Source organism: Pedobacter sp. 05T44, from assembly GCF_056395985.1.
Genome location: NZ_JBFTKO010000020.1, coordinates 1 through 57,671, shown reverse-complemented (window position 1 = coordinate 57,671; position 57,671 = coordinate 1). Strand labels below are relative to the sequence as shown.

The 57,671-nt window shown below is 38.2% G+C and carries 48 protein-coding genes (1 of these 48 running past the window's edge); 27 read left to right on the top strand and 21 right to left on the bottom strand.

Annotated elements, in window-relative coordinates; translation table 11 throughout:
- A protein-coding gene (locus tag AC1DDK_RS22855) for an LLM class flavin-dependent oxidoreductase (RefSeq protein WP_172659140.1) crosses the window boundary here: on the bottom strand, window positions 1–516 show its 5' portion. Its footprint begins 507 nt before the window's first position; 516 of the gene's 1,023 nt are visible here — the first part of the coding sequence; it begins with the start codon at window positions 514–516; its stop codon lies beyond the left edge, outside the window.
- 137 nt (window positions 517–653) lie between these two features.
- On the opposite strand from AC1DDK_RS22855, the gene AC1DDK_RS22850 reads away from it, so the two are divergent.
- From AC1DDK_RS22850 to pdeM, 9 genes are all read left to right on the top strand, one after another.
- Entirely contained in the window at window positions 654–1,367 is a 714-nt protein-coding gene (locus AC1DDK_RS22850) for a hypothetical protein (RefSeq protein WP_337718157.1), read from the top strand.
- 174 nt (window positions 1,368–1,541) lie between these two features.
- Complete coding sequence (locus tag AC1DDK_RS22845; protein WP_337718155.1) at window positions 1,542–2,936, top strand: TolC family protein; 1,395 nt, start codon at window positions 1,542–1,544, stop codon at window positions 2,934–2,936.
- A 12-nt stretch (window positions 2,937–2,948) separates the two neighbouring features.
- On the top strand, window positions 2,949–6,227 hold the full coding sequence (locus tag AC1DDK_RS22840; RefSeq protein WP_172659143.1) for an efflux RND transporter permease subunit: 3,279 nt from the start codon (window positions 2,949–2,951) through the stop codon (window positions 6,225–6,227).
- A gap of 27 nt (window positions 6,228–6,254) precedes the next feature.
- Window positions 6,255–7,358 (top strand): efflux RND transporter periplasmic adaptor subunit, encoded by a 1,104-nt coding sequence (locus AC1DDK_RS22835; protein WP_288883948.1) that lies wholly within the window; start codon window positions 6,255–6,257, stop codon window positions 7,356–7,358.
- A gap of 22 nt (window positions 7,359–7,380) precedes the next feature.
- Window positions 7,381–8,334, top strand: a complete 954-nt coding sequence (locus tag AC1DDK_RS22830) for a helix-turn-helix domain-containing protein (protein WP_216854298.1) — start codon at window positions 7,381–7,383, stop codon at window positions 8,332–8,334.
- Between the two features lie 302 nt (window positions 8,335–8,636).
- Window positions 8,637–9,680, top strand: coding sequence for a ligase-associated DNA damage response exonuclease (locus AC1DDK_RS22825; RefSeq protein WP_477634084.1), 1,044 nt, complete (start codon window positions 8,637–8,639; stop codon window positions 9,678–9,680).
- A complete protein-coding gene (locus AC1DDK_RS22820) occupies window positions 9,677–11,269 on the top strand; it encodes an ATP-dependent DNA ligase (RefSeq protein WP_172659145.1) in 1,593 nt (530 codons plus the stop codon). The genes AC1DDK_RS22825 and AC1DDK_RS22820 overlap by 4 nt, the downstream gene beginning before the upstream one ends.
- On the top strand, window positions 11,266–13,803 hold the full coding sequence (locus tag AC1DDK_RS22815) for a ligase-associated DNA damage response DEXH box helicase (RefSeq protein WP_337718151.1): 2,538 nt from the start codon (window positions 11,266–11,268) through the stop codon (window positions 13,801–13,803). The genes AC1DDK_RS22820 and AC1DDK_RS22815 overlap by 4 nt, the downstream gene beginning before the upstream one ends.
- Window positions 13,793–14,428, top strand: a complete 636-nt coding sequence (pdeM, locus tag AC1DDK_RS22810) for a ligase-associated DNA damage response endonuclease PdeM (RefSeq protein ID WP_172659147.1) — start codon at window positions 13,793–13,795, stop codon at window positions 14,426–14,428. The genes AC1DDK_RS22815 and pdeM overlap by 11 nt, the downstream gene beginning before the upstream one ends.
- Here the strand turns inward: pdeM and AC1DDK_RS22805 are convergent.
- From AC1DDK_RS22805 to AC1DDK_RS22790, 4 genes are all read right to left on the bottom strand, one after another.
- Window positions 14,425–15,033 (bottom strand): hypothetical protein, encoded by a 609-nt coding sequence (locus AC1DDK_RS22805; protein WP_172659148.1) that lies wholly within the window; start codon window positions 15,031–15,033, stop codon window positions 14,425–14,427. The genes pdeM and AC1DDK_RS22805 overlap by 4 nt on opposite strands.
- A gap of 157 nt (window positions 15,034–15,190) precedes the next feature.
- Complete coding sequence (gene bioA, locus AC1DDK_RS22800) at window positions 15,191–16,459, bottom strand: adenosylmethionine--8-amino-7-oxononanoate transaminase (protein WP_477634083.1); 1,269 nt, start codon at window positions 16,457–16,459, stop codon at window positions 15,191–15,193.
- Window positions 16,456–16,896 carry an NUDIX domain-containing protein gene (locus AC1DDK_RS22795; protein ID WP_172659150.1) on the bottom strand — a complete coding sequence of 147 codons (441 nt, stop codon included), beginning with the start codon at window positions 16,894–16,896 and terminating at the stop codon, window positions 16,456–16,458. Before AC1DDK_RS22795 ends, bioA begins: the two co-directional genes overlap by 4 nt.
- Complete coding sequence (locus AC1DDK_RS22790) at window positions 16,893–17,870, bottom strand: cation diffusion facilitator family transporter (RefSeq protein ID WP_172659151.1); 978 nt, start codon at window positions 17,868–17,870, stop codon at window positions 16,893–16,895. The genes AC1DDK_RS22795 and AC1DDK_RS22790 overlap by 4 nt, the downstream gene beginning before the upstream one ends.
- Window positions 17,871–18,005: 135 nt before the next feature.
- On the opposite strand from AC1DDK_RS22790, the gene AC1DDK_RS22785 reads away from it, so the two are divergent.
- Window positions 18,006–19,199, top strand: coding sequence for a pyridoxal phosphate-dependent aminotransferase (locus tag AC1DDK_RS22785; protein ID WP_477634082.1), 1,194 nt, complete (start codon window positions 18,006–18,008; stop codon window positions 19,197–19,199).
- Window positions 19,200–19,470: 271 nt separating this feature from the next.
- Here AC1DDK_RS22785 and AC1DDK_RS22780 read toward each other — a convergent pair whose 3' ends face one another.
- Entirely contained in the window at window positions 19,471–20,712 is a 1,242-nt protein-coding gene (locus tag AC1DDK_RS22780) for an ABC transporter permease (RefSeq protein WP_172659153.1), read from the bottom strand.
- A gap of 174 nt (window positions 20,713–20,886) precedes the next feature.
- Between AC1DDK_RS22780 and queA the strand changes: the two genes are divergently transcribed.
- Both queA and AC1DDK_RS22770 read left to right on the top strand, forming a co-directional pair.
- A complete protein-coding gene (gene queA, locus AC1DDK_RS22775; protein ID WP_172659154.1) occupies window positions 20,887–21,936 on the top strand; it encodes a tRNA preQ1(34) S-adenosylmethionine ribosyltransferase-isomerase QueA in 1,050 nt (349 codons plus the stop codon).
- A gap of 93 nt (window positions 21,937–22,029) precedes the next feature.
- On the top strand, window positions 22,030–22,707 hold the full coding sequence (locus tag AC1DDK_RS22770) for a 2-C-methyl-D-erythritol 4-phosphate cytidylyltransferase (protein ID WP_172659155.1): 678 nt from the start codon (window positions 22,030–22,032) through the stop codon (window positions 22,705–22,707).
- A 50-nt stretch (window positions 22,708–22,757) separates the two neighbouring features.
- Here the strand turns inward: AC1DDK_RS22770 and AC1DDK_RS22765 are convergent, their stop codons facing one another.
- From AC1DDK_RS22765 to AC1DDK_RS22740, 6 genes are all read right to left on the bottom strand, one after another.
- Entirely contained in the window at window positions 22,758–22,919 is a 162-nt protein-coding gene (locus AC1DDK_RS22765) for a lmo0937 family membrane protein (RefSeq protein ID WP_152542334.1), read from the bottom strand.
- 135 nt (window positions 22,920–23,054) lie between these two features.
- The gene (locus AC1DDK_RS22760) at window positions 23,055–23,276 is read right to left on the bottom strand and encodes a DUF2795 domain-containing protein (protein WP_008240955.1); all 222 of its coding nucleotides are present in this window, start codon (window positions 23,274–23,276) and stop codon (window positions 23,055–23,057) included.
- A gap of 86 nt (window positions 23,277–23,362) precedes the next feature.
- Window positions 23,363–23,911, bottom strand: coding sequence for a cob(I)yrinic acid a,c-diamide adenosyltransferase (locus AC1DDK_RS22755; RefSeq protein ID WP_172659156.1), 549 nt, complete (start codon window positions 23,909–23,911; stop codon window positions 23,363–23,365).
- A 9-nt stretch (window positions 23,912–23,920) separates the two neighbouring features.
- Window positions 23,921–24,679, bottom strand: a complete 759-nt coding sequence (locus AC1DDK_RS22750; RefSeq protein WP_477634081.1) for an ABC transporter ATP-binding protein — start codon at window positions 24,677–24,679, stop codon at window positions 23,921–23,923.
- A 50-nt stretch (window positions 24,680–24,729) separates the two neighbouring features.
- Window positions 24,730–25,020, bottom strand: a complete 291-nt coding sequence (gatC, locus tag AC1DDK_RS22745; RefSeq protein ID WP_048906171.1) for an Asp-tRNA(Asn)/Glu-tRNA(Gln) amidotransferase subunit GatC — start codon at window positions 25,018–25,020, stop codon at window positions 24,730–24,732.
- On the bottom strand, window positions 25,017–25,748 hold the full coding sequence (locus tag AC1DDK_RS22740; protein ID WP_172659158.1) for a lysophospholipid acyltransferase family protein: 732 nt from the start codon (window positions 25,746–25,748) through the stop codon (window positions 25,017–25,019). The genes gatC and AC1DDK_RS22740 overlap by 4 nt, the downstream gene beginning before the upstream one ends.
- Window positions 25,749–25,888: 140 nt before the next feature.
- Here AC1DDK_RS22740 and trpS point away from each other — a divergent pair, with 140 nt between their 5' ends.
- From trpS to AC1DDK_RS22690, 10 genes are all read left to right on the top strand, one after another.
- Complete coding sequence (trpS, locus tag AC1DDK_RS22735) at window positions 25,889–26,887, top strand: tryptophan--tRNA ligase (protein WP_172659159.1); 999 nt, start codon at window positions 25,889–25,891, stop codon at window positions 26,885–26,887.
- A 45-nt stretch (window positions 26,888–26,932) separates the two neighbouring features.
- Window positions 26,933–27,547, top strand: a complete 615-nt coding sequence (locus tag AC1DDK_RS22730) for a deoxynucleoside kinase (RefSeq protein WP_048906174.1) — start codon at window positions 26,933–26,935, stop codon at window positions 27,545–27,547.
- On the top strand, window positions 27,548–28,282 hold the full coding sequence (gene kdsB, locus AC1DDK_RS22725) for a 3-deoxy-manno-octulosonate cytidylyltransferase (protein WP_172659160.1): 735 nt from the start codon (window positions 27,548–27,550) through the stop codon (window positions 28,280–28,282). It begins immediately after the preceding gene.
- A complete protein-coding gene (locus AC1DDK_RS22720) occupies window positions 28,279–28,818 on the top strand; it encodes a hypothetical protein (protein ID WP_172659161.1) in 540 nt (179 codons plus the stop codon). The genes kdsB and AC1DDK_RS22720 overlap by 4 nt, the downstream gene beginning before the upstream one ends.
- Before the next feature lie 317 nt (window positions 28,819–29,135).
- Window positions 29,136–31,904 carry an outer membrane beta-barrel family protein gene (locus AC1DDK_RS22715; protein WP_477634080.1) on the top strand — a complete coding sequence of 923 codons (2,769 nt, stop codon included), beginning with the start codon at window positions 29,136–29,138 and terminating at the stop codon, window positions 31,902–31,904.
- A 7-nt stretch (window positions 31,905–31,911) separates the two neighbouring features.
- Window positions 31,912–32,670: a GLPGLI family protein gene (locus tag AC1DDK_RS22710; protein WP_477612305.1), complete on the top strand. Its 759-nt coding sequence runs from the start codon at window positions 31,912–31,914 to the stop codon at window positions 32,668–32,670.
- Window positions 32,671–32,864: 194 nt separating this feature from the next.
- Complete coding sequence (locus AC1DDK_RS22705) at window positions 32,865–34,481, top strand: CTP synthase (RefSeq protein ID WP_172659164.1); 1,617 nt, start codon at window positions 32,865–32,867, stop codon at window positions 34,479–34,481.
- Between the two features lie 20 nt (window positions 34,482–34,501).
- The gene (gene yidC, locus AC1DDK_RS22700; protein ID WP_477634079.1) at window positions 34,502–36,310 is read left to right on the top strand and encodes a membrane protein insertase YidC; all 1,809 of its coding nucleotides are present in this window, start codon (window positions 34,502–34,504) and stop codon (window positions 36,308–36,310) included.
- Window positions 36,311–36,635: 325 nt separating this feature from the next.
- Window positions 36,636–39,428 (top strand): alpha/beta hydrolase family protein, encoded by a 2,793-nt coding sequence (locus AC1DDK_RS22695; protein WP_172659166.1) that lies wholly within the window; start codon window positions 36,636–36,638, stop codon window positions 39,426–39,428.
- Window positions 39,429–39,480: 52 nt separating this feature from the next.
- Window positions 39,481–40,752 (top strand): nucleoside recognition domain-containing protein, encoded by a 1,272-nt coding sequence (locus AC1DDK_RS22690; protein WP_172659167.1) that lies wholly within the window; start codon window positions 39,481–39,483, stop codon window positions 40,750–40,752.
- An 18-nt stretch (window positions 40,753–40,770) separates the two neighbouring features.
- On the opposite strand, the gene AC1DDK_RS22685 is transcribed toward AC1DDK_RS22690, so the two are convergent.
- Window positions 40,771–41,007 (bottom strand): hypothetical protein, encoded by a 237-nt coding sequence (locus AC1DDK_RS22685; RefSeq protein WP_048906181.1) that lies wholly within the window; start codon window positions 41,005–41,007, stop codon window positions 40,771–40,773.
- 154 nt (window positions 41,008–41,161) lie between these two features.
- On the opposite strand from AC1DDK_RS22685, the gene AC1DDK_RS22680 reads away from it, so the two are divergent.
- Window positions 41,162–41,563, top strand: coding sequence for an OsmC family protein (locus AC1DDK_RS22680; RefSeq protein WP_172659168.1), 402 nt, complete (start codon window positions 41,162–41,164; stop codon window positions 41,561–41,563).
- A 65-nt stretch (window positions 41,564–41,628) separates the two neighbouring features.
- Here the strand turns inward: AC1DDK_RS22680 and AC1DDK_RS22675 are convergent, their stop codons facing one another.
- A complete protein-coding gene (locus AC1DDK_RS22675) occupies window positions 41,629–41,994 on the bottom strand; it encodes a response regulator (protein WP_172659169.1) in 366 nt (121 codons plus the stop codon).
- Window positions 41,995–42,193: 199 nt separating this feature from the next.
- On the opposite strand from AC1DDK_RS22675, the gene AC1DDK_RS22670 reads away from it, so the two are divergent.
- Window positions 42,194–43,564, top strand: a complete 1,371-nt coding sequence (locus AC1DDK_RS22670; protein ID WP_337718149.1) for an exonuclease domain-containing protein — start codon at window positions 42,194–42,196, stop codon at window positions 43,562–43,564.
- Between the two features lies 1 nt (window position 43,565).
- Here the strand turns inward: AC1DDK_RS22670 and AC1DDK_RS22665 are convergent, their stop codons facing one another.
- Window positions 43,566–44,036, bottom strand: coding sequence for a YciI family protein (locus AC1DDK_RS22665; RefSeq protein ID WP_172659171.1), 471 nt, complete (start codon window positions 44,034–44,036; stop codon window positions 43,566–43,568).
- 183 nt (window positions 44,037–44,219) lie between these two features.
- Here AC1DDK_RS22665 and AC1DDK_RS22660 point away from each other — a divergent pair, with 183 nt between their 5' ends.
- The gene (locus AC1DDK_RS22660; RefSeq protein ID WP_172659172.1) at window positions 44,220–45,050 is read left to right on the top strand and encodes a phytanoyl-CoA dioxygenase family protein; all 831 of its coding nucleotides are present in this window, start codon (window positions 44,220–44,222) and stop codon (window positions 45,048–45,050) included.
- 39 nt (window positions 45,051–45,089) lie between these two features.
- On the opposite strand, the gene AC1DDK_RS22655 is transcribed toward AC1DDK_RS22660, so the two are convergent.
- The 4 genes from AC1DDK_RS22655 to AC1DDK_RS22640 all read right to left on the bottom strand — a co-directional run bounded on the left by AC1DDK_RS22655 (window position 45,090) and on the right by AC1DDK_RS22640 (window position 53,604).
- Window positions 45,090–47,411, bottom strand: coding sequence for an alpha-L-rhamnosidase-related protein (locus tag AC1DDK_RS22655; protein WP_477634078.1), 2,322 nt, complete (start codon window positions 47,409–47,411; stop codon window positions 45,090–45,092).
- A gap of 79 nt (window positions 47,412–47,490) precedes the next feature.
- On the bottom strand, window positions 47,491–49,044 hold the full coding sequence (locus AC1DDK_RS22650; RefSeq protein ID WP_477634077.1) for a RagB/SusD family nutrient uptake outer membrane protein: 1,554 nt from the start codon (window positions 49,042–49,044) through the stop codon (window positions 47,491–47,493).
- Between the two features lie 15 nt (window positions 49,045–49,059).
- Window positions 49,060–52,185, bottom strand: a complete 3,126-nt coding sequence (locus tag AC1DDK_RS22645; protein ID WP_477634076.1) for a SusC/RagA family TonB-linked outer membrane protein — start codon at window positions 52,183–52,185, stop codon at window positions 49,060–49,062.
- Between the two features lie 240 nt (window positions 52,186–52,425).
- Window positions 52,426–53,604 (bottom strand): oxygenase MpaB family protein, encoded by a 1,179-nt coding sequence (locus tag AC1DDK_RS22640; protein WP_477634075.1) that lies wholly within the window; start codon window positions 53,602–53,604, stop codon window positions 52,426–52,428.
- Window positions 53,605–53,796: 192 nt separating this feature from the next.
- Here AC1DDK_RS22640 and AC1DDK_RS22635 point away from each other — a divergent pair, with 192 nt between their 5' ends.
- Complete coding sequence (locus tag AC1DDK_RS22635) at window positions 53,797–54,297, top strand: BON domain-containing protein (protein ID WP_216854300.1); 501 nt, start codon at window positions 53,797–53,799, stop codon at window positions 54,295–54,297.
- A gap of 18 nt (window positions 54,298–54,315) precedes the next feature.
- Window positions 54,316–54,735, top strand: coding sequence for an SH3 domain-containing protein (locus AC1DDK_RS22630; protein WP_172659176.1), 420 nt, complete (start codon window positions 54,316–54,318; stop codon window positions 54,733–54,735).
- A gap of 73 nt (window positions 54,736–54,808) precedes the next feature.
- Here AC1DDK_RS22630 and AC1DDK_RS22625 read toward each other — a convergent pair whose 3' ends face one another.
- Both AC1DDK_RS22625 and AC1DDK_RS22620 read right to left on the bottom strand, forming a co-directional pair.
- The gene (locus AC1DDK_RS22625; protein WP_288884370.1) at window positions 54,809–55,924 is read right to left on the bottom strand and encodes a hypothetical protein; all 1,116 of its coding nucleotides are present in this window, start codon (window positions 55,922–55,924) and stop codon (window positions 54,809–54,811) included.
- Between the two features lie 97 nt (window positions 55,925–56,021).
- Window positions 56,022–57,425: an alkaline phosphatase gene (locus AC1DDK_RS22620; protein ID WP_477634074.1), complete on the bottom strand. Its 1,404-nt coding sequence runs from the start codon at window positions 57,423–57,425 to the stop codon at window positions 56,022–56,024.
- Window positions 57,426–57,671 lie beyond the last annotated feature (246 nt).

Sequence of the window (57,671 nt, the reverse complement as noted above, 5' to 3'; positions counted from 1 at the left end):
CAGGCGTAGCAGACCCGGCGGGTTCGGGAACATAGGATTGGGATTTGGCTGGGCAAATCCGTCACCCTTTAAGCGATCCAAAAACTCCAGTGCTTTTTTACGACCCATATCTGCATCGGTTTCTCCCTGTTCAGGTTGATAACCGAAGTAACGCCAGCCTTCGATGACCTGCTCGGGCGAACCCCTACTAATACCAAGTTGCAAGCGACCACCCGAAATCAGGTCCGCAGCACCGGCATCTTCTACCATATACAGCGGGTTTTCATAGCGCATATCGATCACGCCCGTCCCAATTTCTATCTTCTTGGTTTTCGCTCCAATAGCTGAAAGCAGCGGAAATGGTGATGCCAGCTGCCGTGCGAAATGGTGTACCCTAAAATAGGCTCCGTCCAAACCTATTTCTTCCGCAGCAACAGCAAGGTCTATGGATTGAAGCAATGTGTCGCCAGCGTTGCGAGTTTGATACGAGGGATGGTCAGACCAATGTCCGAATGATAAAAATCCTATTTTCTTCATTGATTAGATGAGTTAAAACCAAATATCAAATATAAGGATAGGTCAGTCGCGCACAGGTCACCACATAGTCATAACGATGAATAAATCTTCCTTTTATAACTTGTTTAAAACTATATTTATCTTAAAACTGACCTTGTATGAAATCAGATCTTGAAGAATTAATTGAAGCTTATGAAATCGAGAAAGTAGAACTTGAAAAACAGATTTCGGAGTATGTTGAAGAAGGTGACTATATCTATGCACATTATCATAACAAAGCCTTAAGAAAAATCAATAAAACACTCGATATCCTTAAGGACATACAGCATCCGTTTTACAGGCTTATTTCGGAAGAAAAAACTAAAGCGAGAAACATGACTAAGATGTTAACCCGCGAAGAATATAAAAAATACTTTGATCACTTGGGAACAGATTTTTTTGCAGAACGCCTGCAGGAAGGAGAAAATAAAATCCTTGAATGGCAGCGTGCGCCTGTTAGTCAGACATACGATAGTCAGGAGATCGATGACGCGCTTTTTCGTTTGGTTAAAGGGGTAGTGAGCAATTTCAAATTGTATTTTAAATCCAGGCCGGATATATACGCCAGATTTACATTAAAAGATCACACCATTGAAATTACATTGCTTTACGATGAAGACCCTTACTATGATCATCATGGGTGGATATTTGGAGATGGCAAAGAAATTAAACCTCTCGGATTTATTCTCAAAGACGAACAATGGATATATCAATATCATTTTGATAAGTTTAAAGACGCTTTGGAAATCAAAATCCTACTTGCCCGTTTAATCTATGATGTATTCAATTACGACCGCAGATTTGATTCAGCAAGAATAGTATATGATGATTAAATCTTCTATGGATTGTTTGCCTCAAACTTTGCCTTATCCAACCAGATACTCAATGTAATGGTAAAGTCATTAATTTAAAAAAGGGGCAATTATTTGAATTTCATAATAAATCGTTTGACGCGCATACTTTGAGCTCGGGGTAGAAAAATAAATTTGTCGTGTAATAAATACACTATGACTAAAGTCCTACCTTACTTTCTATTTTTCAGCTTTATAATTATTGATACCAAAACATCATCAGCGCAAACACTAAAACTTAAGGATGCTGTAAATACTGCTTTAACCAATTATGGAACCATTAAAGCTAAACAGAATTATGTTAACGCCTCACAAGCTTCCGTAAGGCAAGCTAAAACTGATTTCCTTCCAAACTTAAGCTTATCGGCCCAGCAAGACTATGGTACCATTAACGGACAAAATGGCCCTTCTTATGGCCTGGGCGGATTAGGTATAGCGTCAAGCGGACCAGCATTTGAAAAGCAAAACTGGAATTCCGCTTTCGGGGGCTTGTACCTTGCCAATATCAATTGGGATTTTTTCACCTTTGGCAGGATCAAAGAAAGGGTTAAAGTAGCCAATACGATCTTGCAAAGAGATCAGAACGACCTGGCGCAGGAAAAGTTTCAACAGCAAATCAAAGTCTCCGCAGCCTACCTGAATCTGCTGGCCGCCCAACGATTAGCTAAATCCCAGGAGAACAATCTCGAAAGAGCAATCACCTTCAAAAATACAGCAGTGATCAGGGCACACAACGGGCTAATTGCCGGCGTAGATTCATCACTTGCCAAAGCAGAAGTTTCAAGCGCAAAAATCTCGCTGACTAAGGCAAGAGACCTGGAACAGGAACAAGCCAATCGTTTAGGTATACTGATGGGTGTAACCTCAACAGAAATGGAACTGGATACGGCCTCTATTTCAAGAATTCCTCAACAGATGTATGCAGATAGCTTATTGAATGAAAAAAATCATCCGCTGATGCGATTCTACAAAAACAGGGTCGATGTGAGCAATGAGCAGGTAAACCTTTTCCGAAAATCCTACTATCCTACCTTTTCTCTTTTTGGCGTAATGCAGGGAAGAGGATCCGGATTTAGCTCCGCATACGCTCAAAACCAGACAGCCTTTACCCGAAGTTATTTTGATGGGATAAACCCAACCAGAGGAAACTATCTTTTGGGTGTCGGGGTAGTTTGGAATTTAACAAGCATACTGCGTACCAGCCCTCAGGTACGGGCGCAACAGTTCCAAAGTAAAGGGCTACAAGACGAATATGAACTTGTGGGCCAGCAATTACAAGCTCAATTATCATTAGCTAACGCCAAACTCAAAAATGCCATTGACAATTACAATGAAGCACCGATACAGGTTAAAGCGGCATCTGACGCCTATCTTCAGAAAAGTACTTTATATAAAAATGGATTAACTACAATAGTAGACCTTACCCAGGCATTGTATACCCTTAACCGCGCAGAAACTGACAGAGATATTGCCTACAACAATGTGTGGCAGGCATTATTGCTAAAATCGGCTGCACTTGGAGATTTTGACCTTTTCATCAACGAATTTTAATTAGCAATATTCATGAATTTAATCCGCTTTGCGCTTAGAAAACCTATCTCAATATTAGTATTGGTTGCCGGGCTATTCTTTTTTGGCATTAGTGCAGTAAACACCATTAAGGTAGATATTTTACCTAAAATGAACCTGCCGGTGATCTATATCGCCCACCCTTTCGGCGGTTACACCCCTACCCAGATGGAAGCTTACTTTGGCAAGCAATACGTTAACATCTTATTGTTTGCCAATGGCATTAAAACCATTGAAACCAAAAATATTCAGGGTCTGATGCTAATGAAGCTCACTTACTACGAAGGAACCAATATGGCTCAGGCAGCTTCCGAGCTCAGTGCCCTATCCAATCGTGCCCAGGCCATTTTTCCTCCGGGGTCACAGCCTCCCTTCATTATCCGTTTTGATGCTTCATCTCTTCCAATAGGTCAGCTTGTACTAAGCAGTCCTATAAGAACAAACAACGAATTGCAGGATATTGCCAACACCTATGTTCGTGCTTCATTTACTTCTATCCCAGGCTTGTTAGCACCTGCGCCTTTTGGTGGAAGTCCACGAACAATTGAAATAAATGTGGATCCGGTATTAATGCGTTCACATAATTTAACCGTAGACCAGGTAGTTGAAGCCATCAAAGTAAATAACCAAACAGCGCCTCCGGGTAATGTTCGTATAGGAGATAAGAATTACCTGACTCCAACCAATTATACAATCAAAAATGTTAAAGATTTTGAAAATATTCCATTATTTAAGGGGGGCGTACAAAACCTTTACCTGCGAGATGTTGCTGTAGTTAAGGATGGAGCAGATGCGACAGCTGGCTACGCCTTAATTAATGGTAAGCGTTCGGTATACCTGAGCATTGCCAAATCAGGTGACGCCTCTACATGGGATGTGGTTAGTAACTTAAAAAAGAATTTACCTCAGATTCAGAACACGCTGCCTGAGGATGTAAAACTGTCCTACGAATTTGACCAATCGGTATATGTGATCAATGCAGTAAAAAGTCTGATCAGCGAGGGCGCAATCGGCGCTATTCTTACCGGACTAATGGTATTACTATTTTTAGGTGACAAAAGGGCGGCATTGATTGTAATTCTAACCATACCAACTTCTATCATTGCGGGGGTTTTGTTTCTGAAGTTATTCGATCAAACCATCAATATCATGTCTTTAAGTGGCTTAGCATTAGCCATTGGTATCCTGGTCGACGAATCAACAGTAACGATAGAAAATATACACCAGCATTTTGATATGGGTAAACCCAAGGCCCTGGCCATTTGGGATGCCTGTAAGGAAATCGCCTTCCCAAAATTGCTGATCCTATTGTGTATCCTTGCTGTATTTGCACCCGCCTTTACCATGACAGGCATTCCCGGAGCACTATTCTTGCCATTGGCACTTGCAATTGGCTTCTCTATGATTGTTTCCTTCTTTTTATCACAAACCTTCGTACCTATCATGGCCAATTGGTTAATGGTAGCACACCCTAAAAAAACACCAAAGCATAGTAAAAGGATTACAGATGATGAGGCAGTTTTTAACGAAACAGGACTAGGACTGGAATCAGAAAAAGATACGCTAAATCAAAAGAAAATCCTTGTAGAACGTGAAGACTTCAGTAACGATGGCAAGATTTCCCTCTTTGACAGATTCAGGAATCGATTTATGCGCTTTCTGGATCGACTTATGGCTTATCGTAAACCTGTAGTATTGGTTTATTTGCTGGTCGTTATTGTAGCCGCAGCCTTGTTACTCACAAATATTGGAAGAGACGTACTGCCTAAAGTAAATTCCAGTCAGTTTCAGTTAAGGATGAAAGCTCCCGAAGGAACCAGATTGGAACGTACAGAAGCAAAAGTACAGGTGATCCTTAAGGAAATCAAAAGAATGGTTGGAGAGGACCATTTATCCATTAGTTCAGTATATGTAGGACAGCATCCATCTTTATTCTCTGTAAACCCGATTTATTTATTCATGGCAGGGCCACATGAAGCCGTCTTTCAGATTGGACTGAAAGATTATCATGCGGATATGGAAGAATTTAAAGATGAATTAAGGAAAAATGTAAAAAGACTTGAACCGGATATCAGTTTATCTTTTGAGCCAATAGAATTAACCGACAAGGTGTTAAGCCAGGGCTCTCCCACTCCTGTTGAAGTGCGCATAGCGGGTAAGAATAAAAAGATAAATGAAACTTACGCCAGAAAGGTACTCGCTGAACTGAAACAGATTCCTTATTTGCGTGACGTGCAAATTGCACAGTCTATCAAATACCCTGCGTTAAACGTAAATATTGACAGGATTAAAGCTGCTCAACTGGGTGTAGACATGAGCGATGTGTCCCGATCGTTAATAGCCTCTACCTCTTCCTCTCGTTATACAGATAAAAATGTCTGGGTAGATGAGAAAATTGGTTTAACCTATAATGTTCAGGTACAGGTTCCCTTTAATCAGATGAACACCAAAGAGAATATCGGCGAAATCCCCTTGCTTAGAAATAGCATCAGACCTATACTAAGTGATGTAGCCACTATTACTACAGATACCACTTATGGTGAAAATGACAATGTTGGCGCTATGCCCTACCTATCAGTTACGGCAAACCTGAACAAAATGGATCTGGGCTCCGCAAGTAAAGATGTAGACAAAGCGATTAAAGATTTGGGTGAACTGCCGAGAGGTTTGATTGTAAAACCAGTAGGTATGATCAATGTGCTGGGAGAGACCTTAAGCAGTTTACAATCCGGACTTCTTGTTGCCATTGTGGTTATATTCCTGATGCTCTCGGCAAATTTCCAGTCTTTTAAAGTACCATTGGTGATTTTAACTGCGGTACCTGCTGTTATACTCGGAGCGTTGCTGTTGTTAAGTATAACCGGTTCTACTTTAAATCTTCAATCTTATATGGGCATCATTATGTCTGTTGGGGTATCTATCGCTAATGCTGTACTTCTGATAACAAACGCTGAGCATTTACGTAAACATAGCGGGAATGCAGCAAGCGCGGCAAGAGAAGCTGCAGCGCTAAGGATCAGGCCCATCATTATGACCAGTGTGGCGATGGTTGCCGGAATGCTTCCGATGGCCATTGGCCATGGCGAAGGAGGAGACCAGGTTTCACCGCTTGGCAGAGCAGTAATTGGAGGTTTGATCGCTTCAACTATTGCGGTTTTGATAATTTTACCATTAGTATTTGCATGGGTACAAGGCAAGGAAACCACACAATCTATATCACTTGATCCGGAGGATAAAGAAAGTAAACATTACATCAAAGGATTAGCAGAATAACATAAAGGCATTTAAAATAACTTACAAATGAAAACAAACCTATTTCTAAACACAGTAGCCCTGGCAGGAGGAATTGCCATATTGGCTATAATGAACGGATGTACGGCCAAAGCAGAAAAAGAAGCAGACAAAAAAGAGAAGGCAGTTACTATTGTTACTTTTAAACTTAAAAAAGATAAGCTGGCCACCACACTGCAGCTGCCGGGAGAGCTAAGTGCTTACCAGCAGGTTGACTTGTATGCGAAGATAAGCAGCTTTATTAAAACATTAAAAGTAGATATCGGCTCACAGGTAAGTAAAGGTCAATTACTAATGACCCTGGAAGCACCAGAAACCAATTCTCAGTTGGCTGCCGCACAATCGCGACTCAAATCTCAGGAAGCTTTATACACCGCAAGCAAAGCGAATTACGAGCGTTTGTATGAGACTAGTAAAACCCCCGGTACCATTTCCAAAAATGACCTGGATCAGGCCATAGCCCGTAGAAATTCCGACCAGGCACAATTTGAAGCAACTAAAGCTGCATATAAAGAGGTGGCCGCGATTAGAGATTATCTGGAAATCCGCGCACCATTCAGCGGTATTATTACTGCCAGAAATGTGAATTTAGGTGCTTATGTGGGTCCGTCTGGCAAAGGGTCAGAGTTTCCATTACTTACCCTTCAGGAACAGAAAAATCTCCGTTTAGCCATTTCTATTCCTGAAGTATATACTGGGTATTTAAAGCAAGGTGATCAAATTAGCTTTACAGTAAAGTCAATGCCAGATCAGGTTTTTACCGCCAAAGTGAAACGCTTATCCGGTGCTTTAGATCTACGTCTTCGTTCCGAAAAAATAGAAATGGATGTTCCAAACACTTCAAAAAGACTATTGCCAGGCATGGTGGCTGAAGTTCACATTCCACTTCCCGCCAATGCAAGCACATTTGTGGTTCCTAAAAAAACAATACTGGAAACAGCTGAAGGTATCTTTGTGCTAAAAAACAACAACAATAAGATAGAAAAAATCGAAGTAAAAAAAGGCAGGGAAGCAGATGATAGAATAGAGATTTTCGGAGATCTTAAAGCAGACGATGAATTGGTAACAAATCCTTCAGAAGAAATGCAGACTGGTCAAGTCATACAACCATAATTTTACACGGAGGTTATAGCCAATGCTGAATAAAAATGAAGAACTTTATGTTGTGAATAAAATTGAAAGCCTTCAGGATTTTTATGAACGTCTAAAGATACGACATCCTGATGTTACCATCCCCAGTGTTGAAACGGTTACAAATGTCGGCCACTTTGGAGTATTCAAAAGATCTACGCACTGTTCGGCGCAACCATCTCCATATAATCGTAGGGATTATTATAAAATTTCCCTGATCCTTGGATCTGGAATACTCCATTATCCAAATCAGCGAATTATTGTAAAAGAACGAGGCCTGCTTTTTACCAACCCCAATATTCCCTATGCCTGGGAAGCAACCTCAGAAACGCAGGCTGGATTTTTTTGCCTGTTTACCGAGAATTTTATACATAACAGAAATGAAAGTCTCAGAGAGTCATTGTTATGGAAACTTCAAGGTTGTCCTATCATTTCTATTAATCAACATCAGGAAAAGATTTTCATGGAGCTATTTGCCAAGATGATGGCTGAGATGGAAAGTATGTATGTTCATAAATATGACATGCTCCGCAATTACATTCAATTAATTGTTCATGAGGCATTAAAGGTTCAACCACCGGACACTTATGTTAGGGAAAATAACGCAGCTGTAAGATTAACATCTATGTTTATAGAACTGCTTGAAAGGCAATTTCCGATAGGCTCCACTGATCATATACTTGAATTACGAACACCCCACGATTTCGCCGAACGACTCGCTGTGCATGTAAATCACCTCAATCATGCTGTAAAAGAGGTAACCGGCCGAACCACATCGGAACACATCTTGAAAAGAATAGCCACCGAAGCTGTGGCACTGCTAAGTCATACCGAATGGAATGTTGGCCAAATTGCATACTGCCTTGGTTTTGAGTACCCTGCCAATTTTAATATATTCTTTAAAAGACAGATGCAATGCACACCACGCTTTTTTAGACGGGAGCGAGTTCCTTCCTAATACCATGCCCATCGCCTGTAAAAGCAAAATCGTCGACGCAATCCCTGAGTTCGTCTATTATTCACTTGCAATGTCCGTTGTATTTGTACTTTAGAATACATTTTATTGCATGAAACCAGCTATTACATTTATAAAAGATATAAAACAGCATTAAAGGTCCCCCGTATACGCAGGTATATGGGTCTATTTTGATGTGATGCCTGGCCTGGATGGGCCGGGCAATCACAAACTTTCTGCTGATAGCAGACTGAGGTAAGTCTGCTTCCAGCGTGCCCGCAGTGCATAATCAGCACGCACTTAAAATGCGCCAAAACTTTACCTATCTTGATTTTGTTTATTACCACATGGCGTTAATCAAATTTACGAGCAAGGGCATTTATTGTGCACAAGGTGATTTTTATATTGACCCTTGGAAACCAGTTAACTACGCGGTGACCACTCATGGACATTCAGATCACGTAAAATCGGGCAATAAAGCCTATTTATGTCATGAGCTTACAAAATCAATTCTTAATCACCGGTTAGGCCCAGATCTAAACATACAGACCTTACCCTATCACAAAAAGATTACCATAAATGGTGTTAAGCTAAGTCTTGTCCCTGCAGGCCACGTTATRGGCTCTGCACAGATAAGACTCGAATATAAAGGCGAGATCTGTGTAATATCTGGCGACTATAAAGTAGAATACGATGGAATAACCACCCAATTTGAGCCTGTAAAGTGCCACACTTTCGTTTCTGAAAGTACTTTCGGACTGCCTATCTATAAATGGCAACCACAGCAAGAAGTGTTTGCACAGATAAAAGATTGGATATCTGGCAATCGGGATAAGAACAAAACCTCAGTACTTACCGCTTACAGCCTGGGCAAAGCACAAAGACTTATGAAAGGCCTGGAGGGTTATGGTGATATATATGTTCATAGCTCCATTGCAAATTTAAATGAAGGGTTTCTACACTCCGGGGTAAATTTACCAGAAACCATCAGGATCACCCCGGAAACTAGGAAAGAAGAACTGCAAAAAGGGATTGTCATTGTGCCGCCGGCACTTTCTGATGGCCGGTGGATTAAAACTTTAACCAGTCCGGCTACCGCGGTATGCTCTGGCTGGATGCAGGTAAGGGCTGGCAGAAGATGGCAAAGTGCCGATGCTGGCTTCGCATTAAGTGATCATGCCGATTGGCCCGGTCTATTGTCGGCAATAAAAGCTACGGAGGCAGAGAGAGTGTATATAACGCATGGCTTTACAGCAACCTTTTCCAAATACTTAAATGAAATAGGCATTGAATCTGAAGAAGTGAAAACGCAATATGGGAATGAGGAAGAAGAGGAGGAAAAATCGTGAAACGCTTTGCAGAACTTATACAACAGCTTGAAACAAGTAACAAAACAAATGATAAAATTGCGGCCCTTGTTGATTATTTCAATGAAGCTGATGATTTGGATAAACCTTATGTAATAGCCATGTTTACAGGCAAGCGCCCCAAACGCCCTGTAAGTACTGCTCTAATTAAATTGTGGGCTGTAGAGCTCAGCGAAATCCCCGAATGGTTATTTACAGAAAGCTATCATAATGTGGGCGACTTAAGTGAAACCATAGCCCTTATACTCCCCCCTCCTGTTCAGATTTCAGATCGTAAATTACACGAATGGATAAAGGATCTGGCTTTATTAAACGGGCAAGACGACACACATAAAAAGGCCTTTATTGTTAACGCCTGGAATAGTTTGGAAACAAGGGAACGCTTTATATTTAACAAGCTCATTTCGGGAAATTTCAGAATCGGTGTTTCCAACAAAATGCTTGTAAATGCGCTTGCAAAACAAAGTACAATCGAGAGCAGCAAAATCATGCACAGTATTATGGGCAAATGGGAACCTTCAGACATTACCTATAATGATCTTATTGCAGGTGTCCATGTAAATACCGACAACTCCTGGCCATATCCTTTTTGCCTGGCTTATGCTCTTGAATCTGAGCCTGCAAGCTTGGGTGAGCCAAAAGAATGGCAGGCTGAATGGAAATGGGATGGTATTCGCGGACAAATTATTAAGCGTAATGGAGAATTGTTCATTTGGTCGCGCGGCGAAGAACTGGTAACAGATCAATTTCCCGAACTACACTTCCTTGCGAATGAATTGCCAGATGGCACCGTACTGGATGGAGAGATACTTTCGGTTAAGGAAGGTAAAGTGCAGGCATTTAGCATACTGCAACAGAGATTAAACCGAAAAACCATTAATAAAGCACAGCTCAATGATGCGCCAGTAGGTTTTTACACCTACGACCTTCTTGAGCATAAAGGAAGGGATTTAAGAGAAGACCCTTTGGCCACCCGTAGACAATTACTTGAGCAAACAATTCAGCAACTACAGACTCAGGATATCGTTGCGCTCTCTCCCATAGTTATTTTTAGCGACTGGACATCTCTTGCAAAACTTAGAGAAGGTGCAAGAGAACTGAACAGTGAAGGTATTATGCTCAAAAAACTAGATTCATTATACCATTCAGGAAGAAAGCGCGGAGATTGGTGGAAATGGAAAATAAACCCTTATACTGTTGATACGGTAATGATCTATGCGCAAAAAGGAAGTGGTCGCAGGGCCAACTTCTATACCGATTATACCTTTGCTGTGCGCGATGGGGATCAACTAATCACTGTTGCTAAGGCTTATTCCGGGTTAACGGATGCTGAAATTAAAGAAGTAGATCGTTTTGTAAAGAAAAATGCTGTAGAGAAATTCGGCCCCGTACGCACAGTAAAGCCAGAACTGGTATTCGAAATAGCCTTTGAAGGGATAGCCGAAAGTAAAAGGCACAAGGCAGGGCTGGCATTAAGGTTTCCCCGAATTGCCCGCTGGAGAAAAGATAAGAAAGCCGATGAAATCAATACGCTTGACGACCTTAGGCAATTATTACAATCTACATTATGAAACTGGAAAATAGCAAGGGGTATAAGCAGGTTATAAGTTGGCTAAAACTTAGCAAAAAAAGACCTTTTAAGTTTCAAACTGAAGCATGGCAATATTATGCTGAAGGCTATAGCGGCCTGGTGAACGCTCCTACCGGCTTTGGCAAAACCTATTCTATATTTTTAGCTGTAGTAATTGATGAGCTGAATAAAAGAGCTGAACTGAAAACCACAGCACTTAAAATTAAAACTAGGAAAAACACGACCGGACTAAAATTAATCTGGATAACACCTCTTCGATCCTTAGCTAAAGACCTGGCCCGCGCTATGCGCGAGGTTTGTGATGAGTTGCAACTGGACTGGATGGTGGGTGTAAGAAATGGAGACACCCCACAAAGCGAAAAGCTAAAACAGAAAAAACAAATGCCAGAGGTGCTCATCATCACACCTGAAAGTATGCACCTGCTGCTTGCCCAAAAAAGTACTTTCAATTACTTTGATCAATTACAATGTATAGTTGCTGATGAATGGCATGAACTGCTGGGTAGCAAACGTGGTGTGATGGCGGAATTGGCGATTTCAAGAATAAAAGGGTTGCTTACAGCGCAACACCCAGAAAGACTTGTAAGGATATGGGGAATCTCGGCAACCATTGGCAATATGGAGCAGGCGATGGACGTACTTGTACCTTACACCGATTTGCTTAAAACCATAATAAAATCCGACATTAAAAAGAAGATCGTTATCAAATCAATATTACCAGATCATGTAGATATGTTGCCCTGGGCTGGTCATTTAGGACATAAGTTGGCTAATAAACTCATCCCTATTATTAATAAAAGTAAAACCACTTTAATATTTACCAATACCCGGGGGCAGGCCGAACTCTGGTACCAGACCTTGCTTGCCCAGGACGAAAACCTTGCCGGCTTACTCGCTATCCATCATGGTTCTATAGATTATGAATTGAGGAACTGGATTGAAGACGCATTACATTCAGGAGTGCTTAAGGCTGTTGTATGCACGTCATCTTTAGATTTAGGTGTGGATTTTAAACCCGTTGATACCGTAGTTCAGATTGGCTCTCCAAAAGGTGTTGCCAGGTTTCTACAACGCGCCGGGCGCAGTGGGCACTCCCCTAACGAAACTTCTAAGATTTATTTTCTGCCTACTCACGCGCTAGAACTTGTGGAGGCTGCAGCAATAAAAGAAGCGGCAAGAATACAAGATATCGAAAGCAGAGAGCCTATTGTAATGTCATTTGATACATTGATCCAGTACCTGGTTACTTTAGCCGTTGGCGATGGCTTTGATGATGAAAAGATCTTTTTTGAGATTAAGCAAACCCATGCTTTCAGGGAACTGCTGCCTCAGGAATGGAGCTGGATCATGCAATTTATTACCACGGGCGGGGATAGCTTAACAGCTTATAATGAGTTCAGCAAAGTGACAAAAAGCACAGATGGGCTTTGGAAAGTGGAAAGCAGACAAATTGCAATGCGCCACAGATTACACATAGGAACAATAGTTAGTGATGCCATGCTTAAAGTAAAATACCTAACCGGTGGCTATGTTGGTATGATTGAAGAATCATTCATATCACGGATGAAACCAGGAAGTAGCTTTACCCTTGCCGGCAGGGTACTTGAATTTATAATGGTTAAGGAGATGATGGTATTGGTTAGAAAAAGTAAACTTAAACAAGCCATTAGCCCAAGTTGGATGGGAGGCCGTATGTCGCTAACCGCAAATCTTGGTAGCGTACTTAGAAAGAAATACAATGAAACACTCGATAAGCAGCACGGAGATGAAGAACTCGATTTCATACTGCCCTTATTTGAGCGTCAGGCCAAGGTTTCTCATGTTCCTAAAAGCGACGAGTTTTTAATTGAACTGATCAATACCAAGGATGGTTACCATTTCTTTGCTTATCCCTTTGAAGGCAGACAGGTACATGAGATCATGGCTGCATTAATAGCCTACAGACTTGGACGCGTGCAACCAATAAGCTTCTCTATTGCTATGAACGATTATGGCTTTGAGTTGCTCAGTGAGCAGCCTATCCCTCTAGACGAAAATTCTATAAAAGACCTATTTAGCCCTGTAAACCTTACCGACGATATTGTGGCTAGTATAAATGCAACAGAAATGGCCCGACGTAAGTTCAGAGACATTGCCTGCATTTCGGGACTTGTATTTCAGGGATATCCCGGGAAATATGTTGCGAACAAGCACTTACAATCATCCGCTTCCCTATTTTTTAATGTTTTTAGCGATTATGATAAACATAACTTATTATTGCGTCAGTCATACGATGAAGCATTTTATCAACAGATTGAAGAGCCTAGATTAGCCGCAGCCCTACACCGCGTACAAGCCAGTAAGGTTATTATTATAAAAACGGACAGTTATACCCCACTCTGTTTCCCCATAAAAGTAGACAGTTTAAGAGATAATATGAGCAGTGAAGAACTTAGTCAGCGGATTGAAAGGATGACTTCAGAATCGGAAAAACGAGTACAGGTAAAAAGAAAAAAGCAAAAAAATGACCATTGATTGTAAAGGCGAGCAACTGATATTAAGCAATGAGAGAGCTATATACTGGCCAGCCAGAAAAATGCTTATCATTAGTGATCTTCATATTGGCAAGTCTGCTCATTTTAGAAAATCAGGCATACAAGTTCCTGATGCAATAAACCATACCGACTTACAAAGACTGACCACTTTGATGTCGGAATTTAACCCTGAAAATCTGCTGGTTACCGGCGACATGTTCCACAATAACATTAACAGCGACGCCAATGCTTTTATGCACTGGCGAAATGGCTATGCCAACCTTAAAGTTATTTTGATAAAAGGAAATCACGACAATTTAAAGAATGAAGATTATGAGGCTTTAGGAATTGAAGTCCATCAAAAAGAGTTACTGCTGGCACCTTTTAGATTTATACATGATAAACCTGGAGAGGTTGATGAATATTATAACATCACGGGTCATATACATCCAGGTGTAGTTATTTATGGAAGGGCTAAGCAGCAATTGAAGTTCCCTTGCTTTTACTTTGGAAAACATTGCGCCATATTACCAGCTTTTAGTGTTTTTACAGGACTAAAAATATTAGATGCAGAGCAGGGCGATTGCTTTTATGCCATCACACCTGCTAAGGTTGTAAGGGTTTAGGCAATTTGTTTATTCAAATTTTGCATCCAGGAATTGAACATATCCTGCTCAATTTTTATAACCAGTTCAGCATGTTTTTCCCAGTCCGCATCAAAGCTTCTAAGTTGGTTCAACATTTCTTCCAGGTGACCTTCTTCTTCAAGAATGATCGATTTAACGGTTACCTTGCTGCCTGCGGCAGTTAAAACATCCTGATAAACAGGGTATAGCTCATCTGCACGTACCTCAATTGCATAGGTTACAAAAAGATAAGCTGCAAACTTTAGTTCATATCCGCTTAAATTAAAATGCTGTTTCAAATAACGGCATACCGCTACATCCAAAGCATTTAAATAAAATTTGGTATCGTTAGGAGCCAATAGCTCATCGCTGGTATAGGTTTTGCAAAGATCGCCATCCAGTTTGTCCAGTTGCTTTTTTAAATAATAAGCATGACGATGTTCCTCTGCTGCATGTTTAAGAATTATAAGGTTCACCTTTTCTTTATGCTCCGATGCAGAGATTTTCTTTGCACCTGCATTTTCCATATACGACAAGGTATTTAACCACTTGGCATGTAAAACATTATCGCTTACTATGTTCTCTAAAATCGGTTTAATGTTCATTACTGTTTTTATTATAATATTGCTAATAACACATTGTTTTTTTGATGTCTTCTTTTTCTTTACAGGCGGTCGTCATCTCCACGATAGGAGAGATTTCTTGAAATGGCATAACCAAGAGATTTCTCCTATCGCCGAGATGACGAGGCGCAGACTACTCTTATATATCGTTTAGTGCTTCATTAATAGTTTGGTAAATATAATCAAGGTCTTCATTACTGATTATATAAGGCGCTAAAATATAAATGATATTTCCTAGCGGCCTAAGTATAATCCCCCTGTCCAGAAAGTAATTGTACAATTGATTTCTCAATCCACTTAAATAAGAGGTATCTGAACCTGTTTCCCACTCCATTACCAATATGGTTCCTGCCTGCMTTACATCCTTAAGCTTTGGATGACCTTTTATCTGTGAAGCAAAAGCTTCATGTTTTGCTACTACTCTATGAATGTTCTCAAGCGTTTCCGGTTTTAATAAAATATCCAGACTGGCCAATGAGGCTGCACAAGTTACCGGATTAGCCGTAAATGAATGTCCGTGATATAAGGTTTTAAGCTTGTCATCACTTAAAAATGCGTCAAATATTTTTTGGTTACATGTAGTAATCCCCATTGGCATAGTGCCACCTGTAAGCCCTTTAGACAAACAAAAAATATCAGGATTGGTATTTAGTGCTTCGCAGGAGAAATACTTACCAGTGCGCCCAAAACCAGTCATCACTTCATCTGCTATTGTCAATATCCCGTGTTTCTGACAAGTTTCAATTAACTGATCCAGATACTGGGGTTCATACATTAACATTCCGCCTGCACCTAAAACCATCGGTTCAAATATAAAGCAGGCAACCTCATTAGAAAGATAATTGATCTTAGATTTAAGCTGCTCAATATTCCGCTCATTAGGAAGATCAATAAATTCAACATCAAACAAAAGAGAAGCAAAGGGATCAGTAAAAATACTCCGTCCACTCACCGACATGGCACCAAACGTATCGCCATGATAAGCCTCCCTAAATGCAATAATTTTAGTACGGGGCTGCTTGGTCGTATTAACCCAATACTGTAAGCACATTTTAATGGCTACCTCTACAGCTGTAGATCCATTATCACTATAAAACACCTTTTCCTGCTTACCAGGCAATAATGGCAGCAGACGTTCTGCCAGCTGTACAGCCGGTTCATGGGTAAAACCTGCAAATATTACATGCTCTAAAGTCTTTAATTGTTCAGCAACTTTAGCGGCAATATGAGGATGAGCGTGTCCATGAATGGTAACCCACCAGCTGGAAACGGCATCAATATATTTCTTGCCATCTTCATCAAATAAGTAAACACCCTCTCCTCTTACAATTGGGACATGAGGTGCTGCATTTTTCATTTGTGTGTAAGGATGCCATATTACTTTTTTATCCCTTTCGGCTAAACTCATTGGTTTCTTTCTTTAATTAATAGTTCTACTACAGTTTTGTCAGTTTTAAAAGTCACGTCGTCAGTTTTAAGGTCATTTAAACTAACCCATCTAAACGACTGTAAGGTATTTTCGTCAAAATCAAATACATCAGTCTTAAAATTCAACGCTAAAGGATGTAATGCTTTTACGGTATAATAAATACTTAAAATCTGACTATCGTTAAAAGAAGATTGCTCATAGAAGTCGGTAGTATAAAGATGATTGAGTATCTCAATTTCAGCGTTGCATTCTTCCATAAACTCCCGTTTAAGGGCGTCTATAAGACCTTCACCCAGCTCTAATCCACCACCGGGGAATTTACTGAATGTCCGGCCACCAGATTGTTCGTCGCTAATCAGTACCTGGTTTTCAGCATTAATTAGTAAGCCGTATACTCTTACATTAAAATAACTCATTGATCGAAGTGTTTTTGATTTTTAGTTGCATTCTCGATTGTCCATTTAATTTCACCTCTAAAGGCTTCCTTCCTTACCGGACAATCATTCATTTTACAATAGTTACAGCAAGCAGGTAAGCAAGGGTCTGCGTGAATAAACAATTCTGTTTTCCGATGTGCATTGCCATTTATAAGCTTATCAATACTTGATATTTCCTGATGAACACGATTGAGATCGAAATAATAAGGGAGCGTGAAGTGGCAATCTATATGCAGATCGGCACCATACTGCTGCGCCCTCAGGTTGTGTACATCTATCCAGGGTTCCTTTCGGTTTTTCTGCAAAATTTCGATAATGTCTTTTACAAGATCAATATTACTTTCATCCATCAATCCACCTATAGATCTTCGCGTAAGCTTATATCCGTTGTAAATGATGTATAATCCTAATAAAATCGAGATCACGCTATCCAGCCAATAGATTTTGGTGAGTTGTATTAAAATTACACCAACCACCAGACCGGCACTGGTTATGGCATCAGTAAGCAAGTGTTTCCCATCAGCCTCCAGTGTAATTGAATTGTGTTTTTTGCCGGTATTTATCAGATAAAAACCTATAATTAAGTTTACAATTCCGGTTGCCCCTATAATAATAGCCCCTTCAAAAAGCTGATGAATTGGCTTAGGATAGATTAAATCGTAAGTAGATTTAAAGATAATGATCAATCCGGCAATGGTTATTAGCGTACCTTCCAGAAAAGCTGAGAAAAACTCCACTTTACCATGACCATAAGGATGATTTTTATCTTTAGGGATGGTGGCCAGATAGATGCTATAAAACGCAAAGCTGCTGGCCAGTACATTCACAATACTCTCTAAAGCATCGGTTAAAATTGCATTGGACTGAGTGATGAAATAGGCAACAAATTTTGCCAGCATAAGCGCTATCCCGATGCATAAAGAAAGAAGTATCGCCTTTTTTTTAGGTTGCACTTTATAGAGATTAGCCACCAAAAATACAGTTTCACTATCGAATTACATTAAAAAGTATTTTTTTTAGTTTATAATTCAGTGAGGTTCATATATTTGTCACTGCACAAAATTAAATTTGCCCACGCACAAATTATTATGACATTTTTATCCAAAAGAATCAATAACCTATCTGAGTCACAGACAATTAAAATGGCTAAGTTAGGCAGAGAGCTATCCGCAAAAGGAATAGACGTTATTAACCTAAGCTTTKGTGAGCCAGACTTCTTTACACCTGAGTTTGTTAAGGAGGCTGCAAAGACCGCTGTAGATGAGAATTACTCTTACTACACTCCGGTTTCTGGTTACCCTGAACTACGTAAGGCAGTTGCAGAAAAGTTATTGAGAGAAAATGGATTAACCTATGGTTTCGATCAGATTGTAGTTTCTACAGGAGCTAAACAATCACTTGCCAACGCAGTAATGTGTCTTGTTGATCCAGGAGACGAGGTTATCGTTCCAACCCCTTACTGGGTATCTTATTCAGAAATGATTAAACTTGGTGAAGGTGAAACAGTATTCATCAACGCTACAGTTGAAAACAACTTTAAAATTACAGGAGCGCAATTAGAAGCAGCAATTACTCCTAAAACCAAATTGTTCATGTTTTCTTCGCCATGCAATCCAACCGGATCTGTTTACAGCAAAGAAGAATTGGCTGATTTAGTAGCTGTTTTTGAAAAACACCCGAACATCTATATCATCTCTGATGAAATTTATGAGCACATCAACTTTGTTGGTAAACATGCTTCAATTGCTGAATTTGATTCAGTTAAAGACAGAGTAATCCTGATCAATGGTTTCTCTAAATCTTACGCTATGACTGGCTGGAGAGTTGGTTACATGGCTGCGAATAAAGAAATTGCAAATGCTTGCGATAAACTACAAGGCCAAATCACTTCAGGTACTTCTTCTATCGCTCAACGCGCGGCTTTAGCCGCATATCAGGGTGGTTTAGATACGGTAAACGAAATGGTTGGCGAATTCAAAAAACGTAGAGACATCGTTTATGCCCTATTAACAGAAATTCCAGGTGTTAAGGTAAATCTTCCAGACGGAGCTTTTTATTTCTTCCCTGAAATAAAATCTTACTTTGGTAAAACCGATGGTACTCAAACCATCAATAGCGCAGAAGACTTAAGCTTGTTCTTATTAAACGAAGCTCATGTATCTACTGTTACAGGTGAAGCATTCGGAAACAACGATTGTATCAGAATTTCCTATGCTGCAGCTGAAGATAAACTTAGAGATGCAGTTTCAAGAATCAAAGCTGCTTTAGCTAAATTGAGCTAAGTTAGTACTTAGATATTGGTATTTAGTACTTAGACATCAAGCTCAAAATATAACAAAAGGCCTGTTTCGTCATCCGGAACAGGCCTTTTTATTTCTTTATGTTTCTCCCTATTACTCCATCCGTGTTGGACTAGCGAGTTTATGCTGAGGCGCCATATTTAAAAACTGAGTGTTCTGGGAAAAGGCATAGGAAATTTTGTCCTTTTTCAGGGCAAAAGATTCCAGCCTTTGAGTAGTAATACTCAGTTTTTAAGCAAAGAGCGAAGCCATATTATGAGCGAATCGCTTCAACAGGATCCAACCTCGACGCTGCGTAAGCCGGCCAAAAGCCCGATATTGTGCCTATAATAACAGACACACCTATTCCCAGCATAATATTCTTCATAAATAAGATCATCTCAAAACCGGCGGCACTGGCTGCTAAGGTAGCCAAGTAAACCAGGAGCAAGCCTAACAGCCCTCCGAGCAGGCACAGCGCTATTGCTTCAAATAGAAACTGCAGCATAATAAAATAATTTTTAGCGCCCAGCGATTTCTGAATACCGATAATATTGGTGCGTTCTTTTACCGAAACAAACATAATGTTAGCAATACCAAACCCTCCGACAAGAATAGAAAAGCCACCAATAACCCAACCTGCTATATCAACCATTCCGAACATGGTATCTAACTGATTAGATGCGATAGTACTCTTATTCAAAGAGAAATCATCCTCTACACCAGGCCTTAGCCTTCTAATGGAACGCATAGTCCCTTGTATTTCACTTTCAATCTCATCAAGAGCAATGTGTTCAAAACCCCTTACCGTAATTGATGGATCATATCTATCGCTTTCGATATCCATAATACCCTTCGCAAAATTTAAAGGCATTACAATATTTTTATCCTGCGACATACCCAGAATATCTTCTCCTTCTTTCTTAAAAACACCAACTACATTCAATTTACGGCCCATTACTATTATGGATTTACCAATTGCTGGTTCTCCATTAAATAAACCTTCAGCTACAAGAGCACCAATAAGAACAACAGGAGAACCTGCCCTTCCTTCATTCTCAGTAAAATATCGACCTTCCTGAAAATCCAGGGTCCATGTTTTATTGAAATCCTGAGAAGCGGCTCTTACTCCCACACCTTCTACAGAATTACTTCTGTATTTAATGGTTCTCTCATTTGCCCAGATTTCATAAGACAAGCCTTCGGCATGTTCCAGACGATCCCTAAGCAACTCATAATCTCTCAGCGACGGCACAGGTCTGTTCATATATTTCCACCACGGATAATCTCCAAAACCACCCCATGGCCATTTCTGAACAAATATTGTTTTAGAACCCAGTTTATCTATACTTGCCTGCAGTTTACTTCTAAAAGTATCAGCAGCAGAAAACACGAATATGATTGCAAAAATACCAATGGTGATCCCTAATAAGGAAAGCATGGTGCGAAGCTTATTTTGGCGGAGAGCATCAAATGCAAATCGAAAACTTTCGCCTATTAGTTTGAGAATGATCATAATTAATGTTTAGACCAAAACTAACCAAAAAGGTTACAGAAAAACATTATATAATATAAAAAATACATTTATGTTTATGAATAAAACATATCTTGTTTATCAGGACGTAAGTTAATTGCAAAAAAGAAKATTATATTTTGTAAATTTGCGCCCTTAATTATCACATCGAAAAATATGAAGTTATCTCAATTTAAGTTTAATCTACCTGAATCATTAGTTGCCAATAATCCTTCAGAACAAAGGGACGAAGCCCGTTTAATGGTTTTACACAAGGATAGTGGCAAAATTGAACATAAAATATTTAAGGATATTTTAGGTTATTTTGATGATAAGGATGTAATGATATTGAACAACACCAAAGTTTTTCCTGCCCGTTTATACGGAAACAAGGAAAAAACAGGTGCGACAATTGAAGTCTTCTTATTACGTGAACTGAACAAAGAATTACGTTTATGGGATGTTTTGGTTGATCCGGCCCGTAAAATCCGCGTTGGAAACAAATTATACTTTGGTGATGACGATTTATTAGTTGCCGAAGTTGTTGATAACACCACCTCACGCGGACGTACCATCCGTTTCCTATTTGATGGAACTGACGAAGAATTCAGAAAAAATATCGAAATCCTTGGCGAAACGCCACTTCCAAAATACATTAAGCGTAAAGCTACTGCGCAGGATAAAGAACGTTATCAAACTATATTTGCAAAACATGAAGGTGCAGTTGCTGCCCCAACTGCTGGCTTGCATTTTAGCAGAGAGTTGATGAAACGTCTGGAATTAAAAGGTATTAATTTTGCAGAAGTTACTTTACATGTTGGCTTAGGTACTTTCAGATCTGTAGAGGTTGAAGATTTAACTAAACACAAAATGGACTCAGAACAGTACATTATTGAGCAAAAAGATGCAGATATTGTAAATAAAGCGATTGAAGAAAAAAGAAGGGTTTGTGCTGTTGGAACTACTTCGATGCGTGCAATAGAATCTGCTGTTTCTTCAAACAGAACACTTAAGGCGGCTAACGACTGGACGAGCAAGTTCATCTTCCCTCCATATGATTTCAGTATCGCTAACTCAATGATTACTAACTTCCACACTCCGGAATCAACTTTATTGATGATGGTAAGTGCATTTGGCGGTTACGATTATGTTAGACATGCTTATGAAGTAGCTTTAAAAGAAAAATACCGTTTCTATAGCTATGGTGATGCTATGTTAATCATTTAGTACTTTAGATACTAGTACTTAGTATTTAGACAAAATGCAAATAGCTCATTAACTATACGATTTATCTAAATACTAAGTACTAAATACTCACTCATGAAATACTACGCTATTTTAGTTGCAGGTGGTTCCGGCAACAGAATGCAAAATACCATCGCCAAACAATTTCTATTATTAGATGGCAAGCCGATACTCATGCATACACTTGAGGCTTTTCATCAATGCCCACTAAACCCCGAAATACTCTTAGTATTAAACATACATCAACATGCCTACTGGGAAGAGCTTTGTAATACTTACAGCTGCTCAATTCCTCATCAGGTAATAAAAGGTGGCGAACAAAGATTTCACTCCGTAAAAAACGGTTTAAAAGCAATTAGGGGAAAAGGGATTGTTGCCGTACATGATGCAGTAAGACCATTGGTATCTCCTGAGCTTATCTCGAAATCATTTCAGGTAGCGGAAGAAAAAGGCAACTGTGTTGTAGGCATTAATCCAACAGATTCCATCAGGAGAATCATTGGAGGCCAAAAAAGTGAGTCGCTGAACAGAAATGAGGTCGCTTTGATACAAACCCCCCAAACATTTAATCTGGACATGTTAAGAAAATCATATGAAAAGCCGTTCAGAAATGAGTTTACGGACGACGCCTCAGTTGCCGAGTATTCTGGATTTGAGATAAATATGATAGACGGAGAAAGAGAGAATATTAAAATTACTTATCCGGAGGATCTTGAAATTGCTTCAATTTTCCTCAAGCGGTCGTTACGCTGATAAAGACAAATGGTCTCTAATAGCATAACGACCGATTAACAGGAATGCTATTACGCTGCCCTATTGATAACTTTTAGAATAATTGCGATAACAGCAATCACTAATAAAATATGGATTAAGCCACCAACATTCGGACCAAAACCATTAAAGAAGAAGCCAATGATCCACAGTATTACTAATACTACGGCAACTAGATAAAGTAGATTTCCCATAACGTTTAATTTAAGTATATGTTTTAGATAGATTTCAGGTTGTGTTAAACACTTCCATGACAATACATAAACAATCATCGTTCCAAAAAAAGAAAGGCCCCGATAATTGGGGCCTTTCTTTTTTATTAGTTATGGTTAATATTCGTCTTCGTTAAAGAAGAAATCATCCTTAGTAGGGTAATCTGGCCAAATTTCTTCGATGGTTTCATATGGTTCCCCATCGTCTTCCAAAGCTTGTAAATTTTCTATCACCTCTACAGGTGCTCCAGATCGTATACCATAATCTATCAATTCATCTTTTGTTGCAGGCCATGGAGCGTCTTCCAAATGCGATGCGAGTTCTAAAGTCCAATACATATTTCTTTACTATTAAGTTATTCTAAATTTATTCGCAAAAGTATATTAAAAAACCTGAGCAAAACAAACTTTTTTTTCCACTTTTTTTAAAGCCTCGGAAGCCATATATTTTCTTCCGTTCCAGCATCTAAATTCAGTTTTCGTGCCAAAACAAATAAATAATCGCTTAAACGGTTCAAATAAATGGTCATTTTTTCGTCAACAAAGCTTTCGGCAGCCAAATGTACCGTTAAACGCTCTGCACGGCGGCAAATACATCTTGCAACATGGCAGTAAGAAACTACCGTATTTCCACCTGGCAACACAAAATGCTTCAATTCTGGCAGTATTTCGTTCATGCCATCCATTTCCTGTTCCAACAGTGCAATGTCGCTTTCATGAAGGTCGGGTATCTTCATTTTGGATTTTTCAGGATCAGCAGCTAGCGATGCTCCTACAGTGAATAACCTGTCCTGAATCTCTTTAAGTATTTTTTGATGATGGTTATCTATATCCTGACACATGATTAATCCTATGTAGGAATTAAGCTCATCAACGGTTCCATAACATTCAATACGCAAATGGAATTTCGGAACTCGGGTACCTCCTATCAACGAGGTTAATCCCTTATCACCGGTTTTGGTATATATCTTCATTAAGAAATGTTATACTATTTTCTCAAAATCACTGCCTATTTTTTCCAGATTGCTAAGGCGTGGCGATACGGTTTTAATATCTTCATTCTTATAGTCCTTCTCAACCAAACCATCGCGCATACGCACAATGCGATGAGCATGTTGAGCAATATCCTCCTCGTGCGTAACCAGGATGATGGTATTTCCCTTACTATGAATTTCTTCAAGCAAACCCATAATTTCTATGGAAGTTTTAGTATCAAGGTTACCTGTTGGCTCATCGGCCAATATAATTGATGGGTTGTTTATTAAAGCTCTGGCAACAGCTACACGCTGGCGCTGCCCACCCGAAAGCTCATTAGGCTTGTGTGTAACCCTGTTGCCCAGGCCTACGTTTTCCAAAGCTTTTTGAGCCCGCTCGTCACGCTCCTTTTTAGAAGCACCGGCATAAATTAATGGTAAAGCAACATTATCTAAAGATGTTGAACGGGGTAAAAGATTAAAAGTTTGAAAAACAAACCCGATCTCTTTATTTCTTACCTCAGCAAGCTCATTATCGGTCATATGGCTCACATTAATTCCATTAAGAATGTATGTTCCCTTACTTGGGGTATCTAAACAGCCAAGAATGTTCATTAAGGTCGATTTACCAGAACCTGAAGGCCCCATTAAAGCAACGAACTCGCCTTTATGGATATCAAGAGTAACGGATTTTAAAGCATGAATAACTTCTAAACCTATAACGTATTTACGGCCTATCTCTGTAATTTGTATTAATGCTTTTTCCATCACTTTTTTCTTTTTAGACGATCTTTAATACTTCAATGTTACACTTCAGCTTATTTTTCTATGATCTTAGGGACAAAGAAGAAGCTTTCGTTGTGTTTAGCTGCATTCTTTAATCCATCTTGTACTGTAATTTCCTGCTTCACTACATCTTCTCTCCAGATGTTTTCTTCCTGGTTCATATAAACCAAAGGCTTTACACCTGTAGTATCCAACTCATTCAACTTCTCCATAAAAGTAAGTATCTTATTCATGTCGGCAATCAATGTATCAACTTCTTTATCTTCAATAGCTATTCTGGCTAAATCAGCAACTTTATTTATGGTTTGCTTATCTATAATCATTTATGAGCAAGTTTACTGTTTATTAAATCAAAAACGCGGTCCTTCAATATATCTGAGTCATCAACACCCAAATCCTGAGTCCCAATTGGTTTGTGGATGTAAATATCGCAAATTCCCGGACTTGTTCCATATTTTGATCCATCATCCCACATTCTTTTCCAAACATTAATCATACTGACAGGAACAATGGCTATATTTTTTTCAATTGCAAGTCTAAAAGGCCCATTTTTAAAAGGGATTGTTTTGGGAGGATATTGATCTTCTATCCTTCCTTCCGGAAAAATAATCAGGCTCATTCCCTTTTCCAGATTATCACCTGCTTTTTTAAACGCCCTAAACGCCGAAATCTTACTCTCACGCTTTACCGGAACATCAATAGTATTAAAAAACAACTTTAAAACAGGGTTAGCCAGCAACTCTTCTTTACCCATAAAATGAAAGCGTCCCTTTGCAATTACACAAAGTATCATGATATCAAAATTAGAAGTATGATTGGCACAATAGATATAAGTCTGATCGCTTTTTAATTCCTCTTCAAACTTAATACGATAAGCCAATCCAATAAAGAAACTACAAATGAAGCTATTCCATTTGCGCAATTTGTTCATCAGGTCGTAGTACTTTGGGTTTCTCGAAGCAAGATAATAAAACGGGTAAAACAGAGCCGAAAAAACCAAAAGAACAAATAAAGAATAAATACGGTGCAGGTGCCTTAGAAGTTTAACCATTGAATTCAAACATACAAATTTTTAGAATTCAAACCATTAAAGTATCAGAGTTGAGAAATTAATTAACCAATTAAAGAAATAAGGATAAAAAAAGAAATTATTAGCAGATCGAGTTGTGGTTTTTTATTAATTTCGGCCCTATGAAAGAAACGGTAGTTAGTGGCATACGTCCGACAGGAAAATTACACTTAGGGAATTATTTTGGTGCAGTAACCAACTTTGTAAAAATGCAGTACGATTATAACTGCTTTTTTTTCATTGCTGATCTTCATTCTTTAACGACTCATCCTACTCCTGGAGATTTACATGGCTACGTTAGACACGTTTTGGTAGAATATCTTGCATGTGGAATAGACCCTGAAGAAACAACCATCTATATTCAGTCTGATGTTCCGGAAGTTGCCGAACTGTATTTATATCTTAATATGAATGCATACATGGGTGAGTTGGAAAGAAGTACTTCATTTAAAGACAAAGTAAGGTCTCAGCCAGATAATGTAAATGCAGGTCTGCTAACCTACCCTACCTTAATGGCAGCTGATATTTTGATCCATAAGGCTACAAAAGTACCCGTTGGAAAAGATCAGGAACAGCACCTTGAATTTACACGTACTTTTGGCAATAGATTTAACAGATTATATAATTCAGAATATTTCCCTGAAGCATTTGCTTTTAACTACTCGAAAAATCTGGTTAAGGTACCTGGTTTAGATGGAAATGGAAAAATGAGCAAATCAAACGGAGAAGGTAGCTGCATCTATTTATCAGACAGCCCTGAAATTATCCGTAAAAAAGTGTCGCGCGCGGTAACTGATAGTGGCCCTTCAGCGGAAAACCAAACAAAACCGGAAGCAATCCAGAATCTGTTTGATTTAATGAAAATTGTTTCACCCGCCGATACACTGAAACATTTTGATGACTTGTATAATAAAATGGGTATTCGGTACGGTGACTTCAAAAAGCAACTGGCCGAAGATATGATCATTTTTAACACCCCCATTCGTGAGCGTATTGAAGATCTTTCTAAAGACAGTTCATATTTACGTCAGGTAGCTATTCATGGTGCTTTAAAAGCCAGAGAAAGCGCACAAAAAACAATAAGAGAGGTCAGACAATTAATTGGCTTCAAATCATTTTAACTTATTGCCTAAAATAACTACCTTACTGATCTTCAATAAAAGTTTATGCACATAGCGATAGTAGGAAATATAGGAGCAGGAAAAACCACGCTAACGGGTTTACTGGCTAAGAATTATGGATGGGAAGCTTTATACGAAGCTGTTGACAATAACCCATATCTCGAAGATTTTTACAGCGACATGAAAAGATGGAGCTTCAATCTTCAAATTTACTTTCTTAATAGTCGTTTCCAACAAATCGTAGATATACAAAACTTCAACAGAAACGTAATACAGGATAGGACCATATATGAGGATGCTCATATATTTGCTGATAACTTACACGACATGGGCCTGATGACCACAAGAGATCATCAAAACTATAAAGCAATTTTTGCAAATGTAACCTCGTTTATCAAACCTCCTGACTTACTTGTTTACCTTCGTGCATCTGTACCTACATTGGTTAACAATATCCAGCGCAGAGGCAGGGAATATGAGGCCAGCATCCGAATAGATTACTTATCAAAGTTAAATGAAAAGTACGAAGCCTGGATTAAAGATTATAAACTGGGTAACCTGCTTATTCTGGATAAGGATAAATTAGACTTCACTAATAACCCTGAAGATCTGGGAACAATAATACAAGCTATAGAAGCCGAAATAAACGGATTATTTTAAATGAAGATTCTCGGAATCATACCTGCAAGATACGCCTCAACCCGCTTTCCGGGCAAACCTTTAGTTCAAATTAAGGGAAAGAGTATGATCCAAAGGGTTTATGAACAAGCTAGTAAGGCCACAAGCTTATCTGATGTAATTGTGGCTACCGACGATGAACGCATTGCTGCTGAAGTTAAAAGGTTTGGAGGCAAATTCATTGTTACCGGAAGTGATCATTTAAGTGGCACAGATCGCTGTGCGGAAGTAGCAACGTCTGTTTCCGGATACGATGCCATCATAAACATACAAGGTGACGAGCCTTATATAGACCCAGAGCAGATTGATCTTTTAGCCTCGTGTTTTAACGAAAAGGGGGTTCAGTTAGCTACCTTAATTAAGGAAATACATACAGAAACTGAGCTTTATAATGTTAATATTCCTAAAGTGGTTATCAATTCCAAAGGAGAAGCCACTTATTTTAGCCGACAAACAATCCCGTATATCAGAAGTCAGGAAAAGGAGAATTGGCTAAAAGCTCATCAGTTTTATAAGCATATCGGCATTTATGGTTACACCTATCCTATCCTGTTAGAAATTACTAAACTCCCTCAATCCTCTTTAGAAATTGCAGAAAGTTTAGAACAATTAAGGTGGATAGAAAATGGGTACAGAATCCAAACCAAAGTAACTGAAATTGAAACCATAGCCATAGATACCCCTGAAGATCTAATTAAAATAAACGATGGCGTATGAAACAACTAATAACCTGCATTTTTCTCTGCACCATTTTTTTAGTTGCATGTAATAGCACAGACAAAGACGATGCCGCCGGAAAAGATCTTGTAAAGATTGTAACAAAGCCATTTAGTGATTCTTTAAAGGCTGATACCTTTAAAGTACAGATACTGGGGGATAAACCCGACAACATGCACCTTGCATTCTCCATCACCTCTTTTAATGGCAAACAGATTTACGATGTAGACATTAAAGCTACCGATTTGTTCAAGAATTACATTGCTACCATTGATCTTTCCAAGAAGAAAAATCAGATCAAATTTCTACAGGAAGAAGTTAACCGTTTCTTTGACGACGAGAACTTCATGGAACCCGCCGTTGATGAGGCAGACCTGCCTGATGCAAACGTACCCGATAAAGCATTTTTCGACGAGTTAAAAAAAAACAGATTGAATGGATTCATTTATCGACTTGGTAAAGAGAGTAAAAACTACGTAGCCTGGTCTGATAAAGAAGGTAAGGTTAAAACTTACTATACCTGTTGCACTAAGTAAAATCTTATATTTTAGTAAAAACCCCTATCAACACAATAAATGCTTATTTGATGCGTTTTTGAGCATTCCATTAAAATTGTTGAAAATAATTAAAAAAAATATTATGATAATTTCAAATTTAACACTATGTTTATATAACGAAACAAAAAGAACTACGTAATAACTTATAAATAAACAACCTAGAATATTCTAACCAAATATACTTTAAAGAAAGTGCCCGAAATATTTCGGGCCTTTTTTTTGTCCCCCAGCATAAAAACCTTAAGTTGTCAAAAAACATTATTTTAGCTTTCTTAATAAATGTTATACGGTAATTTATGCTGAAGAGGTTATCCATTTTCATTTTCCTTACACTATCGTTTCTTACCGTAACTGCGCAAAAAGCAAGTGTTGCCGGTAGGGTTGTCGATACATTGGAAAAAAGGAATCTGGAACACAGTTCAGTTTTATTGCTAAGATCCGTTGACTCTGTAATGGTTAAAACTACTCGAACAAATGCAGAGGGAAAGTTTGAATTTAGAAACATTGCCAAGGGTGATTACAAGCTGCTGGTAACATTCCCTAAAATGGCCGACTATATCACGAACTTAAGGATTTCGGACACTTCCAACATCAAACTGGGCGACATTAAAATGGAGCTAAAATCAAAACTCTTAAGTGAAGTAGTTATACAGGCTAAAAGTGCCGTACGCATGAAAGGCGATACTTTGGTGTTTCAGGCTGATAGCTTTGCTGTGCGTAGCAATGCGAATGTTCAAGAGTTGCTAAAGAGGCTACCAGGAGTTGTTGTAGATAAAAACGGAAATATAAAAGCACAGGGTAAAGATGTAAAGACAGTTTTGGTTGATGGAGATGAGTTTTTTGGCGATGACCCGCTTTTAGCCACAAAATATTTAAAGGCAAATGCTGTAGAAGAAGTTCAGGTTTTCGATAAAAAAAGTAAAACAGCAGAGCTTACGGGAATAGATGATGGGGTAAAAAACAAAACCATTAATATCAAATTAAAGGAAAATGCCAAAAACGGATACCTGGCATCTTTAGATGCAAACCAGGGAAACGACAAGTTCCGTGATTACGGTGCTATGGCTGGGGTTTTTAAGAGCAAGCTCAAAGCTGCAGTTTATGGAACCTACTCTACCCTAACCAATGATTCTAAGATCAACCGATCTATGCGAAAGCTTAAAGGCGAAGAATATGATGTAATTGAGGTGGGCGATGATGGCAGCTCGGTGATGTATTCCTCTGGTGGTGATGATGATGATGATTACAGCTCCCCCACCAGCGGTTTGCCCAATAATTTCAATATGGGGGGGCACTTTGCCGACAGGTTCGAAAACAACACAATGGGAATAAAGCTCAATTTTAAAGGCTTCGATTACAAAAACAAGAATGTAAGAACTTCTAAATCCGAGGAACTTTTACCCAATGGATCGTTATTTTCAAGCTCCGGAAGAAAAGAAGACAGGTCGAAAAATACAGGTGAAAGCTTAAGAGGTGGATATAGTTACAATATCGACTCACTTACTACATTAAAAATAGCCTTTGGAGCAAAGCAAAACAGAAATCAGCTAAACTCTACGAGTGACGACTTTACAAGAGATCAGCGAGGCTTATTTATCAGTAACAATACCCAAACCAATACCGGCTCTGGTCATAGTGAAGCATTTAATGGAAATATCAACTGGTCAAAAAGATTTAATAAAAAAGGAAGAACACTATCAATAGACATTCAGCCCGAGAATCTTTCCAGTAAAAACATTGAAAAAAGTATAAATCAGACAAAGTACTATGATGACAATGGCCATGAAAACCGGGTAGAAAACACGAACCTGAATAAAGACAACGTAAACGATCAAAAGTCAATAGGCACCAGGATCAGTTATACAGAACCCTTGTCAAAACGGTGGGCTATAGAAGCAGGATATAGCTTTAAAACAATAGCATCAAGCAGCTACAGATTAGTTTCAGATAATAGCACCAATAAAATAGACTCTTTAAGTAATAATTTTAAGTTCATCAATTTCTCTAATGTTGGAAAAATAATTACGCAATATAAGGTTAAGAACTTCTCTATCTCTACCGGATTGGAAGCCACACAAACAAATTTTGTGCTTAAAGATCTGGATCAGCAAAGCGACTTTGATCGCAACTATTTAAACTTGTCGCCAAGCACCAACCTATTCTATAAAATAAACAACAACAGCAACTTATCTGTAAACTACAATGGTTACATGCAACAGCCAAGCATTAATCAAATACAACCGGTAAGGCAGCTAAACAACCCCTTATTTCAGGTTATTGGAAACCCATCTTTAAGGCCTTCGTTTACAAATAACTTCGGCCTTTCTTACAATAGTTTTCAGTTCTCAACCGACCAGTATATCTCTGGTTATTTTAGCTACKGTTTTACAAATAACGCRATTGTCGACACAGAAATAGTTGATGAATTTAACAAAAGAATCTCCAGCTATACCAACCTGAATGGAAACAATTCAATAGCAGGAAACGTATATTACTCTAAAGGTTTTCCGAAGTTAAACTTCCGCTTTGGTGTAGACCTCGGGTTTAATACCTCCAACAACCAAACGATATTAAACTTTACACGAAACAAAACAAGAAACACTCAATTTAATTTGAGAACATCTTTTAATTACTATACACATAAACTTGATTTAAGCTATACCCCATCGGCCAGCTTTATGTATGGTAAATCATCTATTGGTAGCATTAACGACGGCAGAAGCTTAATTCACGACCATGAGTTATCTGCAACAGTACAATTACCTTACAAATTCGAATTTAACTCAACCATGTCACTTTCATTTCGTCCTGCCAACTCATCTTTTGATAAAGATCTGGACGTAATCATATGGAATGGATATCTATCAACCAAGGTATTAAAAAACGAAGCGCTTGAAATTAAACTTTCCATAACAGATATCCTTAATCAAAAAATTGGATACAACAGATATGTTGGTGGAAATATTAAAAGTGAAAGTACGTTTAGCTATATTCCCAGATATGTATTATTTGGAATAAACTGGAATTTAAGTGGTAATTTTATTAAAAACTCCAGCGTTAAATAGCTAATCAATGAGTAGGTCTGTATTTTTTCTTCTCTTCTGTGCAATGCCGTTTAAGTTGCTGGCCCAGCAGCTTTTTATTCCGAATGGAAAAATTACGTTCGAAAAAAGGATAAACATGGTGCGTACAATGGCGGATTTTGGACTTTCTGATGAAATTAAAGGAGGTATGAAAAAGTACAAAACCAGTAATTGGGACCTTTATTTTGACCGTACAAGGTCTATTTATAAAGCTCAAAAAAAAGACGACAATGATGAGGATTTAATGTACTTTATTGCACCTGGCGAATCGACCAACGAACTTTATGCCGATTACGCAAACAGAAACCGCGTATTAAGGAAAAACATTATGGGCGACGATTACCTGCTGAAAGACACTATACCCCATGTAAGCTGGAAAATTATGCACGACATCCGTATTATTTCCGGTTTCGAATGCAGGAAAGCCATAGGTCGCATTAACGACACGGTTTATGTGGTTGCTTTTTATACAGATGAAATTTTACTGCGCGGAGGACCTGAGGGGTTCAACGGGTTGCCAGGCATGATATTGGGGCTTGCCATCCCCAGACTAAATACGACCTGGTTTGCCACCAAAGTTGATGCTTTTAATAATTTTAATAACGAAATTCAACCACCTAACAAGGGCAAAAAAACAGAAACAGAGAGAGAATTGAAGAAATTAATTGAATTATTTACGCGTTACAACGGAAATAAAAACGAAAAACCAGAAGAAATACGCAAAGCGATATATGGATTTGTACTTTAAACCGGCTTATTTATATAATTGTTAGTCAGCAGCTAGAAGGCAAATCATATAGAGAATTTCATTAAATCATTTTTTCCTTTACGAATATTTAAAAAAAGAGCCTTAAAGCTTCGGTTTATTTGCTAACTTTGTATCCCGTACAAAAACAATAAGGACAGCATAAAAAACTGCCTTTATATCAGAAATTCACAAACATGACTAAGTATATTTTTGTTACGGGCGGTGTTACTTCCTCTTTGGGTAAGGGCATCATCTCCGCTTCATTAGCCAAACTATTACAAGCACGCGGCTACAGTGTAACCATTCAAAAGTTTGACCCGTATATCAACATCGATCCGGGAACGCTAAATCCTTACGAACATGGCGAATGCTATGTTACTGAAGATGGTGCAGAAACAGACCTTGATCTTGGGCACTATGAGCGTTTCTTAAATGTTCCAACCACACAGGCTAACAACATTACTACTGGTCGTATTTATCAGAATGTAATCAACAAAGAAAGACAAGGGGAATACCTTGGTAAAACTGTGCAGGTTGTACCTCATATTACTGATGAGATCAAAAGAAACATGCGCATTTTAGGCGATAGCGGTAAATATGATATCGTTATTACGGAACTGGGTGGTACTGTTGGTGATATCGAATCTCTTCCATTTATAGAGGCAGTACGTCAGTTTAAATGGGAAGAAGGCGCTAATAATGCCATAGTTATCCACTTAACACTAATCCCTTTCCTTGCAGCAGCCGGCGAATTAAAAACCAAACCTACACAACACTCTGTTAAAGCTTTATTGGAGTATGGTATACAACCAGATATTTTGGTTTGCCGTACTGAGCACCATATCTCTCAGGACATCCGTAAAAAAATTGCCTTGTTCTGTAATGTAAACGTTAATGCGGTAATCGAATCTATTGATGCATCATCAATTTATTCAGTTCCGTTGTTAATGATGAAAGAGCAGTTGGATAAAACGGTCTTAACCAAATTAAAACTGGCTCATAAAAACGAACCTGATATGGAAAGCTGGAAAGATTTCCTTGGTCGTTTAAAAAACCCTACATCAGAAGTAACTATAGGTGTTGTAGGTAAATATGTGGAATTACCTGATGCTTATAAATCTATAACTGAGTCATTTGTTCATGCCGGTGCAAAGAACGAATGCAAAGTACGTGTTCAATACATTCATTCAGAAGGAGTTTATCCTGATAATGCGAAAGAAAAACTTGGTCATTTAGATGGTTTACTTGTTGCTCCTGGTTTTGGTAGCAGAGGTATTGAAGGAAAAATTGATGCAATTAAATATGTAAGAGAAAACAACGTTCCGTTCTTTGGAATTTGTTTAGGTATGCAATGTTCAGTTATCGAGTATGGAAGAAATGTACTTGGATTACAAAATGCAAATACTACCGAGATTGATGAAAACACTGAGCATCCGGTAATTAATATGATGGAAGATCAGAAAACCATTACCAATAAAGGCGGTACCATGCGTTTAGGTTCTTATCCATGCGACCTTAAAAAAGGTACCAAGGCTTATGCTGCTTACGGAAAACAACATATTACAGAGCGTCACAGACATCGTTATGAATTCAATAACGCTTACTTAAGTCAATTTGAAGAAGCAGGAATGATTGCCTCAGGTATCAATCCTGAAAGTAATCTGGTAGAAATTGTGGAGCTTAAAAACCATCCTTTCTTTGTTGGTGGACAGTTTCACCCTGAATTAAAATCAACAGTTGCTAATCCTCACCCACTTTTTGTTAAATTTGTCGCCGCAGCGATGGAGTTTGCGAAGAAGAAAATAAAATAATACGCGTTTAATTAACAATAATGGATAGAAATACGTTTACAGGATTATTCCTGATCATGATTGTTCTGGCAGGTTCTTTTTACTTTTTCAAGCCAAGTGAGGCTGAAATTAAAAAAGAAAATGAAAGAATTGCTGCTGATTCTATAAAGAAAGCAACAGCAAATACTACCGCAACTCCGGCTACAGCAGCAGTTGCTACATTGCCAGCTGTTGATTCGACTGCATTAAAAGGTCCTTTTGGTGGCAATATCTCTGGCACAGAGCAAACTAGCGTTTTAGAAAACGAGAACTTAAAATTAACTTTCACTAACAAAGGTGGTAAGATTCTTTCCGCTCAAGTTAAAGGACAGACTACTTATGATGGTAAACCGGTAATTTTGTTTGACGGTAATCAAAACAAGTTTGGCTTAAACCTAAACATAGGTGGCAAAATTGTAAATACTAACGATTTATATTTTACTGCTTCTAAAAATGGCGCAAACAGCGTAATTATGCGCGCCAATTATTCTGGGGATAAATACATTGAATTTGTTTACGATGTAAAACCGAATAGCAGTAAGGTTGGTTTTAACATTAACCTGAATGGCTTAAATCAGGTTATTCAAAACAATACAATTACTTTAAACTGGGAAGCTACTTTACTTGAACAAGAAAAATCAGGTAAAAAAGAGCAGGAACATTCAGCTCCATATTACAAATATGCTGGCGAAAATCCCAACCATCTAAGTGTTGCTAAAGACGAAAAAGAAGAACTAAAAGAAGGAAAAATCGAATGGTTCTCTTTCAAACAACACTTCTTCTCGGCGGTATTAATACCAACAGTTCCTTTTGATAAAGGTGAACTTGAAGTTAAAGTAACTACTGAGCCAGGTCAGATTAAATGGTATGGCGCTAATATGCAACTTACATTTAACCAATTGGCTGCTCAAAACTATTCCATGGAGTTTTACTTTGGAACCAACAAATTCTCTACCTTAAAAGCTCAGGGACATGAATTGGAAAAACAAGTAGACATGGGATACTGGCCATTAAAATACATCAACAGATTTATTGTATTGCCTGTATTTAACTTCCTTGAAGGTTTTGGATGGGGGTATGGATTAATTATCCTGGTACTGACAATTATGCTAAAACTAGCCATGTCGCCACTAACATATAAATCATATCTTTCAATGGCTAAGATGAGAATCTTGAAACCTGAGATGGATGAAATTAAAGCAAAGGTAGGCGATGATAATCCAACATTGTTACAACAGGAATATTTAAAGCTTTACAAACAAGTAGGCGTTAATCCATTGGGCGGCTGTTTACCAATGTTACTGCAATTACCATTTGTAATGGCTTTCTTCTTCTTCTTCCCCAATTTATTTGAATTAAGAGGCGAAAGCTTTTTATGGATGAAGGATCTTTCTACCTATGATGATTTTATCAAGTTTGGTGTAAACATTCCTATTCTGGGTAATCACTTAAGTTTAATGTGTATACTGATGACGATTTCAACATTGATCTACACTTACTTTAATAATCAGATCTCTGGTGCAACCGGTCAAATGAAATACATCGGTTACATTATGCCAATTGTATTTCTAGGTGTGTTAAATAGCTACCCATCAGGTTTGAACTACTACTACTTCTTAGCTAACATGTTAACGTTTGCTCAGCAGTTCCTAATCAAGTCTATGGTAGATGATGAAAAAATCCATAAAACACTTCAGGATAACAAAACCAAACCTGTTGTAGAGAAAAAGAAATCAAGATTCAGTGCTAAGCTGGAAGACTATATGMGTCAGCAGCAACAAGCACAGATTCAACAAAAAAAGAATAAATAATTCTATTTCTTTAAGAGGCTATATAAACGTCCACAAAAAAGGGGTTATCATGATATATGATAGACCCCTTTTTTGTATCAATTTGCTTTAACCAATCTAGTCCTTATAGCAACGCTTCACATGGTTCACCCTTCTTTCACTCTTTGTCCACAAAAAGGTACTTTCGCGTGGATTTGGTGTATGCCTGGTGTGAACAATAAGTGGAAAAACAAGCCCTGGTATCCCCTTTTATTGTAAAATTTGATATACAATACGGATATGTCTTAAAATTTTCTAATTTTTAGGTTTCTAGAACTAAACCGGGATAAAAACAACCATTTTAATTATGCAGAAATATCTACTTCTCTCTCTCCTATTTTTTACAACGATCAGCTTTGCGCAAAAGAAACCGCTTGACCACACAGTGTATGATGCCTGGGAATCTGTTGCTTCCAGAAGGTTATCCAACAATGGAAATTGGGCGGCATATGGCATCGCTGCGCAGGAAGGAGATGCAAATTTGTATTTAACCAATCTGCTTACCAATGCGAAAACAAAAGTAAACCGGGTGGAAAGTGCTCAGTTTAGTGCTGATTCTAAATTCGCCGTGTTTGCCATTAAACCTTTTTATTCGGCTATACGACAAGCAAAAATCAAAAAGAAAAAAATAGAAGAAATGCCAAAGGACTCTTTGGGCATAGCCAACTTAACTAATCTCGCTATTGCAAAGGTTGCGCGTGTGAAATCTTTTAAACTACCAGAGAATGGCTTAGCCTTACTTGCTTATCAACTAGAAAAACCTATAGATACATCAAAGAAAGCACAGGGAGACACTGCTAAAAAGGATGACAAAGAAGGTTCTGATCTGATTTTCAGAAACCTTACAACAGGTACAGAACGTACTTTTAAATTTGTAAACGAATATGTTTTCAGTAAAGATGGTAAACAACTTGCCTTTGCTTGCACAGGTTCCAAAAAAGATAAGACAGCTCAAACAGGCGTTTTTCTTTTAAACACAGAAAAAGGCACGCTTAAAACATTGGTTAACGGAAAAGGAAGTTTCAAAAACTTTGTGTTTGACGATGAAAGTGAATCACTTGCATTTCTAGGAGAAAGAAGTCCGGAAAAAGCCGAAATTAAAGATTACTTTGTATACTATAACTCACCTTCGTTAGATACTGCCCAGGTTTTGGTAGACAATGACATCCCCGGCTTCCCTGCTAAATGGGCAGTTAGTGGCGATGGAAAATTAAACTTCAACAAAGAAGCCACAAAGCTGTTTTTTGGTATCGCTCCAATTAAAAAACCAAAAGATACTACCCTTATCGATTTTGAGCATGCACAGCTGGATGTATGGAGTTATAAAGACGACTACCTGCAGCCAATGCAGCTAAAAAATGCTGAAAAGGAATCGAAAAGAACTTATTTAACTTCTATCGAAATATTTAATAGTGATGTAAAAGTAGTGCCTTTAACAGACGTTAAACTGCCTGAAGCTAAACTAATTGATGAAGGTAACTCGAACTATGTACTTGCATCATCAGATTTTGGCAACAGAATCCAATCACAGTGGTCTGCAAATTCTATTAAAGACTATTATCTGGTTGATACAAAAACAGGATCAAGAAAAAAGATCATTGAAGGGCTTGTGGGAACTGCAATGCCATCACCATCTGGAAAATTTATACTTTACTTCGACAAAAAAACAGCTAACTGGTACACTTATACTATTGCAACAGGTAAGATTACACACCTAAATAACGGATTAAATGTTAAGCTTGTAGACGAAGAAAATGATGTACCGGATCAGCCAGATGCTTACGGACTTGCTGCATGGACTGAGGATGATAAAGCTGTTCTATTATACGACAGGTACGACATCTGGGAATTCTCTCCAGACGGAAAAAATGCTCCGCAAAACATCACCAATGGTTTTGGCAGGCAGAACAACATTACTTTCCGCTATCAACAACTAGACACCACCGTTCGCTTTTTGGGTAAAAAAGAGACGATACTGCTTGACGCCTTTAACAATACAACTAAAGAAAACGGATATTACAGAAAGAATATCGGCGACAATAAGAGCCCGGAGCTTGTTGTTATGGCTAAGTTTAAGTATTCAAATTTAGGCAAAGCAAGAGATGCCGATCGCTATATTTATGACAAGGCAAATTATACCAATTCTCCTAATGTTTTCGTATCAACAGATATGAAAACCGAGGTTAAATTAAGTAATACCAACCCTCAGCAACAAAATTACAATTGGGGAACTGCGGAACTGGTTAACTGGAGTACACCTAAAGGTTTTAAAGCCGACGGTATTCTTTACAAGCCTGAAGATTTCGATCCGGCTAAGAAATACCCTATGATTGTATATTTCTACGAGAAGTTATCAAATGGATTATATACGTATCAGCCACCAGCTCCTACTCCTTCAAGATTAAACATCTCTTATTTTGTGAGCAATGGGTATTTGGTTTTTGCACCAGATATAAGCTATGAAAGTGGCTATCCTGGCAAATCTGCAGAAGAATTCATTAATTCCGGGGTAGAATTTTTAAAGAAAAACTCATGGGTTGATGGCACTAAAATCGGTATCCAGGGACAAAGCTGGGGCGGCTATCAGGTAGCTCATTTAATTACAAGAACAAATATGTATGCTGCTGCATGGGCGGGTGCTCCGGTAGTAAACATGACTTCTGCTTATGGTGGTATGCGTTGGGAAAGTGGGATGAACAGACAGTTTCAGTATGAAAAAACACAGAGCAGGATTGGTGCAACTTTATGGGAAAAACCAGAATTATACATCGAAAACTCTCCATTATTTGCCTTACCTAAAGTAAATACACCGGTAGTAATTATGGCCAACGATGCCGACGGCGCAGTACCTTGGTACCAGGGAATTGAAATGTTTACAGGTTTAAGAAGGTTGGGCAAACCGGTATGGATGTTAAACTACAATAATGAGGCGCATAACCTGATAAAGCGCCAGAACAGAAAAGACATCCAAATCCGTGAACAGCAGTTCTTTGACTATTATTTAAAAGGAGCTAAAGCACCCTTATGGATGACACAGGGTATACCGGCAACAGAAAAAGGTAAAACATGGGGTTTTGAGCTTACTGATGAAAAGCCATAGGGATATATTGTTTAAAATCCCTACATTAACATCGTAAAACTAACTATCCCTAATGGCATTAAGTAGAATCTGGTCGGCCTTTATCATTGTTGCAATTGTTGTAGCCACTATAAAGTGTTTCTTTTTTGGACAATCTGATATATTTAATTGGATGGTCATTGGCAAAGCCAGTGACCCTGCAAATCCTTTAAAACTAGATGGCATTATTGAAACCTGCTGGGTTTCTGTGGAGTTATGTCTTAAACTAGTAGGTATTTTGGCGCTATTTATTGGTTTGATGAGCATTGCTGAAAAAGCTGGCGGCATTCGTTTATTGTCCCGTATAGTTGGGCCCTTCTTTTCTAAATTATTTCCGGATATTCCAAAAGGCCACCCTTCTATGGGGCACATGATTATGAACTTTTCTGCTAATCTATTAGGTTTAGATAACGCAGCTACTCCTTTTGGCTTAAAAGCTATGGAAAGTTTGCAAGAGCTAAACCCAAGTAAAGATACTGCATCAAATGCCCAAATCATGTTTCTTTGCCTTCATGCAGCTGGTTTAAACTTAATTCCGGTTAGTGTTATTGCAATCAGGGCTTCTCAAAATGCTTCTAATCCAACTGATATTTTTATTCCTTGTCTGATCGTTACTTTTGTTGGCACCATGGCAGCAATGCTTATTGTTTCTTTTAAACAAAAGATTAACCTGCTTCAACCTGTAGTCATTGTCTGGATCCTTAGTCTTTCTTTCATCATTGCATTATTGGTTTTATACATTACTTCGCTTAATGCCGATGGAATAAAATCATTCTCAGGAATTTTAAGCAACGGACTTATACTATTGGTTTTTCTGTTGATTATACTTGGGGCACTATATAAAAAGATTGATGTTTTTGATGCATTTGTTGAAGGTGCAAAAAATGGATTTGAAACCGCCGTTAAAATTATCCCTTATCTGGTTGGGATGCTGGTGGCAATAAGCATGCTTCGCACCAGTGGCACCTTTGATGTAATAATTGGGGGTATAAAAGATTTCTTCTCATTTTTAGGGGCCGACACCAGATTCGTAGAAGGCTTACCTACGGCTTTAATAAGACCACTGAGTGGCGGTGCTGCAAGAGGAATGATGGTAAGTACTATGGAAACCTATGGTCCGGATTCATTTGCAAGCAGGCTTTCTGGCATTTTCCAGGGTGCCTCTGACACTACTTTTTATGTAGTTGCAGTTTACTTTGGTTCTGTAAGTATTAAGAATACCCGTTATGCTATTGGCGCAATGCTGCTGGCCGATCTTGTTGGGGTATGTACAGCAATAGGTCTTGCTTATTTATTTTTTGGATAAGAAATATAGATTACAGAATTATTTAGATTCTGTTGATATTATTCTGCTAATAATCTGTTCAAGTGCAGTGGGTTCTAAACTGGTATGCTTAGAAGACCTCCAGGTGGAAGTAGAATCTAACCACACACAAAAAGAATGGTAGCCATCTACTATTACTGCATAGGTTTCGTGAAAATCATCCTGTATGCGCATACAGAATCCGTTTATGGGCTTGCCCTGAACATCAAATCTGAAATTTAAATAGCTACTTAACATACTGATACCTGGTTAGTTATTTCTATAACAAATTAAGTTATAATATGTTTAGCCTATTTTAAATGCTTGCTATATTATTGTTAAATCTAGATGATTATTTTATGAATGAGAATGCTTAAATTTAATTGTAGCTTTATCTGCATAACATTAAAACATGGCAGATAATCAAATTACCGCAATTACAGAGCTAGACAGGTCTCATTATAAAACTAAGGTTTATGCAGGAGGGCATTTTATTTATTCTGATGAACCTGAAAGCATAGGCGGAACAGATGAAGGCATGACACCTGGAGCATTGTTGCTTGCTAGTTTAGGAAGCTGCACAGCTATTACCGTTAGAATGTATGCTGATCGGAAACAATACAACCTTGATGCAATTAAAATAGAGTTGGCTATTTGCGAGGAAAAGGAAATGAGCAAGGAAACAACTATTACCCGAAAAATTGAACTGATTGGGACATTAACAGAAGAGGAACGTAAACGCTTAATGCAGATAGCAGACAAGTGCCCCATTCATAAAATACTAACCAATCCCATAAGAATTGAGACCAGGTAACAAAAGCGTTTTACTATATACAATTTAGTACTATTTATACATTAATTAGTACAGTTGGCAAGTAACTAAGCCGCAAATTGGGCTTTGACTTTTTTAACAAGACTATCGATATCAAATGGCTTTGAAAGAAAGTCATTAGGTGAGCCTGGTAATTTTAATAAACTTTGCAGATTGTGACTTGCAGAGATCATTACAACAGGAATATTTTTAAATAAATTGTGTGCTTTTATTGCTTTGCAAATGTCCCGGCCGTCAATTCCACCAAGCATCACATCTAACAATACCAGATCAGGCCTTAACGATGATATGACATTCAATACATTTCTCCCGCTGGTTAAAGTAGATACCTCGAAACCCTCACCCTCCAATACAATCTTAATAATATCAACTATATCACTATCGTCGTCAACTGCTAATATTTTTCTGGACATTTCACTAACTCTTTTAGCTAATTATAAGCGATTTATATGCCACATTTTTCATTATTATTAATTAAATACTAGAAAAGTGATCTGGGACAATTTTTGTTAAAACTAATTTACTAGATCAAAAAATTTACTAAATCCCAATAATTTGATTTATTACTAAAATTATTAGCATATTTACATTTCATAAAGGCTTTAAAAAAACATGCTTTACGCGGTAGTAGATATAGAAACAACAGGTGGCTTTGCTTCAGGAAATGGAATCACAGAGATTTCAATTCTTATTCATGATGGTGTTTCTGTAATAGATATGTTTGAAACACTGATTAACCCTGCTCAGGAAATTCCTGAATACATACAGGCATTAACGGGCATAAACAATGAAATGGTTATAGATGCTCCGTTGTTCAGTGATATAGCTCCAAAAGTATATGAATTGCTGCACGATAAAACTTTTGTTGCGCACAATGTAAATTTCGATTTTTCATTTGTTAAACATCAATTATCATTGGCAGGTTATCAGCTTCAATGCAATAAACTTTGTACCGTAAGGCTTAGCCGTAAAATACTTCCAGGTCATCGTTCTTACAGTCTGGGTAAGCTTTGTAATGCTTTAGGTATAGAGATAAACAACAGGCACCGTGCAGGTGGAGATGCAGCTGCTACGGCAATTCTATTAGGTATGCTTTTACAGGCAGATGCTGAAGGGATTATCAATCAATCGTTAAGAAAAGCTTCAAAAGAGCAGGCCCTGCCTCCTAATTTACCGAAATCGGAAATAGAAAAACTGCCTTTAAGCCCCGGTGTATATTACTTTAAAGATCAAAAGGGTAAAGTGATCTACATTGGTAAAGCTAAAAGCCTGAAAAAGAGGGTTTGTTCTCATTTTACAGGCAATAGCACAAGTAAACAGCGTCAGGATTTCCTCAAGGATATTTACAGTGTAGATTTTGAAGTATGTGGTACAGAACTAATGGCTTTTATTTTGGAAGCCACAGAGATCAAGAAACTATGGCCAACAAACAACCGAGCTTTAAAGCGTTTTGAACAGAAATATAGTTTGTATGCTTTCGAAGATCAAAAAGGCTATATAAGATTGGGCATAGATAAATTTAAAAAAAATACACCGGCCCTGTATAGTTTTAATACCATACTAGAGGGGCATAATCTTTTAAAGGCATTAATAAAAGAACATTTGCTGTGCGAAAAGCTTTGCTTTATTCAGAAAAACCGACAAGCTTGTACAGCTTATGAAGAAGGTAATTGTACCGGTGCCTGTGTAGGTAAAGAATCTGCTGCTGCCTACAACGTAAGGGTTAAATATGCTATTGAAGATTTAAAAAAGATGTTGCCATCTTTTGCCGTTATTGATAAAGGAAGAACTGAAGACGAACAAAGCTGTTTGCTTGTAGAGGAAGGAAAATTCTATGGCATGGGGTACATTTCACATCATGCAGATATTAATGCGCCTGAAGAGCTAAAATCAGTCCTACAGCCCTACCCTTCCAATGACTACATCCTTCATATGATATTATCACACACGGAGCAGTTCCCTCAAAAGAAAATAGCAATTTAAACTAGTGACTTTTCTTTTCTATCCTGCTGTGGATTTTTACGGTTTCTTTTAATGCTGCAGAACCATACCACTGATAATAATCTGCGGTCATTACTTTGCTCATAATAACGGGATCAGTTTCTACTAACTTTTGTGCTTCATCGGTGCTTTCTACGTCGAAAATGAAAATACCGCGATAGTCGTTGTCATTTTTACCAAGCGGCCCGGCAACAACCAGCTTCCCCTCGTTAACCAGTTTGGTTATATTCGCCATGTGTCCTTTAAAAATACTATCTAATGAAGGTTTGGGTAAATCTTTGGCAGAACCCGTTTTTAAAATTACCAGAATGTATTTCTTCATCCCATAATCATCAGCTTTAAGTTCTTTAGCTAATTTTTCATCGTAGTTTTTATTTACTTCCTGAGCTCCTGCTTTATTGGCAACAAGTAACGTACAGATTAGCAGGGCTATTATTGTGAGTTTTCTTTTCATCCTGGATATAGATAAGTACAATTGAGGTAAAAGTACATACTGAATTTAACGATTTTAAATTGAATTAAAGAAAGTATGAAGCGACTTTACAATATCAGAAAGTGCAAATAATAACAAATTAAAGGCAGTATATTTTCCAAACCAACAAGGTAAATTCGTATCAATAACCTTTTGTAAAAACAGATGAAGACACAAATCACACAACAACAAATTGAAGATTACAGAAAGAATGGTTTTTTGCTTATTGAAGATTTTTTAGATAAGGATGAATTAGAAATCTGGCGCGAAGCGGTAACTGAGGCACTGATTCAACGCGATGGCAGAAAACTACCGGGGAAAGATACTAAAACTGGTGAAGAGGATGGGATTAATAAAAATGCCGACTATTTTGGAAAGGTATTCGATCAAATGCTCAACTTATGGCAAACCAATGAAAAAGTAAAACAGTTAATACTCGATGAAAATCTAGGTAAAATGGTTGCTGACTTATCTGGCTGTGATGGAATACGGGTATGGCATGATCAGGCATTGATAAAGCGTCCATGGGCCAACCCTACTTCGTGGCACTTAGACACGCCTTTTTGGTCCTTTTCTGACCGCCGCGCTTTATCCATCTGGATTGCACTTGATGATGCCACTCTAGAAAATGGATGCCTGTATTTCCTTCCAGGTTCATATCATTCAACCTCTTTTGAAAACCCAGGTATAGGCAAGAACATGGATGAAGTATTTAAGTTCTATCCTGAACTCTCTATTTCTGATTCAAAGGCGGTTCCTATGAAAGCTGGTAGCTGTTCTTTTCACAATGGCTTAACGATACATGGTGCTGGTGCTAACATGACAAAGGGCTTTCGACGAGCTATGACCTGTGCTTTTATGCCTGATGGTGCTGCGTTTAATGGAATCCAGAATATCCTATCTGATGAGCAGGTAGCTAAGCTGAAAGTAGGGGACCTGTTAAATGATGACGAACAAAATCCTTTGATCTATACTAAAAATCCTTCATTACCCTAACAGAAATAAACTCGGGGATAATGCATTATCCTCGAGTTTCTAATACAATACGAATGACCACTTACCGGGTTTAACATCAAACAGAAAATAATTTACATCTTCTCCTTTAAATATAACCTCGGGATGTTTTTTAAGACTTTTCTTATTTTTCACAAACAGTTTCCCATTTAATGATATATTGGACAAACCAGATTCCATTTTGGGCAAACCTATTTTAGCCAGGGTATTGGGTTGTATATCAACAAAAAAGGTGAGTTTGTTATCTCTCCTTTTCAGATCCACGGTAATATTTCCTTTTACGGTAGGCGTAACGCAGTAGATCTCATGTAAGTTTCCGGGTTGAGGCAATATACTAATCGTTTTATAGGCAGTCTCTTCCGGAGCAATTCCGGCAACATACTGAATTAAAAGTGTTAATGGGCCACCAGACCAACCATGATTATACGATCCCCCGCCATAGCCTTCGGATCCTATCCCCCAGCCTTCCCACAATGTAGTGAGGTGGCTTTCAACCATATTAGCATATCTCTTTTTCATTCTTCCCAGCCCACCTTTAGCATCATGCATAATAAAGAAAGACTCCATTATATACTTTTCCATATAAGGACTGGCATGGAATTCAGTCTTTAATACATTTTTAATGGCTTCGTATTTCCCACTATCTGCTAAACCTGTTAATACAGCTAATCCATTCCCCCTATCATCAATAACACCTTTATTTGTTGGGCTTTTATAAGCACTGCCGCTCCAAAATTTTCTATTGAAATTTATCTTTATAGATTTCAGTAACTCCTGATAGGCTTTTATATCAGATTGATTTCCTGTTAGCTCTGCCATTTTTACTGCAGTTTCAACGGCCATATAATACCATGCGTTTTCCAGTAATGGGGTATCAATATCTTCTCCCCAATCCATCCAGTCCCATCCTMCCGGACGATGTATTACTAAACCATCGTCCCCTAAACGCCACAATTGCAAATAATTTTTGACTGTAGGATAAACATGCCGAATCAAAGCAGTGTMTCCAGTATAACGATAATAATTCCAAAAACCATATTTCCCCACACTAGCAAGCATTTGAGTTGGAAGTTCGCCATTCCAACTACCCGCAGGAACAGGCGAATATAATACCCCATCAGGTTTTCGCCAGTCAACAAGGTTACGAATTGCTTTATTAATAATTAATTCTCCATTTCTGTCGCAGGCATACAAAATTTCACCCATTAGTATTACCGCGTCTCCCCACCATTGTGCCCTTTCCCTATCCGGATCTTGAATTGCATCTCTCAAATTAACATTTAGTGTATTATATGATTTTTCCCAAAGACGATTATAGAAAGGATCATCAGATTTAAATTTACCTATCTGTTCGGTATCATATCTGGTTTCCCGGTATTTCAAGTCAATAATTTTCACATCCTTAGGAACAGAGTAATGAACCTCATGTCCATTCAAATATCCAAATGTTTCAAACTCCTGTATCCCTGCTTTTGTAATATATTCTGTACGAACGTTATACTCACTACCGCCTTTATAGTTATCTGTTCGAATGTCTATTTTTAAACCAGCCGGAGCATCGATCTTTAAATATGGGGTAATGGATATATTTTTAGGCAATTTGGCAACAATCGGATTGCCATCACTCACCTTTGGCAGATTAGCGTTATTAGTATAATGTAAAAGTCCCGAATCTTTCCAAAAAGGGATGGGTCTTTTCACCAGATTATTCCATGGAGAAACTGGTGGCTTCCCATAGGAAGTAGCATTTACCCAGGAATGATCGTCAAAATCTGGCTGGTTCCAAAGCGGCATATCTTTCTGAGCATCAAAGTAAATATTAAACTCGGGCAAGCGATAATTTGGTAAAGGTGCGCTGGTATTGCCAAAAGCAGGATGCCGCATCACTTTCCAAGTTGAATTTGATATTATTACGTTGTTTCCTATCGTCATATCGTACAAAAGAGCCGATTTACCACTATTTTTATGGTCGTAACCATCTCTTCCCCAATACCAGGTTAATATAGAGATCGTATTTTTTCCCTTGGTAAGATAGGGTGCCAGATTAATTTCATCATAATAGGTGTCACGTGGATTAGGCCCTCTTTTTAATTGACCTTCAAATACGATCATTTTCCCATTCACCCACAGCCAATACTTAGAATCGGTGCTAATTTTGGTAAGCACCTTATTTGGAATTTTATCGATAGAAACCTGCTTTCGGAAAGACGTCCATAAGTTAGTGTCTTTTTCTGCATGAGGAATTCMAATCCATTCTGCTTGCCAGCGCTCTGTCTGAGAGAAACAGGAAATACTTATGAATAAGACAATAATAAAGCAAAAAGATCTTATCAGATAATTCATATTTCTTAATTATTTGTTAAAAAATGCCGTCATCTCTCCTATCGTCGAGATGACGGCGTATCTATCCTGATGCGTTAGCCTAATATCCTGGATTTTGAACCAGGTTACTATTTATCTGCACCTCTCTAGATGGTATTGCATAGATCAATCTATTATTAGTTACATTAAATGAGGCTGGTAACAGCCAACCATAAAGGCTTTTAAGCTGCTTCCCTTTTGCATTTAAAGTTTCTACTGCCTTTCCATTGCGAACAAGATCAGTCCAGCGATGGTTTTCAAAAGCAAGTTCATGTCGCATTTCGCTGGCTACATTATCGTCAGTAGCAGAAGCCAGATTTGGTAATCCTGCTCTTTTTCTTACCTGATTTAAATAAGGCAGAGCTTCGGCATTTTTACCCTGCTTAACAAGACATTCTGCAAGCAGCAACAAAGCACCTGAATAACGGTAAACCGGCCAGTTCTGATCTGTATTCCACTCAACGGTATATGGTGGAAACACATATTTATTTATAAAGTAATAAAATGTTTTTCCGGCAGGCGGTGTGAAATTAACAGGACTAACAACGGAGCTTATTGTAAAAGAATCTCCGGTTTGAGTGCCAATAGCTACACCAATTGAAGCTGGCAGTCTTTTGTCGCCACTTTCATATGAACTCACCATTTCTTGAGTAGGCGCATTCCATCCCCCACTAGTAATACCTCCTCTTTGGTTGGTTCCATGTAATCCAAGAATGGCTTCTGTATTGGTAGTTTTTGGAATAAACCTCCATATAAAATCACTTTGCTGACCATCGTTACCTGCCTTATATTGTACTTCAAAAATTGATTCGCTGTTGTTTTTATTTGTTGGCGAAAACACATCGGTATAATTTGGTAGAAGTGTATAATTCATCTTGGTGATATCTAACAGCTCAGTTTCTGCTTTCGCATAATCGCGTGTTGGCTTAGACATATAAGCATAAGCCAAGAGCATTTTGGCAGCACCTTTACTAACCCTTCCGGTTTGAGGAAAAGCTGTCGCTACCGGAAGTTTTGCTATGGCATCATTCAGATCAGCAATGATCTGAGCATATACTTCATCAACTGTGTTTCTAGGCAGGAATGCACCAGTTTCTGAGACAATCTCCTCCAATTGCAATGGCACGCCCCCATAATGCGTTACAAGATCAAAATAGTAATATGCACGAAGAAATAAGGCCTGCCCTGAAAGATCGTCCATAGATGACTGCGAAAGTCCAATCGTGTTCGCTTTCAGTCTGGTCAGTACTGTATTTGCCTTAGCAATTCCAGAGTAATCATTTCCGTACCTGTTACCTGCATTATTTGGTTCTGCACTTGACAAACTATTGTCAAGGAAGACCGCCATTGCTTCTATACTGGTTTCAGATCCTCTGTCTGATGAATAATAATTAAAGAAGGTATTGTCTGAACGCATTTCATCCATATAAATACCTGTAAAAGCAACTCCTCTAAGGTTGCTATAAGCAGAAACTACAGCCTGCTGAAATTCAGTTTCACTTTTAAAAAAAGTTGGGGCACTAACACTGGTCTTAGGTACAAGATCAAGCTCACTTTTTTTACAGGAAAGAAATCCAATGCAAACTGCCACGATGTATAATATTTTATTTTTCATGATTATTTTTCTAGATTAAAAGCCTACGTTAAGTCCCAGTGTAAAAATCTGAGAGATTGGATAAGAAGTAAAATCACGTCCCTGACTTAAACCGTTAAGTCCGGACATACCTGCTTCAGGATTCATCCCCGGATATTTAGTAAAAATTAAAGGGTTTTGAGTACTGAAATATACCCTGGCGTTTTTGATATACTCATTGGGTTTAAAAGGCAGCTTATAGCCCAGCGTTATATTCTTTACAGCCAAATAAGTAGCACTAAAGACCTGTCTKGACGTAAAATTGCGGAAGTCGGCAGTGGTGCCGKTTCTTGTTCTTGGATAAATTCCATCTCCCGGCTCTTCAATTGAGCGCCATCTTTTAGCTACTCCTTTTCTTACATTAAAGACACCATCCAGATTTTCGGTTGATTGAAAAGCATCATCTGCTATCTCATTTCCTACAGAACCTGCAATAACAATACTTAGATCTAGGTTTTTATAACTAAACCTATTCGTTAATCCATAAGTAAAATCAGGGTTTGGGTTACCGATGTAAGTTCTGTCATTTTCATCTATAATACCATCAGGAACGCCGTCTGGCCCACTAATGTCTTTAAATCTTGCTGTACCCACCATAGAAGTTGCACCATGGGGCTGGGTATCAAATTCTTCCTGGGTCATATATACACCAGTATTGATATATCCGTAAAACATTCCTATTGGATTACCTACAGCTGTTCTGTTATCATCCCAATAAAGACTATATCCTCCAATAGGTGCATTGTTTGTGCCTAATTTGATTACCTTATTTCTATCAAAGGAAATGTTAAAACCTGTAGTCCATTTTAATTCACCATMGAGGTTTCTCGATTCCAAACTCAGCTCATGCCCCCAGAAATCAAAACGGCCTATATTTGATGTAATACTGTTAAACCCAGATTGAACAGGGATATCTACATTATAAAGCAGTCCATCCGTTTTTTTCCAATAGTAATCATAGGTTAATCTCAACCTGTCATTAAAGAGTCCAAGGTCAACACCAGCGTCGAAACTAGATGTAGTTTCCCAAGTAAGAAAGGAATTGCCGATCCCGTCAAGAGATTTACCTGGTGTTACCTGGTTTCCAAACACATAATTATCAGAATTTACAGAAGCCAKGTAGGTATAATCTCCAATATTGTTATTTCCCACTTTACCATAACTTGCCCTAAATTTTAACAGGCTTATTTTATCCTGTTCTTTCATAAACTTCTCATCAGAAGCTACCCATCCTATTGAAACCGATGGAAAATTACCATACTTATTATCCGTTCCAAATCTTGACGAACCGTCTCTTCTAAACGCCAGTGAAATCAAATATTTATTGTCGTAATTATAGTTTAAGCGGCCTATGTACGATAATAATGAGGATTCTGTTGTACCTGCAGTTCCTATTCTGGTAGTTGCTGCATTTATCCATTGAACATTATCATCCGGAAATTCTGAAGCTTGAATATTGCTGTTTTCCGATCTGAATTTTTGAAAGGTATAACCCACAAAGGCATCCAGATTATGTTTTTCATTAAAGGTTTTCTGATAAGTAAGGGTATTCTCGGCCAGTAAATTTAAGAATCTATTAGTACCGTAACTTCCCGTAGGAGGTTGAGGGGGAGCACCTCCCAAACCACCCTGAGCTGTTGATGGCGTAAACGATCTGTTAATCGCACTCTCGGTGTTCCCATTCAAACTAATTTTATATTCTAATCCGGGAATAATCTTATACGATGCAAATGCATTAGCTAAAACCGTTGTTTGCTCCGAAGGATTAACTCTTTGAGTTAAAACCAGGTAAAAATTAGGATTAGCGAACATTCCAGGCTGCGAAAAACTAATCGGATAACTACCATCCGGATTTTTATAGTTTAACGTTGGATCCATTAAAAATGCCTGCTGAATAATGGCCCGTCCATTATCAAGCCCGGGAGTTACCTGATTGCGTCGGTAAGTACCTGACAGATTAAATCCAATAGTTAGTTTATCTGTCGCACTATAAATGTTATTAGTTCTGCCACTTATTCGATTTGCAAAAGTATTTAAGATCACCCCTTCCTGCTTATTGTAGTTAAGATTAATGGTCGATTTCAAATCTGTTCCACCTGACGCTAACGATAAGTTATAATCTTGGGTAATTGCATCCCTCAATAAAACGTCATACCAATTGGTACCTGAATTTGCCCCGTATTGTTGTGGATTCTGATACACGCTCGGAACACCACCGGTATAGCCTTCATATCGGGCAGCATCTTCATAATATTCTTTCTTAAATTGAGCGAACTCAGGTGCATTCATCAAATCAGGTTTCCCTCTGTCAGATACCCTTACCAATCCTGCGTAAGAGCTGAGTTCGATACTTTTTTGTCCACCTTTGGCTTGTTTTGTTGTGACAAGAATTACCCCATTTGAAGCTCTTGAACCATATAAAGAAGAGGCAGAAGCGTCCTTTAATACTGTAATACTTGCTATTTCATCCGGACTGATCGTTTCGAGTCCGCTGGTAGATGGAAATCCGTCAATTACAATTAGTGGGTTGTTTCCTGCGTTGATCGAAGCAGCTCCTCTGATTCTAAATGACATATTTGCACCCGGAGCTCCAGAGTTGTTTGCGATTTGCACGCCTGCAAATTTCCCTTGTAATTTCTGACCGATATTAGCTACAGGCATGTCTTTAACCTCACTCGTGTTTAGCTGGCTTACAGCCCCTGTAACTTCTCTTTTATTTTGTGTTCCATAACTTACAACTACCACTTCATTTAATTTTTCACTGGCAGATTCCATCTKAACATTAATAACAGATCTGTCATTTGCCGGAATTTCCTTGGTTTGATATCCCACAGATGAGAAAACCAACACAGCGGAGGGTGCAGCTGTTAACTGATAATTTCCTTCGTTATTAGTTGTTGTTTTCTGATTTGTACCTTTCACAGCAACTGTAACTCCAGTTAATGGTTTTCCATCCTGAAGGTCTACCACCTTACCTGAAATAACTCCTTGCTGCTGGACATGATATCCATATAAATTTTCTTTTGTGAATGTCTTTGATTGTGCTGGTAAATAAAATATCAAAGACATAACCAGGCATGATCCGCCCCTTCTGATAAAAAAAAGCAATCTTTTCCTTTTCATAACTTGTTTAGATTTGGTTTATATTTAGGTTATAATAGAATTGAGGTAAAGAGTTGTAAGGTCTTACTCACTCTATTGACTAAAACAAACCTAAGCATTGGCCAATTATTTCCGTTTTACCAAATGGCACTTATATTTGTACTTTTTGACATAATGAATTAGCTTTCCCTAGTTTTAAATCATATATATGATTAATCTTTTAAACTTTTTGGAAAATCACAAGAACTGAAAAGCTAAATTTTACTTGAAATGGATGTTACTATCGGCTTTTAAATACTCTTCAGAAATTTTTGTTTGAAGGATATTACCCACGTATACGGCTCGTTGATAGTTTTTACTGCTTATGMTAGTGATTTTTTGCAAAAGCTTGTTGCGCAACTTTCTAAATATCGGGAAAAGAGAATACATTTTAATTTTAGAAATCTGAAGTCTATTGCATGTTTCTTCATCAATTAGAAAGCGAACATAACAAGTATGAAGATACTTAATGAAATTCTTTTGATAAGCTTTCTTAAAAATATTGGACGCAATAGATTCATTTTCCAAAGCATTGGCCAGCATTACGGAATCTTCATCGGCAGAAACTTGTGTATCCGTCCATAAATAGAACATTTCTGTAGCTTCCTTTTTATTATTTGGCAGATGGTTTTCCGGGATCCCTAATAAATGGCCAACATATTTCCAAAGATGAAAAACACCAAGCTCTTCATTTTCCGAAATCTGCATACCCAATTTATGAAGCCCATGAAGATAGAAAAGGCTAAATCCTATATTAGTGGCAATCATATCGCCTAAATTAATTGGTTCACCCCATTTTTCTTTATCCCAATCTGTGTGTTTTTCTTTAATCATTAATCTTGAAAAAGAATGTATCATCCTGGTTCTGACAATATACTGATAGCCAAGTCCATTAATTTCTAAAGCTTTATCACGTGTAACATGTACCCAAAAATCCAATGTATCGGTTATTCTTTTAGCAGGCCCCTTTTTTAGCGCACCTGTATAAATAAGGGCCTTGTTTAAGTAAGCATAATCATAACCACTCATAAGGCTATAATCTCTCAAAGAAATGAGTGCGTTAGTTCCACTGCGCATACATAAATTGCAGCCCATTTTTATCAAGTCATCGTTTACCCAGGCAGGTTTCTCCTGCATAGTTAAAAACATTTTTTTCAAGTGATCAGTTAAGTTATCATCTTCAAGAACCTTATTTTTAGATAATTGCCTTACGTATAAATAGGCTTCGCCAAAACTTCTTCCATCAAATATTTCTTTTGCTGCTTCATCGCCCAAAACATCATATTTAGTGGCCAGCTTCACAAACTTATTTGGGATATTAAGATTGAGTTTGGCTCCCGACCATTCAGTTAACTGCCTTCCGCTACCCTTCTCCCAAAACCTTTTTAAGCATAAATCCATATAAATATGATTGTTTGATTTAACCAAGATACTGCAAAACTGCATACAATATTTCTCATCACTTGATTTAATTTCAGTTGATAAAACAATTTCTTTTGATCATTGTTTTCCTTCCAGGTATGGTGCGCTATCTTTCTTTATATAAGACGAATAGACACATCAACCAAACTTAAAACCAAAATATAAAACCGTATGAAAAATCTGACAATGAAAACAACCGCGCTCTTGGTTGCCCTGGTTATCATGGGAACCACGTTTACAAGCTGCAAAAGTGGCCCAAAAGATGATGCTGTAAAAGCCGCAGTGGAAACTGCACTGCTCTCAAACCCACACATTGCCGAAGCCGCTGTAACTGTTGAAAAAGGCGTAGCAACAATATCGGGCCAAGTTCCTGATGATGCAACTAAAGCAGACGTCGATAAAACTGTTGCAGGAGTTGCCGGAGTTAAATCTGTTGTAAACAATCTGACTGTGGTCCCCGAAACTCCGAGCGTACCTGTAGCCGCTACTGATGTGCTTACCAATGCCGTTAAGGATGCTACTAAAGATTTCCCCACAGTAACTGCAACGGTAAATGATGGCGTAGTCACATTAAAGGGTGAAATCCAAAAAGCAAATCTCCAGAAATTGATGATGGCTTTAAATGCGTTGAAACCTAAAAAAGTAGACAATTCACAACTGGTTATTAAATAGTTAAAGGAGATATATAAAATGGCTTTACAAGAAAAATATAAAGAATTGATAGATACTGCTACTGCACAGGGGGTTAACAACCTAAATGTACGTGAGCAGGAAGGTGTGCTATATATTGATGGCGATGCCAGTGGTTCAATAAAGCAACAACTGTGGGATACTTATGAACGTCTCGATCCCAATTACTCTTCTGGCGATTTAGTGATGAATATCAATAGCATAGCTGGCGTTACAGAAGGTTCAAAACTAAAAGTAACAACCAACAGCTCTAACTTAAATATTCGTAGCGGTCCTAGTACCGATGCTGATATTGTAGGCAAGGCTGCCAGGCATGAGGTGGTTACACTGGTTAGCAAAGCAAATGACCAATGGTGGGAGATTAAAACTGATAATGGGGCTGCAGGATATTCCTATACGCAATACCTGACACCGCTTTAATCACACCAAAGAAGKGGTGTCTAAAAAGATAAAGTCGTCATCTCTTTTTAGACACCCCCATTTAATTTGAACATTAACGATAAATATCCCGCATCCTAAAATTAAACTGAGTCATGATCTGACGTGTAAGTTCTCTGTACAATTCATTATAGTCAGGTCTGTTGTTAAAATTACCCCTAACTATATCCCAATCTTTTGCACTTAAAGCCCTTGAATCGCCAGTATATTTACCAGTAAGGCTTTCCCAGGTATATTGTGCAGGAATTCTGTCTGATGCGATCAACTTTCGGGATACAGCATCTGTGATCCTGTAGTCCATTATGGCTCGTGAATTTATGATTCTTCTCACAGCACTTATAGTTGCTGTAACGGTAATAGTGCTGGCACTTCCCGACATTTTATCACTCTTAGCAGGAATCTTTTTAGACACTCTATATGAATAATTATTGGTAGCCAGGTTGCTGAACCAGATGTCATACATCGATAGTTCTAAATTCTGATCAATTCTTCTATTTTGCCCGTCATTTCCGGTATAAAATTCATAATAATTAGAGTTACCAATTGAGTTTAAGTTCCATAGAATATCTCTTTCAAAGAAGCTCCCATCTATTGAATAATATCCAAAGCGCTGATCAAATTTAGTAACCAACACATTTGTAATAGCTGCTTCATGAGCCTCTTGTTTCTTTTCTATCACATCTTTAAAACCGGGAACATATTCATCAGCTAGCTTTAAGTTATTATAAGCGTTACGGGTGCTTACCCTATCTTGCCTATCCAACAGCGCAATTCCTCTATTATAATGTGCTTCAGCAGCACTCAACGCTGCCTGATTTAATTCGCTCTCATAATTTCTGGGACTGAAAGTGCTTATCTTTACGCCTGCATTCTTAAAACCATCGTACATTTTTTGCAGAGAGAAATAACCGTTATAGATGTTTGCAAACTGTTCTGATTTTCTACCCTTTCCTCCTTTCGCTGCCAAAATATCCTGTTCATATCTGGTCGAAGCTTCTTTGTATGCATCGGGAAGAATTTTTAAAGCATCAGAATTGGATGGATTCTTTTTAAGATCACTAATTGCAGCATAAAAGGCCTTATCATATTCTCCCTTCTCGTATAGTTTTTGGGTTGATACACAAGCAAAAAGGAACATCGAGAGCAGACATAATTTAAATAGCTTTTTCATAGGAATAATATTTAATTCAATTTACGGCAATTCTTCAGTAAATAAAAAAAGCCATCTKATAATTATCAGATGGCTTTTTTTATTTCTAATTAACCTTTTAAGCTTTAACCAAAAAATGTGCTGGCATTTCTGCAGCATTTAACATAAAATTATGAAGCTCATAGTTTTTAATGAAAGGGGTTAACTGTTCTGAACCGGGGCCAAACATTGTTAGCTCCACGTAATCTCCTGTATGGTTCATTCCTGCCCATTGCACATCGGTATACTTGCCCATAATCTTTCCATACTCATAAAATGGAAGATTCGACTCATTATATAACTGGCCCGGAACGATATCTTTAAAATGAGCTACTAAAGATTTTACGTCTTCCAGTTTCATCTCCAATCCCTGACTCTCCCTAATTATCTCTGTAATCTTTTGTTCACCAAATGATTGGTTTAATTGAGTAAGCAGCCAAGTATTACTATGTTTAAAATGTTGCAGACTGTCAAATTTCTTGTCGGCTTCATCAGCATAAAAAAGCCCAGGATTAGAATTACCATGATCTGTTGTTATGATTACCAAAGTTTCTCCATCCTTTTCAGCAAACTCTATTACTTTCCCAACTGCTTCATCAAAAGCCAATTGATCAAATATTAAACCTGCCACATCATTTGAATGTGCAGCCCAGTCTACCTTTCCAGCTTCAACCTGTAATGCAAAACCATTCTTATGGTCCTTCATTAGTTCTATGGCTTTCATCGTCATCTCAGCTATTGAAGGCACAGTCTTTATCAATTCAGGGTCATTTTTTCGATCTACTTCATAAGGTAAACCATCTTCAGCAAACAATCCCAAAACCGGCTTTAATTTATCAAGAGCAAGCATTTCAGCACGGTTTTCTGCAACTTTAAAACCTTGGGTAAGGTATTTAGGTATAATGCTGCCATCTTTTCTTTCTGAATCAAAGTATTTGCTTCCACCACCCATCATCACATCAAATTTTAGTTCTAGATACATTTCTGCAATTAAAGCTTGTCCATCTCGGTTATCTATATTTACACAGAAGCCAGCCGGTGTGGCGTGGGTAATTGGAACTGTAGTTACACAGCCAACTTTCTTTCCACTCTCTTTAAATTTTTGAAGTATTGGCTGAGGTTTCTCTCCTCTCATCCCAACATTTAATGAGCCATTCCTTACCCTCATTCCACCACCCCAGGATGAACTGGCAGCTGCTGAATCGGTAACCATTGAACTTGCTGAAGCCGTATCCATTAAAGYTCTTACAGCTTTGTTATTTCTATATAAGTCAAGCCATTTACTTCCTATGCCAAACGTACGGTTAGCATATAGATCGGCCATATTTAATGTTCCTGTACTCATGCCATCACTTACCATCATAATGATATTTTTCGCCTTTTTTACTCCTCCGATCGGTTTGGCAATAACATCATGCAAACCAACAAAAGGCATACTTATACCAGCAAGTATTCCGCCTTTTAATAGTGATCTTCTATTCATATACTTAAAAATATTTTCAATCAGCAAAGATCTATATGTACCATTAGAAATCCGGTCAGATAGAATTATGAAATTGTTAAGCTATTAAGAAGGTTTTTCTTTCAGAAATGTATATAAACACAAAAACCCTGCAGCGTTTAGCTACAGGGTTTTGCTTAAGATTTGGCACCGACCTACTCTCCCACGTGTTACCGCAGTACCATCGGCTCTGGTGGGCTTAACTTCTCTGGTGGGCTTAACTTCTCT

Bases quoted from the DNA above. Each gene is read 5' to 3' on its own strand.
- AC1DDK_RS22850 (WP_337718157.1), top strand. From the start codon at position 654: ATGAAATCAGATCTTGAAGAATTAATTGAAGCTTATGAAATCGAGAAA.
- AC1DDK_RS22845 (WP_337718155.1), top strand. From the start codon at position 1,542: ATGACTAAAGTCCTACCTTACTTTCTATTTTTCAGCTTTATAATTATT.
- AC1DDK_RS22840 (WP_172659143.1), top strand. From the start codon at position 2,949: ATGAATTTAATCCGCTTTGCGCTTAGAAAACCTATCTCAATATTAGTA.
- AC1DDK_RS22835 (WP_288883948.1), top strand. From the start codon at position 6,255: ATGAAAACAAACCTATTTCTAAACACAGTAGCCCTGGCAGGAGGAATT.
- AC1DDK_RS22830 (WP_216854298.1), top strand. From the start codon at position 7,381: ATGCTGAATAAAAATGAAGAACTTTATGTTGTGAATAAAATTGAAAGC.
- AC1DDK_RS22815 (WP_337718151.1), top strand. From the start codon at position 11,266: ATGAAACTGGAAAATAGCAAGGGGTATAAGCAGGTTATAAGTTGGCTA.
- pdeM (WP_172659147.1), top strand. From the start codon at position 13,793: ATGACCATTGATTGTAAAGGCGAGCAACTGATATTAAGCAATGAGAGA.
- AC1DDK_RS22805 (WP_172659148.1), bottom strand. From the start codon at position 15,033: ATGAACATTAAACCGATTTTAGAGAACATAGTAAGCGATAATGTTTTA.
- AC1DDK_RS22795 (WP_172659150.1), bottom strand. From the start codon at position 16,896: ATGAGTTATTTTAATGTAAGAGTATACGGCTTACTAATTAATGCTGAA.
- AC1DDK_RS22780 (WP_172659153.1), bottom strand. From the start codon at position 20,712: ATGATCATTCTCAAACTAATAGGCGAAAGTTTTCGATTTGCATTTGAT.
- queA (WP_172659154.1), top strand. From the start codon at position 20,887: ATGAAGTTATCTCAATTTAAGTTTAATCTACCTGAATCATTAGTTGCC.
- AC1DDK_RS22770 (WP_172659155.1), top strand. From the start codon at position 22,030: ATGAAATACTACGCTATTTTAGTTGCAGGTGGTTCCGGCAACAGAATG.
- AC1DDK_RS22765 (WP_152542334.1), bottom strand. From the start codon at position 22,919: ATGGGAAATCTACTTTATCTAGTTGCCGTAGTATTAGTAATACTGTGG.
- AC1DDK_RS22760 (WP_008240955.1), bottom strand. From the start codon at position 23,276: ATGTATTGGACTTTAGAACTCGCATCGCATTTGGAAGACGCTCCATGG.
- AC1DDK_RS22755 (WP_172659156.1), bottom strand. From the start codon at position 23,911: ATGAAGATATATACCAAAACCGGTGATAAGGGATTAACCTCGTTGATA.
- AC1DDK_RS22750 (WP_477634081.1), bottom strand. From the start codon at position 24,679: ATGGAAAAAGCATTAATACAAATTACAGAGATAGGCCGTAAATACGTT.
- gatC (WP_048906171.1), bottom strand. From the start codon at position 25,020: ATGATTATAGATAAGCAAACCATAAATAAAGTTGCTGATTTAGCCAGA.
- AC1DDK_RS22740 (WP_172659158.1), bottom strand. From the start codon at position 25,748: ATGGTTAAACTTCTAAGGCACCTGCACCGTATTTATTCTTTATTTGTT.
- trpS (WP_172659159.1), top strand. From the start codon at position 25,889: ATGAAAGAAACGGTAGTTAGTGGCATACGTCCGACAGGAAAATTACAC.
- AC1DDK_RS22730 (WP_048906174.1), top strand. From the start codon at position 26,933: ATGCACATAGCGATAGTAGGAAATATAGGAGCAGGAAAAACCACGCTA.
- kdsB (WP_172659160.1), top strand. From the start codon at position 27,548: ATGAAGATTCTCGGAATCATACCTGCAAGATACGCCTCAACCCGCTTT.
- AC1DDK_RS22720 (WP_172659161.1), top strand. From the start codon at position 28,279: ATGAAACAACTAATAACCTGCATTTTTCTCTGCACCATTTTTTTAGTT.
- AC1DDK_RS22710 (WP_477612305.1), top strand. From the start codon at position 31,912: ATGAGTAGGTCTGTATTTTTTCTTCTCTTCTGTGCAATGCCGTTTAAG.
- AC1DDK_RS22705 (WP_172659164.1), top strand. From the start codon at position 32,865: ATGACTAAGTATATTTTTGTTACGGGCGGTGTTACTTCCTCTTTGGGT.
- AC1DDK_RS22695 (WP_172659166.1), top strand. From the start codon at position 36,636: ATGCAGAAATATCTACTTCTCTCTCTCCTATTTTTTACAACGATCAGC.
- AC1DDK_RS22690 (WP_172659167.1), top strand. From the start codon at position 39,481: ATGGCATTAAGTAGAATCTGGTCGGCCTTTATCATTGTTGCAATTGTT.
- AC1DDK_RS22685 (WP_048906181.1), bottom strand. From the start codon at position 41,007: ATGTTAAGTAGCTATTTAAATTTCAGATTTGATGTTCAGGGCAAGCCC.
- AC1DDK_RS22680 (WP_172659168.1), top strand. From the start codon at position 41,162: ATGGCAGATAATCAAATTACCGCAATTACAGAGCTAGACAGGTCTCAT.
- AC1DDK_RS22675 (WP_172659169.1), bottom strand. From the start codon at position 41,994: ATGTCCAGAAAAATATTAGCAGTTGACGACGATAGTGATATAGTTGAT.
- AC1DDK_RS22670 (WP_337718149.1), top strand. From the start codon at position 42,194: ATGCTTTACGCGGTAGTAGATATAGAAACAACAGGTGGCTTTGCTTCA.
- AC1DDK_RS22665 (WP_172659171.1), bottom strand. From the start codon at position 44,036: ATGAAAAGAAAACTCACAATAATAGCCCTGCTAATCTGTACGTTACTT.
- AC1DDK_RS22660 (WP_172659172.1), top strand. From the start codon at position 44,220: ATGAAGACACAAATCACACAACAACAAATTGAAGATTACAGAAAGAAT.
- AC1DDK_RS22650 (WP_477634077.1), bottom strand. From the start codon at position 49,044: ATGAAAAATAAAATATTATACATCGTGGCAGTTTGCATTGGATTTCTT.
- AC1DDK_RS22635 (WP_216854300.1), top strand. From the start codon at position 53,797: ATGAAAAATCTGACAATGAAAACAACCGCGCTCTTGGTTGCCCTGGTT.
- AC1DDK_RS22630 (WP_172659176.1), top strand. From the start codon at position 54,316: ATGGCTTTACAAGAAAAATATAAAGAATTGATAGATACTGCTACTGCA.
- AC1DDK_RS22625 (WP_288884370.1), bottom strand. From the start codon at position 55,924: ATGAAAAAGCTATTTAAATTATGTCTGCTCTCGATGTTCCTTTTTGCT.